This is a genomic window from Clostridium sp. AM34-9AC (genome assembly GCF_003480225.1).
Lineage (GTDB): Bacteria > Bacillota > Clostridia > Lachnospirales > Lachnospiraceae > Acetatifactor > Acetatifactor acetigignens.
Map to the genome: position 1 here is coordinate 1 of NZ_QUIU01000028.1, position 56,188 is coordinate 56,188.

The following is a 56,188-nucleotide window of genomic DNA, read 5'->3' on the forward strand; positions in this document are numbered from 1 at the left end:
TTCGTGGATTTTGCCAATGTATTTAACTAACTTTCCATTTATACAATCACAATCGGCGTCCGATATTCATTCACCATTTCCGTCTGGTTCTTTAAGGCCAGATTTCCCAGATAGATCTGATTGCGGAGGATATCCAGATCCAGCATCCGCAGAGATTCGGGAGAAAGCGTCTGTCTGGCGTCAGCCAGGCTGGTGACGAGAGGAATGGAACTGTTCTTTTTGATCTCGGTAAGCAGTGGCGTCGCATTCTTGCGGAAACCCAACACTCTGGCGTAAGAGATATAGTCTTCCGACTTGCAGGTCTCGAATTCTTCCTTGGTCATATTCAGCAAAATATGAAGCAGACATCTGCTGATGCGGGTGTAGGTCATATCCTTACTCTTGAGCAGATCACAGAAAGAAGTGTAACCTACGAAGGAAGGCAGGGTATTGCGGATCCGGTCGGACAGATCCGAAGAAATATCCTGATACTTGTCGTAGCCCACAGAGTATTCCGTCAGCAGCTTGTATTGCAGTGCTGCGGAAAAATCATCGGCAAACAGAGGCTTTTTGTGAGACAGAAAATCCATCATCAATGCATAGGCACTTTCCGGCATCTGGGCAGCCAGATAGGATAGATCATGCCCGGCGGCCACCGACTGGCGGATAGCAATGGCGGAACACTGATTGGTGCCGAGACGTTTGTCGTGATAATCCGCACCGACTCTGGTGGTAGTGAACGGTGAGATCTTGCTGTTTCTGGACATCAGAGCTTTGAGATATTCAATTCCCAATATATTATTAGGAGAGGAAAGAACGTCCTTATCATCGCTTAAGGAAGGTGCGTATTGCAATAACGCCCAGGTCCTGGCGATGGGGAAGGACATTCCCTTACGCATATTGCAGCGCAAGGATTCCACGTAAGGTTCCGGTTCCGTATAGAAAATCTCAGCGATCCGTGACAAGACTTCAATGTTGCCGCACTCACTGCCAAAGCACAGATTTGTGGTCACTCCCAGTTTGTCGAACAAGGCAACCGAGCCCTTGGCAAAAAATTCCGCACTGGAGGCAGCATAGCGGGTGGGCAGTTCCAGCACCAGATCTGCACCGTTCTCCAGAGCCATTTTTGTACGGGTGAACTTATCTAAGAGGGCAGGAGCACCCCGCTGCATGAAATTACCGCTCATGACAATGATCGTATAATTGGCATCATTGGCCTCTTTGGCATGCTGTAACTGGTAAGCATGACCATTATGGAAGGGATTATACTCTGCGACAATACCATTGACCTTCATAATGTGGCTCCTTTCGTGAAAAGAAATATACGTTATAACGAACACAAACCCTGACAAGGAATGTGAAAAAAATAACATACACTGAAAGCGTTTACATATGCATGGTTATCAGCTTATTTTATTCTGAAAAAATAGTGGTTGTATCTGAAAATATACAATTTTGCGAACATTATGCCCTTGTGTACTCCAGATGTATTTAGTATAATATAAATACATCGGTTTGTTAAGATAAAACCAAAACTTTACAGAAGTTATTTGGGAGGAAGCGGGTATCCCCCGCCGGAAAGGAGAATGGATATGTCATACATTGACATGATTAAAGAGAGAGCAAGACTCGACAAAAAGACTATTGTATTACCGGAATCTAATGATAAGAGAACATTACTGGCTGCTGCCCGTATCGTGGAAGAGGGCATCGCAGACATCATTATGATCGGTGATGAAGAGAAGATCATGGATGGTGCAGGCTGGCTGGAAGTTGACCTGTCCAAAGTTAAGGTAGTTAACCCTAAAACAACTCCCAAGTTGGATGACTATGTGAATTTATTATATGAAACCAGAAAAGCAAAGGGAATGACCCCCGAGAAGGCAAGAGAGATCCTGCTGAATGATTACCTGACCTTCGGTATCGTAATGGTTAAGGCTAATGATGCAGACGGTATGGTAGCAGGTGCATGCCACTCTACCGCAGATACTTTAAGACCTGCACTGCAGATCCTGAAGACTGCACCCGGCGTTAAACTGGTATCCGCATTCTTCGTTATGGATACCGTATTCAAGGATCAGGGTGAGAACGGAACCTTCCTGTTCGCTGACTGTGGTCTGAACCAGGATCCTACTCCCGAAGAACTGGCTGCTATCGCAGATACTTCTTCCAGAAGCTTCAAGTCTCTGATCGGACCTAAGCCCGTGATCGCCATGCTGAGCCACTCCACCAAGGGAAGTGCAAAGCACGCACTGGTTGACAAAGTAGTAGAAGCTACCCGTATCGCACATGAGGAGTATCCTCATCTGACTCTGGACGGCGAACTGCAGCTGGATGCAGCTCTGGTTCCCAGCGTTGCCAAGTCTAAGGCTCCCGGAAGCCCTGTAAACGGACATGCCAATGTCCTGATCTTCCCGAACCTGGATGCTGGTAACATCGGTTACAAGCTGGTACAGAGACTGGGTGGAGCAGAAGCTTACGGCCCTATGTTACAGGGTATCGCAAAGCCTGTTAACGATCTGTCCAGAGGATGTTCCTGGCAGGATATCGTCGGTGTCGTAGCACTGACCGCTGTACAGGCACAGTTAGTATAATCACTGGTAACGAACATAAACGTGTGCGGGATATCTGTCCCGCACCGTATTCATGTATTGCCCGCACGGGTAACATGACCCCATAGAGTAACAGATTTGAAAGAAAGGAATTCATCATGAATATTTTAGTTATTAACTGCGGAAGCTCTTCCCTGAAGTTCCAGCTCATTGATTCCGAGACCGAGAAATGCATCGCAAAGGGTCTTTGTGAGAGAATCGGTATCGAAGGAAGCCAGATCACCTATACCCCCGATGGTGGTGAGAAAGAGCAGACTGTAACTCCCATGCCGGATCATACCGAAGCTATCCGTCTGGTACTGGAAGCTCTGACCAATGAAAAGACAGGTGTGGTAAAGAGTCTGGATGAGATCGGTGCCGTAGGACATCGTATCGTACACGGCGGCGAGAAGTTCGCAGCATCCACCATTATCACCGATGAAGTTATGAAAGCCATCGAGGAATGCAACGACCTGGCTCCTTTACATAACCCTGCTAACCTGATCGGTATCAATGCATGCAAGAAGCTGATGCCCACCACTCCCATGGTAGCTGTATTTGACACCGCTTTCCATCAGACCATGCCTGAGGAAGCTTATATGTACGGTCTGCCTTACGAGTATTATGAGAAATACAAGATCAGACGTTACGGCTTCCACGGAACCAGCCACTCTTATGTATCCAAGAAGGCTGCTGAGGTTCTGGGCAAAAAGTACGAAGATCTGAAGATCATCGTTTGCCACCTGGGCAATGGTGCCAGCGTATCCGCTGTTAAGAACGGCAAGTGTGTAGACACCTCCATGGGTCTGACACCTCTGGAAGGTCTGATCATGGGAACCCGTTCCGGTGATATCGATCCTGCCATCATGGAGTTCATCGCTCACAAAGAGGGCAAGAACATCGACGAGATCATGACCGTTCTGAACAAGAAGTCCGGTGTATATGGTCTGTCCAACAATCTGTCTTCCGATTTCCGTGATCTGGAAGCAGGTTACAACAACGGCGATGCACACTGCATCCGTACCATGAACACTTACTGCTACCGTGTGGCAAAATATATCGGCTCTTATGTAGCAGCCATGAACGGTGTAGATGTGATCTGCTTTACCGCAGGTATCGGCGAGAACGCACCTTTAGTTCGTTCCCTGGTATGCGAGCATTTGGGCTTCTTGGGAGTATCCATCGATGAGGAGGCGAACCACAAGCGTGGCGAGGAGATCGCTATTTCCACTCCTGACAGCAAGACCACTGTTATGGTAATTCCTACGAATGAGGAACTTGCTATTGCCAGAGAGACTGTAAGTTTGGTAAAATAGGTTCGACGGAACCTTAAGAATGAGAACACCCATCAACCGGAGGATCCGATTGGTGGGTGTTTTACGTATGCAAATCGAGCATGAGAAATCCCCGTCGATGTATGGTAACGAATCAACAGAGGGAGAAAAATTATGAAAAAAAATGTGATCGTAGGACAGTCCGGAGGCCCCACAGCGGTGATCAATGCCAGTCTGGCAGGTGTCTACAAGACAGCAAAGGATATGGGAGCGGATACCATATACGGTATGCGCTATGGCATTCAGGGTTTGTTGGAGAAAAAGATCGTGGATCTGGGGGAAAAGATCCGCAACGACATGGATGTGGAACTTTTGAAGAGAACACCGGCTTCCTTTCTGGGATCCTGCCGCTATAAGCTGCCGGAGATCAGTGAAGATAAAGCTATTTACGAGAAAATATTTGCAATTCTGGAAGAACTGGAGATCATGGCATTTTTCTATATCGGCGGCAATGACTCCATGGATACCATCAAAAAGCTTTCCGATTATGCAGAGACAGTGGGCAACCCGATCCGTTTTATCGGCGTACCCAAGACCATTGATAACGACTTAGAGGGTACGGATCATACGCCTGGTTACGGAAGTGCGGCAAAATATATTGCTACCGTTACCAAGGAGCTGGTACGTGACGGCCTGATCTATGAGATGCAGAGTGTGACTGTCATCGAGATCATGGGAAGAAATGCCGGATGGCTCACCGGAGCAGCAGTACTGGCCAAGAGTGAAGACTGTGAAGGCCCGGATCTGATCTACCTGCCGGAAGTAGCCTTTGATGTGGATGATTTTCTGAAAAAGGTCAAGAAACTGGTCAGCGAGAAACAGTCCATTGTCATTGCAGTGTCCGAAGGAATCAAGACGGCAGACGGAAGATATGTCTGCGAATTGTCTGCACCTTCCGACAAGACGGATTCTTTCGGCCATGTACAGTTATCCGGTACGGGCAAATATTTGTCTGACCTGATCATTGAAAAGTTGGGCTGCAAATCCAGAGCTATTGAACTGTCTACTCTGCAGCGCTGTGCCGGACATCTGACCTCCCGCGTGGATATCACCGAGGCTTATCAGGTAGGTGGAACTGCGGTAAAGGCAGCTTTTGAAGGCAAGACCGGTCAGATGGTGATCTTAAAGAGAGTATCTCAGGATCCCTATATTTGCACTACGGATCTCTATGATGTACACAAAGTAGCCAATCTGGAGAAAAAGGTGCCTCGTTCCTGGATCAACGAAGCAGGCGATTATGTGACGGAAGATATGAAAAATTATATCGAACCTTTGATCCAGGCGGAGCTGACTCCGATCATGATCACAGGACAACCCAGACACATTATTATTGACGATCTGTAAAAGAAAATGGAATAAAACAACAAATCAAATAACGATACAAAGGAGGTGGAAAGATGCCGAAACACAGGAAGAGAAGAATCATGCTCAGCATAGTGAGTATTGTGCTTTTTGTAGTTTTATCTGCGCAGCTTTCCGCCTTTTCTTTTTCTGTGACTGCGGCCGGGGAACACGGAGAACTGGTGGCGGAGGAGTACGAACGATACCGGGAACGCTTTGACAGGATAGAAAAGATTGGAGATTTGGAGAACCAGGGATTCCGCCTGCTGGAGGATCAGATCTTTGCGATGCCGTTGCAAAAACTTCCGGAGGAAGCCATAGATACGACAGAGGAACCCGGGGATGAAGTCTGGTTCTATGCGGCACTGGATACAAGGTACCACAGACTGGCGGTATTTATCGCAGATGCTTCCGGGCAGATTCTGTACAAGACGGACCAGCTGGAAGCAAATTACTGCTATCCGGGAGAAATGCGGCAGCCGGTGAAAAAACTGGCTTCGGTTTCTTTTCAGGATGTAGACAATGACAGAGATACGGATATCATCCTGATCGTCCAGTGCCATAATGACAGGGGGGATTATCAGGAAGAATCCTACAAAGTAGGAGATGTTCTGTTCCAGGACGATGGAAACTTTTACCGTGATTATCGGATCTCAGACAAGATCAACCGCTTTGATATGAACAAGAACCCTGCCTGTATTTTAAATTTTGTAAGAGACGGGCGTTCTACGGAATTCCTCTATACGGCGGAGACACTGGCAGATCTTCTGAACCACAATTTCAATGTCATCGAGGAACAGTCTTATACCCGTAATTTTGAAAAGCTGGGAAAATTAAAGGTGGTTCCGGGCACCTACCGGATGGCGGAATATGACATGTTCATGATCTATCTGATCGATGAACAGGGAAATATTGTGTGGAGTTTTCAACCCATGGAGGATTACGACAATCTCTATGCGCTGAAGGGAATCCAGGGAAAGGACCTGGACGGTGACGGCCTGAAGGATCTGGTGGTGTTTGCAAAATACAGCTATGAAGGAGAAAACGGGGAATTGCTGGTGGACACCGTGTGCACCATTTATTACCAACGGACGGCCGGATTTGAGAAGGATACTGATTTTACAGAAAATTATGAATGTACGGAGGAGGATACTCTGGAGGCACTGGTGACGAAGATCCGTGCCTATTGGGGGTGGCAGACATAATGATAAAAATATTGATCGTGGATGATGAAAAGCCAATCTGTGACCTGATCGACCTGAATCTGTCGGCAGCAGGATATTTTTGCAAAAGTGTACAGGATGGCATGAAAGCCATTGAACTGATCGAGAAGGAAACCTTTGATCTGATCTTACTGGATATTATGCTTCCGGGAGTGGACGGTTTTGATATTATGGAATATATCAGACCTTTAAAGATCCCGGTGATCTTCATTACCGCCAAGGGAGATGTAAAGGACCGGGTAAAAGGCTTGCGTCTGGGGGCGGAGGATTATCTGGTGAAGCCCTTTGATGTGGTGGAACTGCTGGCAAGGGTAGAAGTGGTACTGCGCAGATTCCACAAACGGGGAGCGCAGCTGTCCGCAGGAGATGTAGTGGTGGATATGGAAGCCAGAATGGTGACGAAAGCGGGCGTACCTGTGGTACTTACCAACAAGGAATACGGACTTCTGGTGTTATTTATTCAGAATAAAAATATTGCCTTATTCAAGGAAAGCCTGTACGAAAAGGTATGGGGAGAAGAATATGACGGGGACAGCAGGACTCTGGAGCTGCATGTGCAGCGCCTGCGCAAAAAAATGGGATGGGAGAATCAGCTGGTAGCGGTATATAAGGTAGGATACCGGCTGGAGATTGCCTGAGAACGAGGAATTCTTGTAGGAAAGTGGACAAGAGGAGAAAAGAATGAAATTTTCCTGGAAAATTCTGCTGTGCACCATGCTGATCATGGCAGCGGCATGCGGAGCAAGCGGTTATTTTTTTGTAAATTATGTGTTTCAGACCTCCATGGAGCGTGAGACCAGACAGGCACTGGATGAAAGTAGTATTTTGAGGTTCGCTTTTGAGACGGCAGCTTTAAATATTCCGTCCAAATATGATGTACTTCCGGACGGAACGGTGGAACAGATCGGAGTATACCTGGAGAACAGTGGACAGCACGGCAACAGATTGCTGCGGATCAGCGATGAGAACGGTAAGGTGCTGTATGTCAGCGAAGGGTTTACCGGGGATACTTCTCTGTGGGAAGAATGCGGAGAAAATACGAGAGTGTACCGGGTAGTGCAGTCGGGGGATTCCTATTATATCCAGACACAGACAAGAATCAATGTGTCCGACCGTCTGCTGACGTTAGAGACCATGAAAAATGTAACTGCGGTATATACGGAGAGGACGGAAGGATTTCGGATGTATCGTCAGGTGACGGTGATCGTACTGTTGTGCAGTGGCGCTGTGATGACGCTGATCGCCTGCTGGCTGACCCGACCGATCCGGCTTCTGACGCAGGCTACCGGCAAAATGGCGGAGGGAGAATACAGCTATCGCGCGGAGCAGATCAGTAATGATGAAATGGGACAGCTGACTGCGGATTTCAACCATATGGCAGAAGCACTGGAGCAGAATATTCAGAATTTGGAAAATGAAGTCAGAGCCAGAGAAGATTTTATTGCCGCATTTTCCCATGAACTGAAGACACCATTGACTGCCATTATCGGTTATGCGGATATGCTGCGTTCCCGGAAATTGGATGATGAGAGGCATTTTTTGTGTGCCAATTATATTTATACAGAGGGAAAACGCCTGGAGACTATGGCACTCAGACTGCTGGACATCATTGTGACCAGACGTAAGGAGATCGATCGTAAGACCACAAATGTCTCCGGCATTTTCTCGTATCTGCAGGAAATCTATGATGAGACCAAGAACCCAGAAGACAGCAGGGTGAAGGTTGACATCTGCTGGGAAAAGGGAGAACTCTATGCCGAGGAGAACCTGTTGAAGACTGTTTTGATCAATCTGACCGATAATGCCATCAAAGCCTCCGAGGAGGGGCAGACCGTGGAGATCACAGGAAGGCACATGGAGAACGGTTATTATTTTCAGGTACGGGATGAAGGAATTGGCATCCCCGAGGAAGAACTTCATAAGATCACGGAAGCTTTTTATATGGTGGATAAATCCAGATCCAGGGCTCATAACGGAGCGGGACTGGGGCTTGCACTGTGCACCGCTATTCTGGAACTGCATCACAGCAGCCTGAAGATCGAGAGTACACAGGGTTTTGGAAGCTGCATGAGCTTTCTGATTCCGGATGAGGGGGTGAAGTCGGATGAATAGATGGAAGAGCTGTTCTTTGGGCTTTGCGGTATCAGTTGTGGTCATTCTTGCGGCTCTGTGGGGACCGGAATGGATCGCGGCCAAAAGTGATGAGAGACTCTTAAACAGTATTACCACAGAGGCGGTGGAAGGTGCGGAAGGATACCGTTACCGCATGAGCAGCAATCAGAAACTATATCTTTTGGGGAGATGTCTGAGCAGTCAGACCCTGCCGGAGAGTGAACTGCGTTTTTTGACCAGAGTGGACAGTGAGGCAGGAAACTACGGAGAAATGACGGGTACCTATGCGTTTGTAGAGAATCGCCAGCAACCGGGAGAGGGACAGATTCAGGAGGAAGCGGTATATGAGGCATGTAACAGAGAGATTCAGATCCTGAAGGAGCAGGGAATTCTTCCCGACGAAGTAAAGGAAGTTTCGGAAGACTCTTACGAAGCGGTGATCTGCTCTGCTATCGATGTTTTGGAGCCGAGAAATAATCTCTCTGTATGGAAAATCAGCCTGTCTACGGACGTAAGGAATGCGGATAAGAGTAACCGTTTTCTGGATATTTATCTGGATGCGGATACCGGCAAAATTTATGAATTCTATGTCCGGACCGGACTGCAATGGGAAGACATCAATACGGATGCCATGATTGGCCGGTATGCGGAATATCTGGAACTAACCGGTCTTGAAAAATATGAGGATCAAAATCCGCTGTTGGAGACGACACCGTATTTTGCCAAGTATACTTTCCCGGGGGAGGAGGAAGACAGTACCACGGTGACCATTGGTTACTATGAAGGAATTCGTGAGCTTTTCCTCAAAGTAGGAAGATAGAAAAATAAAATACGCAAAGATTTTTTTGAAAAAAGATTAAAATCACTACTTGACGTTACCACACTAAAGCAGTAATATAAATAAAAATTAAATACAGCGGTAAGAAACCATTGATGTGGAGATAAAAACAGTTCGTGCACTTACAGAGAGACCGGATGCTGAGAAAGGTTGGAACGCAGGTTGTTAAATGGACCACGGAGGGCGCAGTCAAAGAGGACACACAGAATTTTAAGATCTCAAGTATTCTGCGACGTGAGGGCATACGTCAGTTGCCGGGGATATGTTGGTATCCTGTAAGAGCATAAGCAATTGTGAAGCAAGGTGGCACCGCGGGAAATGTATATGACCCGTCCTTGACAGAAGCAGATTCTGTCATGGGCGGTTTTTTTGTAACCTTTTCAGAGCCTATGGCGAGATAGCCTCAATGAGTAAAAGGAAGCCTCAAAGAGGCGATTTTACGAATGGAGGCGCTGAAAAGGTGTGGAAAGAAATAATTTTAAGGAGGAGTACCGGAATGAAGATCACCCCCACATTGGAAGAATGTAAAATCATCGCAGCGGAAGGCAGCTACGGCGTAATTCCCATCAGCACAGAGCTGTATGCAGATATGACCACACCCATCGAAGTGCTACGCATCTTAAAAAAAGTCAGCGGGCATGTCTATCTGCTGGAAAGTGCGGAGGCGGATAAACGATGGGGACGATATTCCTTCTTAGGCTACGATCCTCTGTTGGAGATCACCTGCTATAACGGTAAGACCACAATAAAATCGGAACTGACCAGCCGGACAGATTCCGGAGATGTCAGAGGGATCATCCGCAACGTCATGGAAGAGAATAAAAGTCCCAAGCTTCCGGGGCTGCCTTCCTTTACCGGAGGTCTGGTAGGATATTTTTCCTATGACTATATCAAATACAGCGAACCGACCCTACGGCTGGATGCGAAGGACGAGGAAGGCTTCCAGGATGTGAACCTGATGCTGTTCCACAAAGTCATCGCTTTTGACAATTACAGACAGAAGCTGATCCTGATCCTGAATATCAAGACCGATGATCTGGAGATCAATTATCATAGAGCGGAGCGGGAACTGAACAACATGAAGGAACTCTTGCTGAATGGAGAAAAGGCAGAGCATATTCCCTGTAAGCTCCGGACGGATTTTCAACCACTGTTCAACGAAGCAGCCTATTGCAACATGGTGGAGAAAGCCAAGCATTACATCAGAGAGGGAGATATCTTCCAGGTGGTATTATCCAATCGCCTGGAGGCGGAGATGGAAGGAAGCCTCTTAGATGCTTACCGGGTACTCCGCACAACAAATCCTTCTCCGTACATGTTCTATTTCTCTGGAAGTGATGGTGAGATCGTGGGAGCCAGCCCGGAGACATTAGTAAAGTTAGAGGACGGCGTATTACATACCTTCCCTTTAGCCGGAACGAGACCCAGAGGAGCTACCGAGGAAGCGGACAAGGCGCTGGAGGCAGAGCTTTTAGCAGATGAGAAGGAACGCTCCGAACACAATATGTTAGTGGATCTGGGACGAAACGATATCGGCAAGATCAGCCGGATCGGCACCGTGGAAGTGGAAAAGTATATGTCCATCGAGCGTTACTCTCACGTGATGCACATCGGTTCTACAGTGAGGGGCGTGATCAGGGAAGATGCGGACGCACTGGATGCGGTGGATGCCATCCTTCCCGCAGGAACCCTGTCGGGAGCACCGAAGCTTCGGGCCTGTGAGATCATCAACGAACTGGAAGACAATAAGAGAGGCATCTATGGAGGAGCCATTGGCTATATCTCCTTTACCGGAAACCTGGATACCTGTATCGCTATAAGACTTGCTTTTTCCAAGAACGGAAAAGTATTCGTAAGATCCGGTGCCGGTATTGTGGCGGACAGTGTACCGGAGAAGGAATACAGGGAATGCATTCAGAAGGCAGCAGCTGTAAGACAGGCACTACAGAAAGCGCAGGAGGGAATGGAAGCATGATATTACTGATCGATAATTACGACAGCTTTTCCTACAACGTATACCAGCTGGTGGGAAGTGTGAACCCGGATATCCGGGTGATCCGCAATGATGAATGCAGCGTGGATGAGATCCGTGCCATGAATCCCTCCCACATCATATTATCGCCGGGACCCGGCAGACCGGACAAAGCAGGTGTCTGTGAAAATGTGATCCGGGAACTTGGGGGCAGGATCCCTATTTTGGGAATCTGTCTCGGACATCAGGCAATCTGCGAAGTGGCGGGGGCTACCGTTACCTACGCATCCCACCTAATGCATGGGAAACAGTCATTGGCAACCTTGGATACAGACAGCGTGTTGTTCCGGGGAATGAAAAAGGTTATCACTGTGGCAAGATACCATTCACTGGTAGCGGATCCGCAGACGATTCCCGCAGAATTGAAAGTTACCGCAGTTACCGAAGATGGCGAAGTCATGGCAGTAGAACAGACGGAAAAACAGATCTACGGAGTACAATTCCATCCGGAATCCGTACTGACACCGGACGGACGACAGATCATCGTTAATTTTTTACAGACACGGAAGGGAGAAGGCAGAAATATGATCAAGGAAGCAGTAGCTAAGCTGGTAAAAAATGAGAACATCGGATACGATATGGCAAAAACCGTTATGGATGAGATCATGAGCGGGGAAGCCAGCGATATTTTAAAAGGCGCTTACTTAACGGCGTTAAGCCAGAAGGGTGAGACCATTGAAGAGATCACCGGCTCCGCAGAAGAGATGCGGAAATTCGGCAGAAAGCTGGGCGCAGATGTAGAAGCGCTGGAAATCGTGGGAACCGGCGGTGACGGCTCCAATTCCTTCAATATCTCCACCACGGCATCCATCGTGATCTCAGCAGCGGGTGTACCGGTAGCCAAGCACGGCAACCGTGCAGCCAGCTCCAAATCCGGTGCGGCAGACTGTCTGGAAGCGCTGGGGGTGAATATCACCATAGAGCCGGAGCAGAGCAGGAAGCTGTTAGAAGAGATCGGCATCTGCTTCCTCTTTGCACAGAAATATCACACTGCCATGAAATATGTGGGCCCCATCCGCAAGGAACTTGGCATCCGTACAATTTTCAATATTTTAGGACCTCTGGCAAACCCCGCAGGACCGGTATATCAGATCATGGGTGCGTACGATGAAAGCCTGCTGCCCTCTATGGCAAAGGTATTGTCCAATCTGGGTGTAAAACGTGGCATGGTAGTCTATGGACAGGACAGACTGGACGAGATCTCCGCCAGTGCGCCTACCGCAGTCAGTGAGATCGACAACGGCACCTTCAAAAATTATGTGATCACACCGGAAGATTTTGGACTGGTAAGATGCACGAAGGAGGACCTGGTAGGCGGCACTCCCCAGGAGAACGCAGAGATCACCAGAGCTATCTTAAATGGGGAAAAAGGACCCAAGCGTAACGCGGTACTTTTGAATGCGGCAGCAGCCCTCTATGTGGCCGGCAAGGCAGACAGCATGGCTGACGGTGTGAAGCTGGCAGAGAAGGTCATCGACACAGGCCTTGCAAAGGCACAGCTCGAGCGCTTTATCAAGCTGAGCAATGCATGATAAAGTGTTACGAGTACTTTTGACCTGCGGCGCAAGGATTCTGGATTTAGATTATGAAACAACGGAAAGGCAGGATGAATGGATGATACTGGATACGATAGCAGCCTCTGCAAAGGAGCGGGTGGCAGCAGCCAAAGAAGCACTGCCCCTTGCAGAACAGATCGCCAGAGCAAGAGAGTTAGACAGTAATACGGGTTTTCCTTTTGAACAGGCACTGGCAAAGAAGAGAATGAGCTTTATCTGCGAGGTGAAAAAGGCGTCACCCTCCAAGGGACTGATCGCACCGGAATTTCCTTATGTGCAGATCGCAAAGGAATACGAAGCGGCAGGAGCAGATGCAATCTCGGTGCTGACGGAACCGGCGTGCTTTCAAGGGAAGAATGAATATCTGACCGAGATCCGTCAGGCAGTGAAGATTCCACTGCTTCGGAAAGATTTTACGGTAGATGAATACATGATCTATGAGGCAAAAAATATCGGAGCGGATGCAGTGCTCCTGATTTGCGCGATTCTCTCTCCCATGCAGCTGTCGGAATACGCGGGGATTGCCAGAGAACTTGGCCTGTCGGCACTGGTGGAAGCCCATGACGAGAAGGAAGTGGAGATGGCGCTTGCAGCAGGTGCGAGGATCGTCGGTGTCAATAACCGGAATCTGAAAGATTTTACGGTGGATATCCATAATTCCGTGCGGCTGCGGGAACTGGTGCCGGAGAATATTCTCTTCGTATCCGAAAGTGGTATGAAGACCAGACAGGATATCGAGCGGTTGGAGCAGAACGGTACCAATGCCGTACTCATCGGAGAGACATTGATGCGTAGTGCAGATAAGAAAGCGGTATTGCAGGAGCTTCGCGGACAGGTTATAGAAAGGTCGTAAATTATTATGAAAGTAAAAATGTGTGGTCTCTATCGTCCGGAGGACATTGATTATGCCAATGAGGTGCAGCCGGATTACGTGGGATTTGTATTTTACCCGAAGAGCCACAGGGTGGTCACAAAGGAGCAGGCAGCGGAATACCGTAAGAAGCTTTCACCTGGAATCCGGACAGTTGGGGTATTCGTGAATGAGGATCCGAAGACCATCATAGAATTGCTGGAGGAAGGCATTCTGGACGTGGCACAGCTCCACGGAGATGAGACGGAGGAGGATATCCAGTATCTGCAGGCGGTGTGCCACAAGCCGGTGATCAAGGCGGTCAAAGTAAGAGACCGGTATGATGTGGAAGCCTGGCTGGACAGCAGTGCAGACTATCTGTTATTCGACAACGGAATGGGAGCGGGAGAGGCGTTTGACTGGAGTGTTCTTGGTGGGATCGACAGGGAATTTTTCCTGGCGGGCGGATTGCAGTCGGAGAATCTGACGGAAGCCATGGAAGTGGTGAGACCCTATGCGTTGGATATCAGCTCCGGCATCGAGAGTAACCGGAAAAAAGATCCGGAGAAGATGCGCCGGATCATGGAACTGGTAGAGCGGTATCGGAACAATAGAGATTGAAAATACAGTGGAAAAGAATAATTGAAAATCAGGAAGAAAGAAAAGAGGACGAATACATGAGCAAAGGACGTTACGGAATCCACGGAGGACAATATATCTCCGAGACATTGATGAATGAACTGATCCATCTGGAGGAGTGCTATGAGCATTATAAGAAGGATCCGGAATTCAATGCGGAGCTGAACAAGCTGTTGAATGAATACGCGGGGCGCCCCTCTCTGCTGTACTATGCAGGGAAAATGACGAAGGATCTGGGCGGCGCGAAGATCTATCTCAAGAGAGAGGATCTGAACCATACCGGTTCCCATAAGATCAATAATGCCCTGGGACAGGCACTGCTGGCAAAGAAGATGGGGAAGACCCGCCTGATCGCAGAGACAGGTGCCGGACAGCACGGTGTGGCTACCGCAACGGCAGCAGCCTTCCTGGGTATGGAATGCGAAATCTTCATGGGAAAAGAAGATACCGACAGACAGGCGCTGAATGTCTATCGTATGGAACTCCTCGGAGCCAAGGTACATCCCGTAACTTCCGGTACCATGACCTTAAAGGATGCTGTCAATGAGACCATGAGAGAATGGTCCAACCGTGTAGCAGACACTCATTATGTACTGGGATCCGTTATGGGACCGCATCCTTTCCCCATGATCGTAAGAGATTTTCAGAGTGTCATCAGTCAGGAAGCAAAAGAGCAGATCCTAAAGGCAGAAGGAAAGCTTCCGACAGCCGTGGTAGCCTGTGTGGGCGGCGGTAGCAATGCCATGGGTGCATTTTACAACTTTATTGAGGATCAGAATGTAGAACTCATCGGCTGTGAGGCAGCAGGCAAAGGTGTGGATACGGCACTGACCGCAGCTACGATTGCGACGGGATCCTTAGGAATCTTCCACGGCATGAAATCCTATTTCTGCCAGGATGAGTACGGACAGATCGCTCCCGTATATTCCATTTCTGCAGGATTGGATTATCCCGGCATCGGACCGGAGCATGCTTATCTGCATGACATCGGCAGAGCACAGTATGTGCCAATCACGGATGATGAAGCAGTGGATGCTTTTGAATATCTGGCAAGAACCGAGGGAATCATCTGCGCTATCGAGAGTGCCCATGCGGTAGCACAGGTGCGTAAGATCGCAAAGAATTACAGCCCGGATCAGAGCATTATCGTATGTCTGTCAGGAAGAGGTGACAAGGATGTGGCAGCCATCGCAAGATACCGTGGCGTGGATATTCATGACTGATCGTTTTGACGGTAAAGCCATCATAGGAGTAACAGACAGAAGAAAGTAAAAATCAAAACAGAAATTACAAAATAAGAAGATGGAGATAACAACAATGAATAATTATTTGGATAAAGTATTTGATACTCCCAATAAAAAAGCATTCATAGCTTTCCTTACCGCAGGAGACCCGGATGCGGATAGCACCGTAAAATTCATTTTAGAGATGGAAAAGGCAGGGGCGGATCTCATAGAGATCGGTATCCCCTTTTCCGATCCCACGGCGGAAGGCGTAGTGATCCAGGAGGCAAATATCCGCTCTCTTAGCAACGGCATGACCACGGACGGTGTGTTCGAAATTGTGAAGAGAGTACGGGAGCAGTCACAGATTCCGTTGGCATTTATGACGTATGTGAATCCGGTATTCCATTACGGATATGAGAAATTTTTTACCAAGTGTGAGGAACTGGGTATCAGTGCCATCATTATTCCCGATGTGCCTTATGAAGAGAAGACGGAGGTGGAGGCTCCCGCCAAAGCTCATGGCGTGAAGGTGATCTCCATGATCGCACCCACTTCCGAGAGCCGTATCCGCCGGATCGCATCTGAGACAGAAGGCTTTATCTATGTGGTAAGCTCCATGGGTGTCACCGGCGTGCGCAGTGAGATCAAGACCGATCTGCCCGCTATCGTGGAAAGCATCCGCACCGTGACCGACGTTCCCTGTGCTATCGGTTTCGGCATCAGTACTCCCGAGCAGGCCAAAGCCATGGCATCCATATCCGACGGAGCCATTGTCGGAAGCGCCATCGTGAAGATCATTGCAAAGTATGGCAAAGACGCAGCTCCTTACATCGGAGAATATGTGAAGAGCATGAAAAACGCCGTAGCAGAGGCTTAAATAAGATTACGCAGAATAGAATATAAGAGAGTGATAGGAAAGCCGGAGTGGTCGAAAAGACTGCTCCGGTTTTTACGTGTGTGCGCCTAGCGGCGCACGTTTCTAACGGGTTAAAGTCCCGAATCCGCCCGGTAGTGGGAAGGATATAGCCGAAGGCAAGGGTGTCCATCGTGAGGTGGAATCTGAAGGAAGCTGGATGTGAGGAAAATACTAACTCATGGGCAAATCTCTGGTCTGACGGACAGAAATCTTATATGAGGTTATGCATGAGGGTAAGGTTGCACGCCAAATCGAAGCCCAATAACTACACGGAATCATGCATGATAAATGAGGCAGATGGATGGAGAGGAAGAAACGTGTGGTACCTAGGGAGGTCTGTGCGGTACGCCTTGAAAGAGGCAACCATTGCATAAAGCAATGCTGAACGCACAGAAGTCAGCAGAGGTCATAGTAGCCAAACGGAACAAGATCCGTTCGAGGTGAAGGACCGAATCAATAGGAGTCTTAAGTATGACCCGGAAAGGAGGAATGGGCAGATGGATGCAGAAAACAAGGAAAGCTGCTTGCAGAGAGACAGCGCGGAACGTAAAGGGTATGTAAGAGCGCATCGCTCATTCAACCGGATATGGAAAGAAAGAGACAGTGCAGAGCCGGACATTTTAGGTAAGATACTGAGTAAGGACAATCTGAACAGAGCTTACAAAAGAGTGAAGGCAAACAAGGGAGCGCCGGGAGTAGACGGAATGACTATCGAAGAGGCGTTTCCGTGGTTGAAGGAACATAGCCATGAACTGACAGAGAGGATACGGAAAGGGCACTATACCCCGTCCCCGGTCAGAAGGGTGGAAATCCCGAAGCCGGACGGCGGAGTACGAAAGCTTGGTATTCCCACCGTCACAGACCGCATTATCCAGCAGGCGATATCACAACAGCTGATACCGATTTATGAGCCGAAGTTCTCAGAAGGAAGTTTCGGATACCGACCGGGACGGAGTGCAAAAGATGCAGTTCAGAGGATAAAGGAGTATGCAGAACAGGGATATACAAGGGCGGTCGTCCTTGACCTGTCCAAGTATTTCGATACGCTGAACCATGAATTCCTTGTAAATATCCTGCGCAGAGATGTAAAGGATGAAAGAGTGATTCAGATGATAAAGAGGTATCTGAAAAGCGGAGTGATGGAAAACGGTGTAGTGGTCAAGACGGAAGAAGGTTCGCCGCAGGGAGGAAATCTCTCCCCGCTGTTAGCCAATGTCTATCTTAATGAGTTTGACCAGGAATTCAACAAAAGAGGGGTACCGTGCATCCGCTATGCAGATGATATCGTACTGTTAGCGAAGAGTGAACGGGCATCTGAGAGGTTGTTGGAGAGCAGTACGAAATATCTGGAAGGGACGCTGAAACTGAAGGTGAATCGGGAGAAAAGCCGTACGGTCAGTGTGTTTGCAATACGAAATTTTAAATACCTTGGTTTTTGTTATGGGAAGAACGGAAAGGGAATCTATATCCGTGTGCATGAAAAGTCATGGAAGAAAGCCAAGGAAAACCTGCGCAGGCTCACTTCCCGGAGCAGATGCAGAAGTATAGTGAAAGCCATGAAGCGAGTAGAAATCTATATGAGTGGATGGCTGAACTACTATAGTATAGCAGACATGAAAAGAAACATCGAAGACCTGAATGGATGGCTGTACCGAAGGATACGGATGTGTATCTGGAAGCAGTGGAAACTACCCAGAACGAGAATGAGAAAACTAATCGGACTGGGAGTAGCCAGTCATTATGCGGCAACAATCGCCAATGACCGCAAAGGATACTGGTTTAATGCCGGGAACAAAGCGGTAAACTGGGCGTTGAATAAAGAAAGACTGATAAGCTGGGGCTACTATGATTTAGCGACAGCGTACCAGTCCATGCACGTCAACTATTGAAACCGCCGTGTACCGAACGGTACGCACGGTGGTGTGAGAGGACGGCGGTTAATCACCGCCTCCTACTCGATCTGAAATAATAACATAGAATTAGTTGTTATATATAGTTTTATAATTCAGCAGATTTTTAAAATCAAAAATATATTATCTTGATATCGAACGAAAAAACTTATTATTTCAAAATGAAAATTCGACTTTTCAAAGTTATTATTTATAAAAATGTTGATGGAATAATATATTTATGGTAAAATTAATGCTAAACGCACCAATAGAAATTCATCTAGATAAAAGCGGTGTAGATGGTGATTAAGAAAACGAAGAGGTAGTGTATATGTCAGTATCGTATAACGGATTGTGGAAGCTATTAATTGACAAAAATATGAAGAAAGTGGACTTGATTAATGATCTCGGAATAAGTAGCAGCACGATTGCCAAGATGACAAAAGGAGAGAAAGTCTCTATGAATATTTTGGAGAAAATCTGTGATGAGTTAGACTGTGACTTCGGTGACATTATCCACTATGAGAAGAATAAGGATGGTGGAAACAATGAACTATAGTGCAGGCATGGTGTCTCAGGTATTTGCTTTTGTAGAGACGAAACAGACAGCAGAACTTATGGCAGCAGGAATGCCGAAGGATGAAATAAAGGATAAGGTAATCGGTGAGAATCTTTATCGGCTTAGAAATGAGACCAGATTACGGAGAACATTCAATTATGTCTATCATCGGCTTTCGTCATTGCCTGATGGAGCAGTAGAGCTTTTGGTTAAAGTGGATAATGAGAATGCAAAGCTGCTGACACTGATTGCAATTATGAATACCGATAAGCTCTTTTTTGAATTTGTATATGAGGTGTATCGTGGCAAGGTAATACTTGGAGAAAAGACGATAGAAGATAGAGATATAAATGGATTCTTTGACGATAAGGCAGCTCAAAGTGAGGAAGTAGCAGGCTGGTCAGAATCAGGAATTAAGAAACTCAAGAGCTGTTATATGAAAAACCTTGCAGATGCGGGATTGATTGAGTCTACAAAGACAAGGGTAATCAGACACGCTCTTGTTAATTATCGTATAGAGGAACTACTTCACAGTAATGGGATGGATTCATATATCAATGCAGTTAAAGGAGTCTGAGCATGGCAAAGTTAAGTTTGGATGATAGACTGAATCAGATAGAAGACAAAATATCAGAGAAGTCGTTTAGAGAGAATAAAGGACTTGGAAATGAAGTCGGATATTATATATTCGATTATGATCCAAGGGAAGAGCTGTATGTGAGAAATCATATAGCATACCTTAAGGATAGAATAAATAACGGAAACAAAGATTTCAGAATAGTTGAGTTTGACCTGTTTCACCTGATGGTTGAGATATTGCAGGAGGAAGGTTATCTGGAAGCATTCTTTGATTTGGAAAAAGAGAATGGATTTTTTGAAATGGCAGACAGCCTTGTAGAGACTTTGGGACTGGATGAGACAAATGAGCTGAATCTAATCATATCAAGAATATTGCAGGAAGAATTGACAGACAGTGTGGTATTTCTTACCGGAGTAGGCAAATGCCATCCGATAATAGCAAGCCACAACATCTTAAATAACCTGCATCAGGTACTTGACAGTGTGCCGGTAGTGCTCTTCTATCCGGGAGAGTATAGCGGACAGGATTTGAAATTATTTGGAACGATGGATTCACACAACTATTACAGGGCATTCCGTCTGGTGTAGAGGAGGAAATACAATGCAGATTAAAAATATGTTTGAAAAGCAGATTGACCGTGACATCAAGGGCGTTATTAAAGTAGGTCAGTCAGATGAAGAAAATGTATATCAGGAATTAGATGAATATGTGGTGACTAAGGAACTTCTGAAGCATTTCAGGGATTTCTTCAACAATTATGAAAAGGGTATAGATGGATATACAGATAAGATGGGTGTCTGGATTTCCGGATTCTTTGGAAGTGGTAAATCTCACTTCTTAAAAATACTGTCATATTTATTAAAAAACAGCACAGTAGAAGGTAAAAGAGCCATTGAGTATTTTACGGATGGTAAGAAGATAGAAGATCCGATGCTTATTGCAGAGATGACAAAGGCTGGAACAATTGAGTCAGATGTCATGCTTTTTAATATTGATTCAAAAGGCTCAGCGAAGGTAGGCTCCGGTAAGGAGGCTATCGTTGAAGTGTTTATGAAGGTGTTCAATGAGATGCAGGGATATTGTGGTTCAATACCTTATCTCGCAGAATTTGAGCGCCAGTTGGATAACGAGGGCAGATTTGAAGAGTTCAAAGCGAAGTTCGAAGCGAATGCAGGAGCACCTTGGGAGAAAAAGAGACAGGCATTTGCAGTTATTCAGGATAAAGTAGTAAAGACATTAGTTGAGATGGATTTCATGAGTGAGGAAGCAGCACGCAACTGGTGCAAGGATGCAAAGGGCAGCTATGACCTCAGTATCGAGAAGTTTGTATCACTTGTGCAGGAATATTGTGCGAAGAAAGGTCCGAATCATCATGTTATCTTCTTAGTGGATGAAATCGGTCAGTATATTGCAGATGACACACAGCTTATGCTCAACCTCCAGACAATCGTGGAAGACCTTGGAACAGCCTGCAAAGGTAAGGCATGGGTTATCGTAACGAGCCAGGAGGATATTGACTCTATTACAAAGACAAAGGGAAATGACTTCTCTAAGATTCAGGGACGTTTTGATACGAGACTTTCTCTTTCAGCATCCAATGTTGACGAAGTAATCCGTAAGCGTGTGCTTGCAAAGAATGAGACAGCAACACAGACGCTTAGACTTCTCTATGAGCAGAAAGAATCAATTATCAAGAATCTTATTACATTTACAGCAGATACAGCAGATAAGAAGCTGTATGCAGATAAGGCGGATTTCGCAGACTGCTATCCGTTTATACCATATCAGTTCAATCTTTTAGGACAGGTACTTACTGCGGTCAGAACACATGGCGCAAGTGGAAAACATCTGTCTGATCAGTCACGTTCTATGCTTGCACTGTTTCAGGAGTCAGCAATCAGAGTGATGGATAAAGAAGATGGTGTGTTGGTTCCGTTTAGCTTCTTCTATGATCCATTACATAAGTTTATTGACCACCAGCACAGTCAGGTTATCTCAGATGCAGAGAATAACAGTAAGCTGGATGAGTTCGATGTAGAGCTTTTGAAAGTTCTCTTTATGATTAAATATGTCAAGGAAATTAAGGCAAATGTGGACAACCTGACTACGCTTATGATTTCCAATATTGATGATGACAGGATTGAAGTCCGTTCTAAGATTGAAGAATCATTAAAGAAGCTGATTAAAGAGACACTTGTACAGAAGAATGGTGAAATATACATCTTCCTGACAAATGAGGAGCAGGAAATCAATAATGCCATCAACAATGAGTCAGTAGAGATGGGAGAAATCATCGGAGAGGCTTCTATAGTTATCTTCGAGGAAATCTATACAGAGAAAAAATATCGTTACAGCAGTCGTTACTTATTCCCATTCAACCAGAAGGTGGATGATCGATTCTTCAAAGGCAATCAGTCTAACGATATCGGAGTGACAGTTATTACACCTTATGGCGGAGATTATGCAGACTCTGCACTTCGTCTGCTTTCAGCACAGGAAAGCAGTGTGATTGTGAAGCTGCCAAATGACAGTACATTCCTTGATGAGATTACAGAATCCATCAAGATATATAAATTCCTTAATAAAAATGCTTCCGGAGCCAGAGGCAGCTTTGACAGTATCCGCAGGGCAAAAGAGGATGAGCGTATTGAGAAGAAGGACAGAATCCGAATCTTTATTGAGGACGCATTAAAGAATGCTGATATTTATGTAAATGGCGATAAGGCAACCATTTCAGCTAAGGAGCCGGCAACAAGAATCAATGAAGCACTCGGTAAGCTCGTAGCAATGAAATACAATAAGCTTACCTATATGGAGACAGCACCGGAGCTTTCAGATATCAGCGCTATCTTTAAACATAGCGATGGTCAGATGAGCTTCCTTGGTACAAGTGATACTACACCAAATAAGCTTGCGTTAGAGGAAGTGGTACAGGTAATTGGATTAAACAATGCCAGACATATGAAGACATCCCTCAAGTCATTACAGGATAAGTTTGGTGCAGCACCTTATGGATTTGATCCAAAGGATGTGCAGTGGCTTGTTGCAATGCTGTTCAAGCTGGGAAGAGTATCGCTTACTCTTAACAGTCAGAGTCTGTCATTGCTTTCAACGAATGCTGATGAACTGGTCAGATATATTACAAAGCGTGAATATGTAGAGAAACTTTTGATAGACATCAGAGAAAGAGCAACGGATGGACAGATTCGCACTGCAAAAGAGGTTATGAAGGATTACTTCGGATTTACTGTATCCAGTGATGATGATGACAAAATCATGAGCAGCTTCAAGAGCAGGGCAAAGGATAAGGTTGAAGTATACGATGACATCCTTGTAGAGTACAGAATCAATCCGAAATATCCTTGCAAGCGACTGATGGAAGAGGCAAGAAAGAGACTTGCAGAAATCCTTGATATCAATGAGCCTACAGAGTTCTTCAAGACAGTAGATAAGAAGAGAGATGACCTGCTTGATGATGCAGAAGATACTGCACCTGTATTTGATTTCTTTAAGGGAGATCAGAAAAAGATTTTTGAAGAGGCAGTAAAGAACCTTGCATATTTTGGAAACAGTAAGACTTATGTAAGTGATCAGGAGCTGTTAAAAGTAGTTGAAGAAATAGAAACTATTGTAAAGGACAGCAAGCCTTTCGGTAAGATTCAGAGATTACCGGAATTAAATAAGAGATTTGAAGAACTTCATATGGGATTACTTGAAAAGGAAGCAGCCATCATAGATCCGTTAGTACATGACGACTTCCTTAAAGTGAAGGAGGTATTGGATACTAAGTCTTTTGCAGAAGTACTCCGTCCTCGTATCAATCAGAGATTTGATGAGATCTGGGAGAAACTCAGAACATCCAGTGATATTGCTGCAATTAAGAATATCAAGCTGGAAAGTGACACTTTAAAAATCAAGTGTCTGGATGAGATAGATGAATATGAGAGGGCACATCAGCCTGCACCGGAACCACCTGTTGCACCGGTAGTATCCAGTAAAGAGCCGATTGCTCCTGCACCAGTACCGACTAAAGTAAAGACAAAGAGACGTAAGAATGTTTCTATCAGCAATGTGGCAGGGGCTAGAACATATTCGATAGAGACAGAGCAGGATATTGATAAGTTCCTTGCCGAGATGAAGCAGAAATTGATGAATGAACTGGAAGAAGACACAATAATTACATTGAGCTGATAAGCTTGATTGGAGGATATAGCACATGAACAAAAATGCAATTAAGAAATTTGCAATAGATGCAAGAAATAAACTGATAGCATCCGTTACAGATAAGGCTGGTATGCTTGGAATTACACCGGATAATTGCAGTGAAGCAATCACAAAAGGTGCTGATTTTGAGGTATACAAGACTGCAGCAGGAACAGAAGTAACGCTTAACAAAAAACAGTGTGAGCAGAGAAGAAAACTGGTAGACCAGATTCATGCAAGAGGCTTTGAAGCGGTAGTGGAAGAAGTGGCATATACATGGTTTAACAGAATCTGTGCTATTCGTTTTATGGAAGTCAATGACTATATGTATCCTGTAAGAGTTCGTGTGCTTTCTTCTGAAAAAGAAGGAAAGAATGAGCCAGATGTGGTAACAATGGCGCCTGAAATTGACTGGGATTTTACAGATAAAGAAAGAGAAGAAATCATTGATGCCAAGATGAATAACAGGCTTGATGATTTATTCAGAATGCTCTTTATCAAACAGTGCAACCTGCTTCATGAAGTGTTACCGGGACTTTTTGAAGAGACAGAAGACTATACAGAAATGCTTCTTAACATCTCATTTACGAATGAAGCTGATGTAATTCGTATGCTTGTAGATGGTATTGATGAAAAAGATTTTAACATCACAACTGTTGATGAGGATGGCAAGGCAGCAGGACAGGTAGAAATTATTGGCTGGTTATATCAGTATTACAATACAGAGCCTAAAAATAAAGCATTTGCCAAGAAAGCCAAAATCACAAAAGAAGAAATACCAGCAGTTACCCAGCTTTTTACTCCGGACTGGATTGTACGATACATGGTTGAAAACAGCCTTGGCAGAATGTGGTTAGAAGGACATCCGGATGAAGAACTTAAGAGCAAATGGAAATACTATCTGGATGAGGCAGAGCAGGAAGAGTCTGTGCAGCATGAACTTAATAAGATAAAGGCAGAGTATGCAACTTTAAAGCCAGAAGATATAAAGCTTATTGATCCTTGTATGGGTTCAGGACATATTCTGGTGTATGCGTTTGATGTATTTATGCAGATATATGAAAATGCAGGATGGTCACAGAGAGATGCTGCACAGAGCATTATACAAAACAATATATACGGGCTTGATATAGACGACAGAGCTGCTCAGTTGAGTTATTTTGCAGTATTGATGAAAGCAAGACAATATGACAGAAGAATCCTGACAAGAGGTATAGAACCAAATGTATATGCTGTGCAGGAGAGTAATGGCATCAATCGAGGTCAGCTTAAATATTTTGGTGTTGGATTGGTAGAAGAAGAGAAAAATGCATCTTTAATGCAGATAGAAGGACTTCTTAATATATTGAATGATGCAAAGGAATATGGCTCTTTGCTTAATGTGGAAGATTATGATTGGGAGTTGTTAGAGAAATTTGTGGAGAATACAGATACAGAAAGCCAAATTTCTTTTGAAACATATGGATTAGATGAGACAGCGGAGCAGCTGAAACGATTGATTAGAATTGGCAAGGTGATGGCACAGAAGTATGAGATAGTTGCTACTAATCCACCATATGCAGGAACAAGTAATCTAAGTGCAAAAGTAAACAATTTTGTGAAGAAGAACTATCCGGATAGTAAGGCGGATTTATTCGCAGTGTTTATTGAACGATGTGGTGAAATGCTTAAGAAAAATGGGTATCAGGCGATGATTACACAGCATGCATGGATGTTTTTATCTAGTTTTGAAAAGTTGCGTGTTAAATTGCAACAACAAACGATTGTAAATATGGCACATTTAGGAGCTAGAGCTTTTGAGGAAATTGGGGGAGAGGTTGTACAGACCGTAAGCTTTGTGATGTTAAAACGTGGAGAAAACAGATACAAAGGTGTATATTGTCGATTGCTTGAACCAACTACTCAAAAAGGAAAAGAAGAAATGTTCCTTAAAGGCGAAAATCAATATGAAGCAATTCAAGATCATTTTGGAAAAATACCAGGAGGTCCTGTGGCATATTGGATAAGTGATACTATTCGTAGCATTTTTGAAAAATTTAAAAGATTAGATGAAATTGCTACACCTAAAAGAGGGATGTGTACATGTGGAAATGAATTATTTTATAGATTTTGGCACGAAATATCGTATATTGAATTTTGCGATCCGCTTTTTTGCAGGGATCATGATGGATGGGTGCCACTAAATAAGGGAGGAGAATATAGAAAATGGTATGGAAATTTATGGGAGGTTGTAGATTGGAAGAATAATGCTGAGAGATTAAGACAATATCCAACTGCTCAGATTAAAAATGAAGAATTTTATTTTAGACCTGCCATAACATGGTCATCATTAACTACAGGTAATTTAAGTTTTAGATATACAGGGGATGGATTTATATTCGATCAGGCAAGTAATGGTGTTTTTCCTGAAGGTGATAAATACTATTATTATATCGCTTTTTTAAATTCTAAGATAACAGTCTTATTATTGAACATTATTAATCCATCTATGAATGTTTTAGTTGGTGATATTGCTTCTTTGCCTATAATATTTGATAATGACTATAAAGAAACTATAGATATGCTGGTTGAATCGTCAATTGAAATATGCAAGATTGATTGGAATTCTTATGAAATATCGTGGGATTTTTGTAAACATCCTCTTATGCCTCAAAGGGAAGAAGAAGGAATTACTATTTTTGCAGGAATGAAAATAGGAGAGGAAAAATGGATAAAGAAATTGTATGATGGAGAAGTGTGCTTTAGTCCAGTAGGAGATTTTATTGTAGAAGGAGAAACTACCGGAAACAATGAGCAAGGAGATAAATATGAAGGTGTTTTTGCTAGATTAAAAAAAGACAATCCACTTATTAGAAAAATGAATGAAACATTAGGAGATGATTTAGAAAAGATACTAGATGGAGATTATGTGTTGCTAAGGCGTAAATCGTGTAAAGAAGTTCCAGTATTGTGTTTATATGGCATGTATAAAGAAGATGCGGAGGAAATAGAAAGAAAAATGCTTAAGGATGGCACAGTACAGAGTACTCTTCAATTTCAATTATCTAATAAAATGTATGATGAATTCTTGAATGCTGATTTGACAAATGATGAAAAAATAGAACCTTGGAGTATGGGGATGAGTTTAGGACATTTTCAAATTGCTATAGAAAAAGAACTTGATAAAAGAGGAATACAACATAAAGCTGTAAAAATTAATTATGATTTATCAGACACAGAAGAATTTTTCATTGAACCAACAAATAACTATGATGAGCTAGCACATAAATCAGATAGACTGAATTATCAGAAAGAAATTAGATGGATATTACCTAATATGCATCAAATGGATAAATTAGTACTTCCGTATACTCCATTAAGTAAGGAAAGTGTTGGTATAGCAAAAGGAAAAATAGTGTTTAAAGTTGATGTAGCAGGTCATGTTAAGGAGTCGGTGTCAGTTGCATCTTGTTTTAATCGTTGGCAAAAAAATTGTAATGAACAATTTGAAAAATTGAAACAGAATGAAGAAGAATTGAATCGTATTTTTATTAATATTTATGGCTTACAAGAAGAACTTACACCAGAGGTAGAAGATAAGGATATTACGGTTCGTAAGGCTGATCTATCTAGAGATATTCGTAGTTTGGTTTCCTATGCGGTTGGATGTATGCTTGGACGATATTCTCTTGATGAAGAAGGATTGGTTTATGCCGGTGGTGACTGGGATAATAGTAGATATAAGATATTTCTTCCGGATGAAGATAACTGTATTCCAATTACAGATGAAGAATATTTCTCTGACGATATTGTTGGTCGTTTCGTAGAATTTGTGAAAATAGTATATGGAGCAGATACTTTGGAAGAGAACCTTGATTTTATTGCAAATGCATTAGGAAACAAAGGGAATACATCAAGAGAAGTCATTCGTAACTATTTTTTGAAAGATTTTTATGCAGACCATTTGAAAGTATATCAGAAGCGGCCTATTTACTGGCTCTTTGACAGTGGTAAGCAGAATGGTTTCAAGGCACTTATTTATATGCATCGCTATGATGCAGACACAGTTGGCAGAGTAAGAACTGATTATCTACACAAGGCACAAAAATATGTTGAGACTGCAATGCAGAGTGCTCAATATACGATTGACAATGCAACATCAGCATCAGAGAAATCGAAAGCCACAAAAGCGGTAACTAAGTATACTAAACAGCTTTCAGAGATGAAGATATATGATGAAGCCATTGCTCATGTAGCCAACCAAAGAATTGAGATTGACTTGGATGATGGTGTAAAGGTAAATTATGCGAAATTCCAAGGTGTGGAAGTGTCACAGGAAGGTAAGAAATCATTAAAAGTAGATTTGTTGGCAAAGATATAACTATTGCATAGTACACATAAATTAAAGGTGGTGCCTATTAGACATGATAAGTCGTAATACAGATAATTTTACAGGATATATAATTCAAGGTGAAGAAAAAATATATTTCCATGCACAGGATAAGGTGTTTAACTTTATAACAGAGGGTGTAGGGATATTTGCTGAATTTTCAAAAAGCGTAATGAAATCGCCGGATCATTTTTTGCATGGATATTCAACGGATGGTTATCAGATTGCTTTATATACTGGATATGATGAAAGAAAAATATCAGCAAACTATAAATTACGACCGGGAATTTACCTTGTGAGTACAGCTAATTTATGTAGCTATGATATGTCTAAAATGCAAGCAATAGAGTTTATTGGTGGAACTCTTAATAATTTGTATCAGCAGACCCAAATTGCTACAAAATATGACGAAGAAAGAAAGTGCTATATTAAAACATATCCTGTATTTAAGAAAGAATATTCTGTAAAAATAAAAGATATTGAATGCAAGCTTATTTTGCAAAATATGCCATCAGAGAATAGTCCATCAATCATGAATTTGATTGTGAGATATGAATTCCCAAAGGAAATGCCCATAAAAATTATAAAACTTACTTATAATGTTTTGATGAAAATATGTAGGTTTATGACAAATAGAGAAAATGTTGGATTCGATGAAGTACGTCTCTATCAGATTGATGATGAAACAGGTAAGTGGTTTAAGTTTGCTGACGGATTTTTAGATTATCAGTATGACAATTTTACAAATAAAAAATATCAGCAGAATATTTTATTTGATGATATAGATGAGTGTATAGCCAACTTACATTCTGTGATGTCTGCTGACACAGAGGGAAAGGCAACTTATTTATTTGATTTTTATTCAGATAATGATAAAGACTATAGCATATTGTCTGATGATAAGATTAAAAATATATGTTCTTCAATTGAATGCGAATTAGATTTTGTGACGGATCTCAAAGATGATGAAAATACTAATTTGGAAGATTTAATTAAAAGTGTGAAAGCGGTAATTAAGCAACACAGAAAGTCAGATAAAAAATTAGAAGATAAAACTTATGATATGATATTTAACAGTATATCTCATTGGGGCATGGCTAATAGTAGAAAGATATACTTACTTTATAAAAAACAAGATTATTATATGAAAATACTTAACGAAAAGGCTAAATTGTCATGTACAGAAGAAGATATTGCGGCTTTTGTAAAATATAGAAATGACATTACACATGGAAGATATAGAACTTTAGATTCTGTAATTGCTGCGACGGCATATGCATTGATGGCATTGGCATATTGTTGTTTTTTATTACGAATGGGAATAAAAAACGATAAACTGAAACTTTTATTTGAAACTAATAGAATTGCTTCTTGAGTAGTTTTGAAATATTCAAGTTACATGCAGGAGGTTTTGTTATATATGAAACAGTACATATTAAATGAATTGAATCTTGGCGAGGATCATGAACGAGAATGCAAATTGGCAACCGGTGGACTTCCTGAGAGTATATGGGAGACTTATTCTTCTTTTGCAAATACAAATGGTGGCACAATTCTGCTTGGAATTAGGGAACACAGAGATTCTTTTACGGTTGAGGGACTGACAGACAAGCAAATTGTTAAATATCAAAAGGATTTCTGGAGTACATTGAATGACAGAAATAAGGTGTCAAAGAACATCTTACTGAATCATCATGTCAGACCTATGGCTGTTGGAGAAAAGAAAATATTAAGAATTGATGTTCCAGCAGCAGATAGACATGATAAGCCGGTATACATTGGGACAGATCCGATGAAAGGTACTTATAAAAGAGATTATGAAGGTGACTTCCTTTGTACAGAAGAGGCAGTCCGTGCGATGTTTGCTGACCAGAGAGATGTATCTGGTGATGTGGAAGTGCTGGATGAGTTTGGATTGGAAGTGCTGAATCAGGATACAATAAAAGGTTATAGAATTATTTTTGAACAGCTTCACAGTGGACATCCTTGGAATGCTTTGGAAAATGATGAGTTCCTTATGAAACTAAGGGCGGCAGCAAAAAATAAGAATGGTACATTATCTCCAACAATAGCAGGACTTTTATTCTTTGGAGAGGCTTATCACATTACAGAAGTTTTTCCTAATTATTTTCTGGATTATCGTGAGGAATGCGATGATAAAGCGGTACGCTGGTTATTCCGGACACATTCTAACGAAGGTGATTGGAGCGGTAATATATATGACTTTTTCTGCAAGGTGCGTACCAGAATGGACGATGAAGTAGCGGTTCCATTTGCAAATAGACGAAATGGATATCGGGTAGACAGAGTAGATGTGCACGATGCATTGGAAGAAGCATTGGCAAATGCACTGGCACATGCCAATTATTATGGTAGACGAGGAATTCTTGTAGTAAAGAAGGGTAAAGAACTAAGTATTTCCAATCCCGGTACTATCAGGGTAACAAAAGAGGAATTTTATGCTGGTGGCAATAGTGATCCACGAAATCCGAATATCTTAAAGATGTTTGGTTTTGTAAATGTTGGTGAGCGTGCAGGAAGTGGTGTCGATAAGATTATGACAGCATGGGCAGAACAAAATTGGAAGAAACCGGAATTTGATTTCTCAGAGCGCAATGACAGGGTAACATTAAAGCTTGAAGTTGGACAAGTGGTATATATTCCGGGAGCTGCTGATATCAGAAATGAAAATGCAAATCAAGTAGAAGTAGCTGCTGTGTCAAAAGAAGATAAAATACTTGAGTATATCAGGCAGAATGGAAGTATTTCTTCTCAAAAAGCCGCTGATATAGGTGGTTATAAGTCAAAGACAGGAGCAAGAAAATTACTTGATAAGATGATAGAAAAAGGATTGATTACGAAGATTGGAAATGGACCGGCAACTAAATATGTGATTTAGTGGTCACATTACTATTTATCGAACACTTTATTGAACACTATCGGACACTTTTGGGGCTATCGGATACAAAGTGTTCGATAAGTGACCATTTATCGGACACTTATTAGCATAGGCTGAATAAAAATATTTGTGCAGAGACTATCTGCTCAAATGGATTAGAAGGTGAAATATGGATTTACAGAACATACAGGAGCAATTAAATACAGAATTTGCCAAGTCAGAGACAAGAATCATATTCTGGTTTGATGATAAAGGTGAATACGAGGATGAGGTATCGGAACTGCAGCTTGGTGGTGTAAAGCTGCATATTCTTGATGGTACAAACTGGCTCTATTCAAAGTATCTATTAAACGAAGAGGATAGAGAGAGTAAATATCTTGTCTATGCAGCCTTTGCAAAGCCAAGTGATGCAGAGAATCCTCTCGCAGATATGTATTATTACTCAACACCTTATTATACAGACAGAGTATCGCAGATGTCTCAGGAGATTGGCATTGATAATCGTTTTAAGGAGCATTTATCACAGTATGCCAATTTCTGGAAGAATAAGCATCGTATTGAGAAGTTCAAGGAACTTGGAATTGATCATTACAATGCTCAGACAATTGATATTGGTTTGATTGCTGTACTCACGGATGTAAAGACTCCAAATTTTGAGGAAGTAGTTAAGCAGATGATGCTCGGTGACAATGAGAAGTATTTTAAGGCATTAGATGATAATGGACTGACTGATAAATTCTGGGAGCTTTGTGAAAAATTCTTTGGATATAAATCTGAAAAGCCGAACATGGATGATTTGTCCGCTTGTATGATATTAACATATGCGTCATCTACATTAAAGGCTACGGTTCCGGAAGCAATGAGGTCTTATATTCTTAAGAAGCGTAATGATGTTGTGGTCTTTATCCGTAATATCATGGACAATGTAAATTATCAGGATGCCTATGACGAACTGGTAGAAAGAATAAATAAATCATTGCGTTTTGTGACAAGAATACAGGATGGATTAAAGAAAGATGTGGAGAAGAAAAAAGACAGTTCTCTCCAGATGTCTGACATTTTTGCATGTGATGCGTTTGCCGGGTTAGATGACATTATTATTGATTGGGCATTGGAACAGTTAAATGATGAGATTTTAGATGCACAGATTGATGGACTTAATATTGCTCAGGTAGCTGACCAGAGAATGTCTAAGGCATATCATTATAGCGAAAGATACAAGAATGAATATACGACTATCAAGTATGCGTATTTGATGATGAAGTCTGTATCACTTATGGAGTTTTCGAGTGATATTAAGACATTGGTTGCAAATTATCAGAAAGAGTCTTATTTGATAGATTCATATTATAGATGGTTTTATTATGCATATGACCAGATTGAAGATAACAGTAAATTCTCTGATGTAAGACAGAGAGTAGAGAATATTTATGCGAATACATATTTACAGAAGATAACACCGAAGTGGAATGAGAGTTTTACAAATGATGTAATGAATGCTACAGACCTGCCAAAGCAGGAAGATTTCTATAAGCATTATCTTAGAGGCTACGATGGAAAGCAGAGAGTCATTGTTATTATTTCCGATGCTTTTCGATATGAGTGTGCAAAGGAACTTTTCGGTAGATTGGAATTGGATGAGAAGTGTACACCGAAGATGGAGTGTATGCTTAGTTGCCTGCCTTCTGTTACATCAGTAGGAATGGCGAGTCTCCTTCCACATAAAGAGATGCAGGTAGATGGTAACTTGAATGTGACTGTTGATGGACAGGCATGTGCAAGTATGGAACAGAGAGACAAGATACTGAAATCTTATAATGAAAATAATGTGGCATTGTCATTTGATGAAGTGGCAAATGCTAATCAGGCTCGAATCAGGGAGCTGATTCAAGGCAAGAATATCGTGTACATCTATCACAATCAGGTTGATGCAAGAGGAGACAAGCCTGCAAGTGAGAATGAGGTATTCAATGCTTGTGCAGAGGCGATAGAAGAGATACATAAGTTGGTTAGAAAGCTGACCATATATGTGTCTACACCTAAGTTTTTTATCACTGCAGATCATGGCTTCTTATATAAGAGAGACAGATTACAGGAGTTTGACAAGGTAACTTATCCAAAGGATAAATGCCTTTATACAAACAAGAGATTCCTCATTACAGAAGATGCAGTAAATGAGCAGGGAATCATGGCAAGAACAATGGCATATCTCAATAAACTTTATGTGGATACTCCGGTAGGAGCAGATATTTTCAAGGTTGCTGGAGGTGGACAGAACTATGTACATGGTGGTACGTCCTTACAGGAGATGATAGTTCCGGTCATTGAACTTACAACGAATACCAGAGGCGTAGCATACGATTATGTGGATGTTGTCCTTACATCTGTTACCCGTAAGGTGACAAACCTTATCACATACTTTGATTTTATTCAGACAGAGAAAGTCACAGACACCATGAAAGCAAGAAGTATCGTGGCTTACTTTACTACGGAGGATGGCGAAAAGATTTCATTTGATGTGCCGATGATTGCTAACAGCAGGGAAGATGCACCGGAGAAGAGAACTTTCCACGAGAAGTTTACTTTGAAATCAAGAGAATATAAGCATGGAGACAAGTATTATCTTGTATTGGCAGATGCAAATGATGAGAATAATATCTTGCAGCAGTATGAGTTTATGATTGATATTGCGTTTGTGGATGATTTTGGATTTTAAATTACGTTAGGATATGGAGTTGAAAAAATGCAACTAGTAAATTTTTCAGTTACAAATTATAGAAGTATAACAAAGGCACATAAAATAAATCTTCAAAATATTACAGTATTAGTTGGAAGAAATAATGAAGGAAAATCTAACATACTTATGGCACTAAATGTTGCGATGGAAACAATGATGCAACATGCTAATCATGCAAATGTACATGAACGTTTGTATGATTGGCAAAGAGATTTTCCAGTTCAATTGCAACAACGAAAGAATAACCTAGATTCTATTTTTAGATTGAATTTTAGATTGAATCATGATGAAAATACTGAATTTTTTAGGACAACCGGAATTAGAAGTAATGAGGATATACCCATTGAACTTAAATATGGACAAGATAATAGAGCTAAAATAACAGTTCCAAAGAAAGGATCTTCTTCATTTAATGATAAATCAGAAAAAGTAACTGCATTTATATGTGAGAGAATTGCTATTAATTATATACAGGCAGTAAGAACAGAAGATATGGCTATGGATGTTATACATAGACTAATATCTACAGAGTTATCAAAGCTATATGATAATGAAGAGTATAAATCCGCAGAACAAACAATTTACAATTTACAAGAAGCAGTATATAACGATATTGCAAATAGAATATTAGCACCTTTGCAAGAATTTTTACCACAGCTTACAGATGTGGAAATAAAATCTAGAGGAAGAAGATTAGTATGGCGCGGATTTAGAAACGATGTAGATGTAATTCTAAATGATGGTACGCCAACAAGTATTCTTTATAAGGGAGATGGAATAAAGAGTTTAGTATCATTAGCGATACTAAAGGAATCGAAAAATGAGATAGGTGCATCAATAATTGCAATAGAAGAGCCAGAGTCACATTTGCATCCCGAAGCCATACATAGCTTAGTAAATGTGATAAATGGTATTTCAGAAAATCATCAAGTAATTATAACAACGCATAATCCGTTATTCGTTCAAAGAAATAATATATCAAATAATATTATAGTAGATCATGGCACCGCTAAACCAGCAAAAAATATTAAGGAAATTAGAGAATTATTAGGTGTTTTACCAGAGGATAATTTGATTAATGCAAGTCATGTACTGGTAGTAGAAGGAGAGGATGATAAGATAGCATTAAATAAAATTTTATCGTCATTGAGCCCAACTATAAAAGATGCACTTATAAAAAATAAATTGGTGATACAACCGCTTGCAGGTGCAACAAACTTAAATTATGAATTATCTAGGCTTAGATCTTATGTATGCAGATACTTTGTATTTCTGGATGCAGATGAAGCAGGATATGATGCAGCGGAAAAGGCAATTGAAAAAGGTTTGCTATCAGAAAGTGATGTGAAGTATTCAATATGTAATGGAAATAATACAGCAGAGTTTGAAGATTGTCTAAAAAAAGATTTTTATATAGAGGCGATAAGAAATAAATTTTCGGTAGATTTAGGGGTGACGTCATTTAGAAATAGTAAAAAATGGTCAGATAGAGTAAAGACTGTATTTTTATCTCAAGGACAACGATGGACAGATGCTGTTGAGAAAAAGGTAAAAATGGAAGTCACAAAATTGATACCTGTAGAAGATGCGGATTCAGTATTAGATGAGCATAAAAGAGGTTCAATCGATGCGTTAGTCAATGCCTTGGAGAATATGCTATCTCAAAGATAAAATATGGAGGTAATTATGGATAGATACACTGATATAAATATTAAGGAAGCGTATGATATTGAGAATCCTAGAGATACTATCAAACAAAAGCTCCGCCAATATTATGATGGTCGTATTGTTCGCAAGGATTTAACTAAGGCAATCAGAGAAGGCGCAAATGTTCCTGTATATGTACTTGAGTATCTTCTCGGACAGTATTGTAATTCTGATGATCAGGAGATTATTGACGAGGGAGTAGACAATGTGAAGCGTATTCTGCGTGATAACTATGTCCGCCCGGATGAAGCACAGAAGATATTGTCTCTTCTTCGAGAGAGAGGCAGTTATACAGTTATTGACAGGATTACAGTAGTGCTCAATACCAAGGAAGACAGATATGAAGCAACATTCTCTAATCTTGGAATTAAGAATATTCCTATCAGTGCTGACTATGTAAAAGATTATGACCGCCTGCTTTGTGGCGGTATCTGGTGTATTCTTCAGCTTGACTATGAGTTTATTGAGGAAGATAAGAAGAATACACAGCCTATCCGTATCAGAAAGCTGACACCGATTCAGATGCCACATGTGGATATGGATGAGGTAAAGAATGGTCGTAAGGTATTTACTAAGGAAGAGTGGATGGATATTTTGCTTCGTTCTACTGGAATGGAGCCGGACAAGCTTTCTGACAGAGCAAAATGGCTATTGATTGCCCGTATGATTCCGCTTGTTGAGAATAATTTTAATATGTGTGAATTGGGACCTCGTTCTACAGGTAAATCATACATATATGAGCAGATTTCTCCAAACAGTATCCTTGTTGCCGGAGGACAGACTACGGTTGCAAATCTGTTTTATAACATGTCTAACAATACAGTAGGTCTTGTCGGAATGTGGGATGTTGTAGCATTTGACGAGGTTGCCGGTATCAAGTTTAAGGATAAAGATGGTATCCAGATTATGAAGGGATACATGGCATCAGGTGCATTTTCTCGTGGCAAGGCTGAGATACAGGCAAAGGCATCTATGGTTTTTGTAGGAAATATCAATCAGAGTGTTGAGACATTGCAGAAGACATCAAGTCTGTTTGATCCATTTCCTCCTGAAATGGGTACGGATACGGCTTTCCTTGACCGTTTCCATGCATATATACCGGGATGGGAGATTCCTAAGTACAGACCGGATTCATTTACAAATGATTATGGATTTATCACAGATTATCTATCAGAGTTTATGCGTGAGCTTCGTAAGGATAATTACAGCAATATAGCAGAGAAGTACTTCAAATTAGGAAGTAATTTAAATCAGAGAGATGCAATCGCTGTTCGTAAGCTGATTTCCGGATTTATCAAATTGATTTATCCGGATGGAGAAGTAAGCAAGGAAGAAGTTGCAGAGATTATGGATATTTCACTTGAGCTTCGTAGACGAGTAAAAGAGCAGCTTAAGAAGATAGGTGGAATGGAATTCTATGATGTGAACTTCTCATATATAGACAATGACAGTTTTGATGAGCATTTTGTAACTGTACCAGAGCATGGCGGTGGTAAGATGATTCCTGAAGGTATGGGCAAACCGGGCTGCTTATATACAGTATCAAAGTCAAAGACTGGAATGATTGGCTGCTATCGTTTGGAAACTCAGATGATGCCGGGAAATGGAAAATTGACTTGCACAGGTATTGGTTCAGGGAAAGAGCCAAAGGAAGCAACCAATACAGCATTTAATTATTTAAAAGCTAATTGTAATGCAATATCTGGAAATATCAGTACAACAACTAAGGATTACATCATCAATTATCAGGATATGCAGGGACTTGGAATGACGGGAAATCTTGCACTTCCTACGCTAATTGCTATTTCATCAGCGGCACTTAGTAAGCCCCCCATCAGCAGTCTTGCAGTACTTGGTGAGATCAGTATTGGTGGAACACTGATTAAAGTAGAAGACTTGGCAAGTACATTGCAGGTGTGCCTTGATAGTGGAGCTAAAAAAGTTCTTCTCCCAATCACATCAGCAGCAGACCTTGGAACCGTACCGTCTGATTTAGTTGGGGCATTCAGTTTAATATTCTATTCTTCTCCGGAAGAAGCAGTTTATAAGGCATTGGGAGTTGACTAGGCAGATATTTTTATGCTTCGTAGAGCAATCGTGCATTATAAGAAAATAGTATGAAAATCCCACAAAATTTTGTTGACAAAAGCACATACCATATGTATAATAAGTCAGTGTGTGAATCAACACATCGTAGGAGACTTGTGTTTTCTACGCAACATATTGCATAGGAGTCGCTATGTTAGTAAGTTTATCTGATGTATTAACATCCGAAGGCAAGGTAGAGACTGTTGCCATTCCGCTTGAGATGACAAGCTTTAAGAGCCGCCAGGGAGATTTCTCTATTACGGAGAAGACACCCATTAATCTTACTTTTACCAACATCGGTGTGAACAAGGCAAAAGTAACCGGCACTGCAGAGCTTACCTTTGACACGAAATGTGACAGGTGCCTTACTGAAGTACCTACAGCAATGAAGCTTAAGTTTGACAGAATCGTTTATTCTCCGGAAGCGGAAGTAAGTGAGGAAGAAGATACCGAGCAGAGCTTTATGGATGGATGGCAGCTGGATGTAGAGGCTTTTGTGTACGATGAAATTCTGGTGAATTGGCCGGCAAAGATCCTGTGTAAGGAAGACTGCAAGGGTATCTGCCCTGTATGTGGTCAGAACAGGAATCTGAAGGAATGTGGTTGCGATACTTTCGTACCGGATCCTCGTATGGCAGCAATCCAAGATATCTTCAACGCGAATAAGGAGGTGTAACGATGTCTATTTGTCCTAAGAATAAATCTTCCAAAGGTAGAAGAGATAAGAGAAGAGCAAACTGGAAAATGAGCGCTCCTACATTGGTAAAGTGCAGCAAATGTGGTGCACTGATGATGCCTCACAGAGTTTGCAAGGCTTGCGGTTCTTACAATAAGAAGCAGGTCGTAAGCGTTGATTAATTGATAAATCAATGAAGCGAAATTAAGTGAAAAGAGAAGAGGAGATTCCGGATGGAATCTCCTTTTGCTTTCACAAAAAAATCACTTGCTTTTTATATACGCCTTTAGTATAGTAAGAATGAATCTGCCATCATCAAACTGTTTGGTGCGATCCACGGAGCGGTTTGATGATGAGCGGATAAACACAAACAGGTAAAGGAACGACGAAATGGCAGAATATGTAAATGTTGCTGTAGATGCGATGGGAGGAGATAATGCTCCCACCGAGATCGTAAAGGGCGCTGTAGAGGCTGTCAATGCGGACAAACGTGTCAAAGTATTCCTGGTAGGTAAGGAGCCGGTGATCCGGGAAGAATTAAAGGCATATACCTACGATGCAGAACAGCTGGAAGTCGTACATGCCGAAGAAGTCATCGAGACTGCAGAACCTCCGGTTATGGCGATCCGCCGTAAGAAGGATTCTTCCATTGTCAAAGCCATGTATATGGTGAAGAACGGTGAATGCGATGCTTTCGTATCCGCAGGAAGTACCGGTGCAGTACTGGTAGGCGGACAGGTGATCGTAGGCCGTATCCGTGGCGTGGAGAGACCTCCTTTGGCTCCCCTGATCCCTACGGAGAACGGTGTCAGCCTTTTGCTGGACTGTGGTGCCAATGTGGACGCAAGACCTTCCATGTTAGTACAGTTTGCCAAGATGGGCAGTGTCTATATGGAAAGCGTTATGGGCGTTAAGAATCCCAAAGTCGGTATTGTGAATATCGGTGCTGAGGAAGAGAAGGGTAATGCGCTGGTCAAGGAGACTTTCCCTCTATTGAAGAATTGTCCCGAGATCAACTTTATTGGAAGCGTAGAAGCCAGAGATATTCCGGCAGGTGTGGCAGATGTCATCGTCTGTGAAGCGTTTGTCGGCAATGTGGTACTGAAAATGTACGAGGGCGTCAGCTCCGCACTGCTGCATCAGGTAAAGCAGGGAATGATGTCCACACTGCGCAGTAAGATCGGCGCACTGTTAGTAAAGCCCGCGCTGAAGAAGACCTTGAAGAGCTTCGATACCTCCCAGTACGGAGGAGCTCCGCTGCTTGGCTTAAACGGTCTGGTAGTGAAGACCCACGGAAGCAGCAAGGCTGTGGAAGTGAAGAACTCCATCCTGCAATGCATCGCATTTAAGGAAGAGAAGATCAACGAAAAGATCAAAGAGCAGATCGGTCTGGAAGATAAGGCTGCAGAAAATAATTAAAATTACAAAATATTTGGAAAGAAGGAACTGTTATGGAATTCGAAAAGTTAAAGAAAATTATTGCTGAGGTATTAAATGTAGATCCCGATGAGATCACCATGGAGACCACATTCCAGGATGACCTGGGTGCTGATTCCCTCGATGTATACCAGATCATCATGGGCATCGAGGAAGAGTTCGATATCGAGATCCCTGCTGAGACCGCAGAGCAGGTTACTACAGTAGAAGACGCTGTAGAGATGATCAAGAACGCAGTGAACTAGTAAAGCTACGAGCCATGCAAAGACAAAACAGGAACTGTGACCGAGAGCTTGCTCACAAGGCACTGTTCCTGTTTTTCGGTTTATATGATGATGTCGAACTTCCGTAGCCCCAATCAAGGTAAGAAACGCGACACGCTCTCGCTCTGTCGCAGAGCGTAGCGGTACATAAGCGAGGATAATACCCTCGCTAAGTACCGACGTCTGCTTACGGTCTGCTTATTCTTATCTTGATTGTGACTACTGGGTTTGAACTATTAGCATTTGTGAGGACAAGAAAATGTTGGATGGTTATACAATGGACGTGCTGGAGCAGCGCATCGGCTATTGCTTTCACAACAAAGCATTGCTGAAGCAGGCTCTGACCCACAGCTCCTATACCAATGAACAAAAGATCAACAAGACAGAGAACTATGAGCGCATCGAATTCCTGGGAGATGCCGTACTGGAGCTGGTATCCAGCGACTTCCTGTTTCGGGAACACCCGGATGTTCCGGAGGGCGAGCTGACCAAGATGCGCGCCTCCATGGTGTGCGAGCCTTCCCTGGCATTCTGTGCCAGAGACCTGGAGCTGGGACAGTTTATGCTTTTGGGTAAAGGCGAAGAGAATACCGGCGGCAGACGCAGAGACAGCATCACCTCTGACGGTATGGAAGCTATGATCGGTGCCATTTATCTGGATGGTGGCATGCAGCCTGCCAAGGCTTTTATTGACCGCTTTATTCTGTCGGATTTAGAGGACAAGCGTCTTTTCTATGACAGTAAGAGCAATCTCCAGGAATTGATCCAAGGAAAACTCAAAAAAGAGTTCGAGTACCGGCTGTTAGAGGAGAGCGGACCGGAACACGACAAAACCTTCGTGGTAGAGATCGACATGGAGGGAGAATGCCTTGGCCGTGGGCAGGGAAGAACAAAAAAAGCGGCAGAACAGCAGGCAGCTTATGAGGCGCTTCTGCTATTGAGGGATAGAGGATATGTATTTAAAAAGTATTGAGATCCACGGGTTCAAATCATTTGCCAATAAGATCGTATTTCAGTTCCACAACGGAATCACCGGTATCGTAGGACCTAACGGTAGCGGTAAGAGTAACGTTGCGGACGCGGTAAGATGGGTGCTGGGAGAACAACGCATCAAACAGCTGCGTGGTGCCAGTATGCAGGATGTTATTTTCTCGGGAACAGAGACCAGAAAGCCGTTGAGCTATGCTTATGTTGCCATTACTCTGGACAACAGCGATCACCAGCTGGCGATCGACTATGACGAAGTTACAGTGGCGAGACGGATCTACCGTTCCGGAGAAAGTGAATATCTGATCAATGGTACTCCCTGCAGATTAAAGGATGTCAATGAGCTGTTCTATGATACCGGTATCGGTAAGGAGGGCTATTCCATTATCGGACAGGGCCAGATCGACAAGATCTTAAGCGGTAAGCCCGAGGAACGGCGTGAACTGTTCGATGAGGCTGCCGGTATCGTGAAATTTAAACGCAGGAAAGCAGCGGCCCAGACAAAGCTGGAGAACGAAAAACAGAATCTGGTGCGTGTGAATGATATTCTGTCCGAACTGGAAAAGCAGGTAGGACCTCTGGAGAAGCAGTCCGAGGTGGCAAAGGTCTATCTGAGAAAAAAGGAAGAGTTGAAATCCCTAGATATCAACGTGTTCTTATTGGAAAATAAGAGACTGAGAGAACAGCTTGCTTCCGCAGAAGAAAAATACAATCTGGCAAGCACGGAACTTGTTGAGACCGGTGAAAAATATGAGGGTATCAAGGAAGAATACGAACGGATCCAGCAGGAGATTGAGAGTCTGGATACCGCTATCGAAGCCGCCAGGGAACAACTGACGGATACCGGTCTGATGCGCGGTAAGTTAGAGGGTGAGATCAATGTCTTAAAGGAGCAGATCAATTCCGCACACGGCAGTGAGAACCATCTGAACAATCGTAAGGCAGCCCTGGAAGAGGAGATTGCCGGCAAAGAGCAGGAAAAGCAGGATATCTTAACCGATAAAAAGGATACGGATACCCAGGTGCAGGAGATTGCAGAAGCTGCGGCAAAAGCAAAGGCTGATCTGGAAGCTATCCAGAACAAGATCACCGAACTCAATAATAATATTGAGGCCGGGAAAAATACCATCATCGGCGAGCTGAACCAGCGGGCTACCATCAAGTCCAAGATGGGACGTTTCGATACTATGATGGAGCAGATCAATATCCGCAAGGCAGAGTTGAATTCCAGACTGCTTCGTGCCAAATCCGATGAGGCTGCCAGAGAAGAGACAATCAAGAAGCTGGAAGAGACCTTCGAGACTGTGACCGAAGAACTGCGGCAGATGACCGAACAGGAAGCAGCATCCGAACTGGAGCTGGGCAATATCCGTGAGAATCTCACAGGCTTAGATGCGAAGCTGCGGGAGACACAGAACCGTTTCCATCAGGAGCAGTCCAAACTGGAAGCCCTGACCAATATCACCGAGCGGTATGACGGCTACGGTGGCAGCGTCAAGAAGGTCATGGAGCAGAAGGAAAAAGAAAAAGGTATCATCGGTGTTGTAGCGGATATTATTCAGGTAGAAGCCAAATATGAGACCGCCATCGAGACCGCTCTGGGTGGTAATATTCAGAATATCGTAACGGATAACGAAGAGACCGCCAAGCATATGATCGGATTCTTAAAGCAGAACCGCCTCGGAAGAGCCACATTCCTTCCCCTGACCAGTATTACCAAACCTCAGGAATTCAAAAATCCCGAGGCCCTGAAGGAAAAAGGTGTCATCGGTATGGCGGATGAACTGGTAAATACGGAAAAAGAATACCGCAATGTGGCCAAGGCCATGCTGGGACGTATCGTGGTCGTAGACAACGTGGACAATGCCGTGAAGATCGCAAGAAAATTCGATTACGGCATCCGTATGGTCACATTGGAAGGCGAACTCTTAGTTCCCGGCGGTGCCATCAGCGGCGGTGCATTTAAGAATAACAGTAATCTCCTGGGAAGACGTCGTGAGATGGATGAACTGGAGAAAAAGGTGAAAAAACTCTCCGATGACATCAAGACCTATAACCAGAAGATTGAAGACACCAAGAGCAAACGAAATAAGCTGCGTATGGATCTGGAAGCATTGAAGACCGAGATGCAGCGCAAGTCCATTGAGCAGAATACCGCAAGATTAAATATTTCCCAGGCCAGAGAACGTATGGAAGAAGAGGCAGAGAGTGCACAGTCCCTGAAGCTGGAGGAACAGGAGATCGAGACCAAGATCTTCGAGATCCGTTCCAGCAAGGAATCAATCGTACAGGAACTGGCTGCAAGTGAAGAACTGGAGAAAACCACTCAGGAACAGATTCTTGTCTTCCAGAAGGAACTGGAAGGCTGCAGACTGGAAGAGAGTGAAGCTTCCGCCCATGCCGGAGAATGGGAAGTAAAAGTCGAGAAGATGCGTCAGGCTCTGGATTACAAACAGGCCAATGTAGACCGTATAGGCGGCGAACTGGAGCGTGCACAGGCAGAGCTTAATGAGATTTTAGAAGCTCTGACGGAAAATGCGCAGGAAGTGGAACGCAAGAAGAACAATATCCTGGAGATTGAGAAGACCATCGCGGCTTCCCATGAGAATCAGGATGCTTCCAAGAAAAAGCTGGACGAGGATATTGCAAAGAAAGAAGAATTGTCTGCAAAGCAGAAAGGCTTCTTCCAGAGCAGAGAAGAAATGTCAGAGCGCATGAATGCTCTGGACAAAGAAGTCTATCGTCTGAGTGAACAGAAGAAAAAGCTGGAAGACAATATCGAAGGCCAGATCAATTACATGTGGGATGAGTATGAGATTACCCTGAGTGATGCGGCAGGCCTTCGCAATGAAGAGATGAATGATCTGCCCGCCATGAAGCGTGAGATCAGCGGTCTGAAAGATGAGATCCGGAAGTTAGGTAATGTCAATGTCAACGCCATTGAGGATTACAGGAATCTGATGGAGCGTTATACCTTTATGAAGACCCAGCATGATGATCTGGTGGAAGCGGAGAAGACGCTGGAAGGCATCATCGAAGAACTGGATACCGCCATGCGTAAACAGTTCACGGAGAAATTTGCAGAAATCAGCAGAGAGTTCGATAAGGTATTCAAGGAACTCTTCGGTGGTGGTAAGGGAACACTGGAACTGATGGAGGATGAGGATATTCTGGAAGCAGGCATCCGCATCATCGCACAGCCCCCCGGAAAGAAGCTTCAGAACATGATGCAGCTGTCCGGTGGAGAAAAGGCATTGTCCGCTATTTCCCTGTTGTTTGCCATCCAGAACTTAAAGCCCTCTCCGTTCTGTCTGTTGGACGAGATCGAGGCGGCGTTGGATGACTCCAACGTAGGCCGTTTCGCTAAGTATTTACATAAGCTGACCAAGAACACTCAGTTCATTGTCATTACCCACAGACGCGGTACGATGGAACAGGTGGACAGACTGTATGGTATCACCATGCAGGAGAAGGGTGTATCTACTTTAGTCAGTGTTAACCTCATTGATAAAGATCTGGATGATTAGAGTATGAAAAGAACTTCTAATCACTCAGAGCAAAGGCTCTTTCGTGAAGAAGTTCTAAGTTTCATACAAGAAAAACGCAAGCTTTTTCTGGATAGAATGCTGATTGGAGGAAATGGGATGAGTGAGGAAAAGAAAGGCTTTTTTGCGAGGCTGAAAGAAGGACTGACCAAGACCCGTGACAACATTGTACGGGGAATTGATTCGGTCTTCAGCGGTTTCTCCGCCATTGATGATGATTTCTATGAAGAGCTGGAAGAAATCCTCATTATGGGAGATATCGGTGTGAATGCCACCACCGCTATCGTGGAGAGACTGAAACAGCAGGTGAAGGAAAAACATATCAAGGAACCTTCCGAATGCAAACAGCTTCTGATTGAAAGTATCAAGGAGCAGATGCAGGTGGATGAGACTGCCTATGATTTTGAGAAGGAACAGTCCGTGATCATGGTCATCGGTGTCAACGGTGTGGGGAAGACCACTTCCGTCGGCAAGCTGGCCGGTAAATTAAAGGATGAGGGCAGGAAAGTCCTTATTGCCGCAGCGGATACTTTCCGTGCCGCAGCGGGAGACCAGCTGGCAGAGTGGGCATCCCGGGCGGATGTTCCCATGATCGGCGGAAAAGAAGGTGCGGATCCCGCCAGCGTGGTGTTTGATGCCGTGAATGCGGCGAAGGCACGAGGCGTGGATGTGCTTCTTGTAGATACCGCCGGCAGATTGCACAATAAAAAGAACCTGATGGAAGAACTTCGTAAGATGAACCGTATCATCGACAAGGAATTCCCCAATGCCCACAGAGAGAATCTGATCGTGCTGGACGGCACCACGGGACAGAATGCTCTGGTGCAGGCAAGAGAATTCGGTGAGGTGGCGGATCTTACGGGTATCATCCTGACCAAGATGGACGGAACGGCCAAAGGCGGTATCGCTGTGGCCATCCAGTCCGAACTGAAGGTTCCGGTAAAATATATCGGTGTGGGAGAATCCATCGAGGATCTCCAGAAATTCAATTCCGATGAATTTGTAAATGCGTTGTTTGATGTGAATATGGATGACATCGGAGAACTGCATCTGCCGGAGGAAGAAGCCGGAGAGACAGACGCGGAAGAATAATAAACAGGCAGACCAAAGAAAGTGTGACAGAAAGGCATGGGAAGAAAAATGCAGGAAGAAATGTTGACTTTAGAGAAATTTGAAGAAGCAAGTGAGATCGTTAAAAAAGTTACTTTAGAGACCAAACTGGTATACAGTGATTATTTCAGTGCCCAGACCGGCAACCGCGTATACTTAAAGCCCGAGAACTTACAGTTTACCGGAGCTTACAAGTTAAGAGGCGCTTATTACAAAATGAGCACTCTGACCGATGAAGAGCGCGCCAAGGGACTGATCACCGCCTCTGCAGGCAACCATGCCCAGGGCGTGGCTTATGCGGCAAAATGCTATGGAAGCAAGGCAACCATCGTAATGCCCACCACGACACCTTTGATCAAGGTAAACCGTACCAGAGGCTATGGAGCAGAGGTAGTACTGCATGGCGATGTCTATGATGAGGCCTGCGCAAAGGCATATGAGCTGGCAGAAGAGCACGGATATACTTTCATCCATCCTTTTGATGATCTGACCGTAGCTACCGGTCAGGGTACCATTGCCATGGAGATCTTCAAAGAGCTTCCGCTGGTAGATTATATTCTGGTTCCTATCGGTGGCGGCGGACTGGCAACCGGTGTTTCCACACTGGCAAAACTGCTGAATCCGAAGATCAAGGTCATCGGCGTAGAGCCCGCAGGAGCTAACTGCATGCAGGTATCCTTAAAGAACGGCAAGGTTACCACATTGTCCAAGGTCAACACCATCGCAGACGGTACCGCGGTAAAGACTCCTGGCAGCAAGATCTTCCCGTACTTACAGAAGAATCTGGACGATGTGATCACCGTAGAGGATGAGGATCTGGTAGTAGCTTTTCTGGATATGGTAGAGAATCACAAGATGATCGTGGAGAATTCCGGTCTGCTGACGGTAGCAGCCTTAAAGCAGTTAAATGTGAAGGATAAGCGTATTGTATCTATCCTGAGTGGCGGTAACATGGATGTCATCACCATGTCTTCCGTAGTACAGCAGGGTCTGATCTTAAGAGACCGTATCTTCACCGTATCCGTACTGCTTCCCGACAAGCCCGGTGAGCTGTGCAGAGTATCCGGTATTATTGCCGGAGTCAACGGTAATGTCATCAAGCTGGAGCACAACCAGTTTGTATCCATCAACCGCAGTGCTGCTGTGGAGCTGCGTATCACACTGGAAGCATTCGGCACCGAGCATAAGAATGAGATCATTGCCGCTCTGGAAAAAGAAGGCTATCAGCCCAAAGTGGTAAGAGCCAATATCTAAGTTTTAAGATTTGAAAAGAAGTGAATGTATCACCGATAAAAGCCGCATATTATAGATATGCGGCTTTTGTATGGAATGGAGAAAAAAGTTATGGCAAAGAAGACAGAAAAAGAACTGGAAATACAGAGACTGGACAAAAAGACACCCTTACAGATGCTCTGGGATTATGTGATGATCACGGTGGCATCCTTTGTCTATGCGGTATCCGTCAGCTTATTTTTGGATCCGAACTCCCTGGCACCCGGTGGAATCACCGGTATCGCTATTATCTTAAATCGTCTGTTCGGCATTGAGACCGGTACCTGGATGCTGCTCATCAATATACCGATCCTGCTGATCGGTATCTGGAAATTCGGACTGCGGTTTATTCTGTCTACAATCTATTGTACGGCAATGACCTCTCTGTTTACGAACCTGCTGACACCGGTGGGAGCAGTGACGGTGGATCCACTTCTGGCCTCCCTGTGTGGCAGTGCCCTGATGGCCGTATCCATGGGATGGGTGTTCAAGGCAGGCTCCACCACCGGCGGCACGGATATCATTATCAAGCTGCTACGGATAAAGTTTCCGTTTCTCAAGACCGGAGCGCTGTTTTTCCTGACGGATGCTGTCATTGTTATCGCTTCAGCATTTGTCTTCCAGAATATTGACAAGGCACTGTATGCCGGTATCGTGGTCATTGTTACCTCTGTAGTGCTAGATGTGGTACTATACGGAAGAGATGAGGCAAAGCTGATCTATATTATCAGCGACCATGCGGAAAAAATCGCAGGGAGACTTTTGGAGGAGCTGGACATTGGTGTAACTTATGTACAGGGCAGTGGTGCCTACAGCGGCAAGGAGAAGAGCGTCATCATGTGTGCCATGAAGAAAAACATTTCTCCCAAGGCGGAAGAGATCGTAAAGGAAGAGGATCCCCTGGCATTTATGATCGTCACCAGTGCCACGGAGATCTTCGGGGAGGGCTATAAGAGCTATTTCAGTGAGAAGCTGTAAAAGGTCAATTATTAAATTTCAGGAAAAATTTTGAAAGGGCTTACATTTTTTAAAAGAATCTTCTATAATAGCGTCGTGTCCGAACGGACAGACGCTATTTTTCGCTGTGGTGCACCCGCAGCGCACGTTTCTAACCGGTGCAAGTCCGGAATCCGCCCGGCAAATCTCTGTTCCGATGTAGTAATCGCATATCAGGCTATGCATGAGGGTAAGACAGCTGCTTAGGTCAAAACTCAGTAGCTACACCGAATCATGCATGGAGATACGGTAGTTGGATTGAGAGAAAGAAACATATAATAGTAAAAATAAGCAGATAGAGAATCGCATGGAAAAATGTGCGATGACACTTATAGGAGTCAGGGAACATGAACGATACAACTTTGACAAAAGAGGAAAAACAGTATAAAAGGCTCACCGAGGAACCGGTGGCGCGGCTGATCCTGGAGCTGGGACTGCCCACCACCATCAGTATGCTGATCACGAATCTGTATAATATGGTGGATACCTGGTTCGTAAGCCAGTTAGGCACCAGTGCCACCGGAGCGGTAGGTGTGGTGTTTGGCTTGATGGCAATTATTCAGGCGTTCGGATTCATGTTCGGTCATGGCGCCGGAAGCAATATCAGCCGGTTGTTAGGAGCTCATGAAAAGGAGCGAGCGAAAGCTTTTTCCGCAACGGGATTTTATCTGGCGGCAGGAGCGGGATTGCTGATAGCGGTAATCGGTATTGCCGATCTGAACGGACTTTGCAGACTGCTAGGGAGTACGGAGACCATCCTTCCCTATGCGAGAATCTATGCCTTTTATATCTTGTTGTCGGCACCGGCCATGGCATCCAGCTGTGTGATGAACAATGTGCTTCGGTATGAAGGCTATGCGAATCTGGCCATGGTAGGACTGGTCTCTGGTGGTATCTTAAATATGGCGGGAGATGCCATCCTTATGTGGGGGTGCAATCTTGGCATCCGTGGAGCCGCACTTTCCACCATGATTTCTCAGTACATATCCTTTGGGATTCTGTTGCTCTTTTTCCTGAGGGGCAAGACCCAGAGCAGCCTGGCACCGAAATATTTTACCTGGGAATTTGCCGTGCATAAGAATATTCTTACAGCAGGCTTCCCCAGTATGATGCGGCAGGGACTGGCCAGCGTGTCCACCATGGTGTTGAATGCACAGGCAGCTGTCTACGGAGATATTGCCATTGCTGCCATGAGCGTGGTGTCCCGTATTTTCAATTTCGTATTTAGTGTGGCACTGGGCATCGGTCAGGGCTTCCAGCCGGTATCGTCATTCAATTACGGGGCAAAGAAGTATTCCCGTGTAAGGAAAGCGTTCTGGTTCACCCTGTGCGCCAGCCTGGTGACCATGGCAGTGTTTGCAGGGGTGGTGTATGTGTTCCGCAGAGAGCTGTTGCTGGAATTCCTTACGGATATGGATGCCTATGAGATCGCATTTTATGCGTTGCAGATCCAGTGTCTGACACTGCCGTTTATTCCGGTATGTATCTGCGGCAACATGCTGTTTCAGTCCATCGGAAAGGGCGGCAGGGCGACGATCTTAGCCTCCTTCCGAAGTGGCACTATCTACATTCCGGCACTGCTGATCCTGACGGCGTTCTGGGGAATTCGGGGCATCCAGTGGTCACAGCCGGTGTCCGATATTTTATCTGCGGTTTTGTCATTGCCGGTGGCAGTGGTGTTCTTAAGGGGACTGCCGGAAGATGGTACGGAAGTATAGAGAAGAATGAGATCCCTTCGTCATAAGACGGAGGGATTTTTATGTACAGATGTATCCATACGCAGAAATAAGTATCTGCCTTGATCTGTGAAGCTGTTGACATTAAATAATCCGCATGATACGATATATTTAACAATTAGGTTAAATGTTAAACGTTTGGATGAAAGGATGTGATTCATTTTTGGGAATACAGGATACATTGAAAGCGCTGGCAGATCCTATAAGGCGTGAAATACTAAATCTTCTGAAAAACGGTCGATTGTCGGCAGGAGAGATCTGCGAACATTTTCCGGTGACGGGGGCTTCCATATCGAGGCATTTGTCGGTGCTAAAGGAGGCAGATCTGATCCGGGACAAGCGGGAAGGAAAGTTTATTTATTATGAATTGAATGCTTCCGTGCTGGAAGAAATCATGTTATGGATCACAGATTTGAAAGGAGCATTGGATAATGAAGGAAATGATACAGAAAAATAAAGGCAGGCTGATCTGCTCGGTATTTGTTATGTGCATGGGAATGATATTGGGATATACCTGTGAGAACAGTCTGTGGGTAAACGGCACTTTTGCAGTGACTTATGTGGTAGTAATGGCAGTAACTTTTTACGACAACAGAAACAGACAGCAGAGTGATAAGGTCATAAGAATGGTTACGTGGATCGTGCCGGGAATGACATTGCTCTATAACGGTATCGCCAGATGGATTGATATGGGTGTAAGGAAAGAGAATCTGCTCATGGTAATTTTGTATGTCGGAATGGGATTGCTATTTGTTATTGTGGGCAATTATCTGCCCAAGGTGAAACCGAACCGCACCATCGGCATCCGCGTCGTATGGACATTGCAGGATGAGGAGAACTGGAATGCCACGCACCGCTTCAGTGGGAAAATATGGGTGGCAGCAGGACTGTTGAGTATGAGCTGTGGACTGTTCAGTGACAGCATGGCTGCATTATTTTTGTTTATTGTCGCTATCACGGCAGCAGCTTTTGGCAGCATCCTGTATTCTTATCTCTATTATAGAAAGAAGTTGCGCACCGGAAAAGGGCTGGCAGTACACTACAACCATAAAGTGGTTGCGGTCTATGTGTTTATAATGCTCGCATGTGTGCTATTTACGGTATGGACGTTATATACGGGAAAAATCGAGATCTGTTACGGAGAAAATGAATTTACTGTTCAGGCGGAGGGCTGGCAGGATTACACAGTGAAATATGACGCTATCGAAAGCATTGCTTACGAAGAGAATATGTTCCGGGATACGAATACAATCCGGACGAACGGTTTTGGCAACTTGAAATACTCCATGGGACATTTTCGCGATGAAATCCACGCAGATTACATCCGCTATACTCATAACGACTGTGACACTTATGTAGTCATGGAAGTAGAGGGGAGCACCGTTATTCTAAACGGTGCAGATGATGCGCAGACCTGGGAAATCTACAATAATATCAGAGAACGGATGGAAAAATAATATTTGTAAATATATTTCCCAATTGCTTTTATATTTTTTAAAAATGGTATACACTAAACTTATGTAAGTTTGTAAACGAGGATTTCGGGAAAGGGTGGTTACAGTATGCTGAAACAGTGGATTCCGGCGGTGAAGCCGGAAAAAGAGGAACTGGAAAAACGACTGAATGCGGCGCAGGAGGAGCTTGGTAGACTCCAGATGCAGATCAAGGAGCATAAGCTCCCGGTGCTGGTGCTGATCGAGGGCTGGGGTGCGGCCGGCAAGGGCAGTACCATCGGCGGAATTATTAAAAATATCGATCCGCGATTTTTCAAGGTGGCTTCCATGTCTGCACCGACAGAGGAAGAGAAGCGGAAACCTTTCCTGTATCGTTATTTTGTAAAAATTCCGGAAGCCGGGAAGTTCGAATTTCTGGATTCCGGCTGGATGGATGAGGTGACGAAGGGAAGACTTCGGGGTGAATTGTCGGATAAGCAGTACGCGGAGCGTATCGAGAGCATTAAACGTTTTGAACGACAGTTGACGGACAACGGTTATCTGGTGTTGAAGCTCTTTTTCCAGATTGGAAAAAAGGAACAGAAGAAGCGGCTGGAAGAACTGGAAGGCAACAAGGACACTGCATGGCGTGTGGGCGAGAACGACTGGTGGCAGAACAAGCATTATGACAAATGTGAGGAAGTCTTCGACAAATATCTCACAGATACTAACGCTTCCGTAGCTCCGTGGTACATTATCGACTCCGGGGACAAAAAGTGGGCGGAATTACAAGTGCTGGAGACATTATGCAGCGGTATCCATGTGGCCATGCAGAATGAGAGCCTTGCTGTGCCTATTTTGCAGAATGTATTCCCACTGGTGAAGATGCCGAGGCTGTCCGAGGTGGAACTGGACAAGGAAATCTCCGAGGAAGAATACAAGAAAGAACTGCGTCATCTGCAGAAGAAGCTGAATGCCCTGCATTACCGCCTTTATCGGAAAAAGATTCCGGTAGTCATCGCCTACGAAGGCTGGGATGCCGCAGGCAAGGGCGGCAATATCAAGCGGATCGCGGGAGCACTGGATCCCAGAGGCTACGAGGTACACCCCATCGCCAGCCCGGAACCACACGAGAAAGCGAGACATTATCTTTGGCGATTCTGGACGAGACTTCCTAAGACCGGACATATTGCCATTTTTGATCGTACCTGGTACGGACGCGTCATGGTAGAACGGCTGGAAGGCTTCTGTAGTACCAACGACTGGCAGCGGGCTTACAATGAGATCAATGAGTTCGAGAAGGAATTGTCCCAGTGGGGTGCGGTGATCATCAAATTCTGGGTGCAGATCGACAAGGACACCCAGCTGGAACGCTTTACGGAACGGCAGAACACCCCGGAGAAGCAGTGGAAGATCACGGACGAAGACTGGCGCAACCGGGATAAATGGGATCAGTATGAAGATGCCGTAAACGAAATGCTCCAGAAGACCAGCACGGAGTATGCACCCTGGCATATTCTGGAATCCGTAGACAAAAAATATGCCCGGATCAAAGCATTGAAGATTGTCATTGCCGAACTGGAAAAGGCTCTGGGATAGGAAAAGAAAGTAGAGAACGTAAACACCGTCTTGTAAAAAGGCGGTGTTTCTATATGTGATGAAACCGTTGACAATGTAAGATTCATAAAATATAATTATTTCATCGAAACGGTGAAAAGGGGTGAATTGATGAAACAAAATTTATCACAAATACAATATGAGCAACTGGCCAGAGAACAATTTTGCAACCGGCTGAAAGAAATTCCGTTTGTTTCGGATATCGAGGTGTTTTTGGAAAAGAAGAATGCACCGTTGGGGGATTTCAAGGCAAAGGTGTATTTGGAGGACAGCGATGAGCCTCTTTTATTTGTGATTGAAGTCAGGTCTAACGGAGAAAAGAGATTCGTTAATCATTTTATGGAAATCGTGATGCGGCAGGATGATAAAACGCATTATATTTTTATGGCACCATATATTTCGGAGCAGTCAGCCAGAGCAATGAAAGAGGAAAAATGCAGTTATATGGATCTGTCCGGAAATTGTTATATCTTAACGAAAAGATTTCTGCTCTATGTCAGTGGACAGGATAACAAGTTCATAACCCACAGGGAAAAGAAAAATTACTTATCCAAATCGTCAAGTGCTGCATCAGCAATTATTCGTACCATGCTGAATGAACCGGAGCGAAAATGGCAGGTGAAAACGCTGGCTCAGGAGAGCAATACGGCATTGGGAACAGTATCTAATGTGAAAAGTTTTTTGCTTGCCAGAGACTGGATAGATAAGAGTACTACGGAATTCCGTTTGCAGAACATTAGGGAACTGTTTTATACATGGGCAAAGGATTATCATCAAAAAGAAGCGAGAAAATTACAGTTTTATTCTTTGGATACGGTTCCGGAGATAGAACAATCAGCCGCTGAATGGAGTAAAACACATGATAATGGAGCTATATTAGGTGGCTTTTCGGCTGCGGCACGATATGCGCCGACAGTACGTTATCAAAAAGCCGAAATATATGTAGAACCTCAATTTGTTCAGGAATTTGTAAAAGATCTGGAATTGCAGCCGGTCAACACCGGAGGAAATGTTGTGATAACGATACCGCATGACGAAACCCCCTGTATGTACGCAAAGCCTGTTCATGATACATTAGTAACTTCTCCGGCACAAACGGTAATTGATCTGCTGGGGGATGCCGGAAGAGGGGAAGAGGCTGCGGAGGCAATCCTGCGCAGAGAATACCCGGAGAGGACAGAGGATGAAAGAAGAACTGAAAAAGGCAACTGACTATTCAGAGGGACAAAAGACAGCCGCATACATGGTACTCGGAGAGATCGTAAATCTTTTGAATGAGTTTTCAGATAATATTAGAATCATAGGAGGATGGGTTCCGACACTTTTATACCCGGACGGTGACCATATAGGTTCTATTGATGTAGATGTTCTGCTGAATCAACTGGAGATCAAAAAGGCAGAAAGCTATCGGACGATTAAACGGATACTGACACAAAATGGGTATAGAAGACATGAAGAAAAATATTTTACATTTATAAAAACAATAGTTTTAGATGGAGTTTCCTATGACGTAGACGTGGATTTCCTGTCCGGAAAATATGGCGGCGATGGCGGAAATGTAAGCAAACATGTGGATGGTATTAAAACCTTACCGGCTACGGGAGGAAATTTTGCATTTGATTTTCCGCCAACGGATGTGAAAATAGAATATATGCGGGAGGATGGAGCAAAGGACAGTGGACATGTGAAAGTGATTTCTGTGGTGCCTTATCTGGTCATGAAGACAGCAGCACTGGGGAGGGGAAAACCGAAGGATGCGTATGATATATATTACATGGTTGACAAATATGAGGGAGGCGTAAGAACACTTGTTAAGGAATTTATGCCTTATACAGACAGAGAGTTGATCAGAGAAATGTGTCAGAAGCTGGATGAAAAATTTGCTTCGCCACAGCATGCCGGACCAACAGATGTAGTGACATTCATGGGAATAACAGAGGAAGAAGAAAAAGAACAGATCCGACAGGATGTTTACCAGAAGATACACTATTTAACAAATAAATTGAAAACAATGTAAGCAAAATCTTGTGTTGGCAGACAGGTCTGTTATAATGATACATAGTTGTATTTCCCAGATAGTATTTACAGAACGAGAGGAGAAATCATGGGCGAGAACCGTAAGATATATGCAGCATTATTGGGAGCAGGAACCGTGGGCAGCGGTGTGTATAAGCTGGCAGGAATGCAGGAAGAAGATATCTGCCTGAAAACAGGAGCACAGCTGGAGATCAAAAAGATCCTGGTGCGGAATCCGGGAAAGGTAAGAGAGGGAATCCCACAGGAACTATTTACAGATAGCTGGCAGGAGATTTTAGAAGATCCCGAGATTCAGATCGTCATCGAAGTCATGGGCGGCATCGAACCGGCCAGAACCTATGTGGAAGAAGCCATGAAGGCCGGCAAACAGGTGGTCACCGCCAACAAGGATCTGCTGGCGGAATATGGGGATCCGTTGTTTGAGATCGCCACGGAGAATAAATGCGACTTACAATTCGAGGCGGCAGTGGCAGGAGCCATTCCCATTATCCGGCCTTTGCGTCAGAGCCTGGCGGGAAGTCAATTGACGGAGATCATGGGAATCGTCAACGGTACGACAAACTATATTTTGACCAAAATGTCCGAGGAAGGTATGGGCTATCAGGAAGCTCTGGATATGGCTACGAGACTGGGCTATGCGGAAGCAGATCCCACAGCGGACGTGGAAGGCTATGATGCGGGACGCAAGATCGCCATTATGGCATCCATCGCTTTCAGCTCCCGCGTGACGTTCCCTCAGGTTTATACGGAAGGCATCACGAAGATTACAGCAGAGGATATCCGGTATGCAAAAGAATTCGGCTATGTGATTAAACTGTTGGGTATTACAAAGCTTACAGGTAAAGGAATTGAAGTAAAAGTACATCCCACATTGATCCCGGACAGCCATCCTCTTGCCACGGTCAGAGATTCCTTCAATGCCGTATTTGTTCATGGTCAGGCTTGTGATGATGCCATGTTCATGGGACGGGGCGCCGGACAGATGCCTACCGCCAGTGCGGTACTGGGTGATGTTATTGATGTAATGCGTAATATTATCCACGGAAGCTGTGGCAAGATTGGCAGTGACAGCCACAAGAAACTTCCCGTACTGGATGTGGAGGAGACGAAGAGCCGTTTCTTCCTGCGCCTGCAGGTAGAGAACCGTGCCGGAGCATTGGCCAATATTGCAGGTGTCCTGGGCAACAACGATGTCAGCATCGCCCAGATGGTACAGAAGCGCAGCCACGACGGTATTGCCGAGATCGTGGTCATCACCGATCTTGTGACCGAGAGACATTTCAACGACGCCATCCGCATCATGGAAGGCATGTCTGTTGTGAGAGAAATCTCAGGCATAATCCGGGTCTACTAAAGTTTGTAGAATTGAAAGTTAGTGAAACAAATCCACGAACGCCCATGGCGGACGGAA

Annotated in this window: 41 protein-coding genes and 1 pseudogene; 41 read left to right on the plus strand and 1 reads right to left on the minus strand. The window is 43.9% G+C overall.

Annotated features, from left to right (window positions below; genetic code table 11):
• Nucleotides 1-38: 38 nt before the first annotated feature.
• Nucleotides 39-1,274, minus strand: coding sequence for a nucleotidyltransferase (locus tag DW835_RS14710; protein ID WP_182430326.1), 1,236 nt, complete (start codon nt 1,272-1,274; stop codon nt 39-41).
• 297 nt (nt 1,275-1,571) lie between these two features.
• Here DW835_RS14710 and pta point away from each other — a divergent pair, with 297 nt between their 5' ends.
• From pta to DW835_RS14915, 41 genes and pseudogenes are all read left to right on the plus strand, one after another.
• The gene (gene pta / locus DW835_RS14715; protein WP_117467447.1) at nt 1,572-2,573 is read left to right on the plus strand and encodes a phosphate acetyltransferase; all 1,002 of its coding nucleotides are present in this window, start codon (nt 1,572-1,574) and stop codon (nt 2,571-2,573) included.
• A gap of 116 nt (nt 2,574-2,689) precedes the next feature.
• The gene (locus tag DW835_RS14720) at nt 2,690-3,886 is read left to right on the plus strand and encodes an acetate kinase (protein WP_117467445.1); all 1,197 of its coding nucleotides are present in this window, start codon (nt 2,690-2,692) and stop codon (nt 3,884-3,886) included.
• A 132-nt stretch (nt 3,887-4,018) separates the two neighbouring features.
• Complete coding sequence (locus DW835_RS14725; RefSeq protein WP_118731360.1) at nt 4,019-5,248, plus strand: 6-phosphofructokinase; 1,230 nt, start codon at nt 4,019-4,021, stop codon at nt 5,246-5,248.
• Nucleotides 5,249-5,301: 53 nt separating this feature from the next.
• Nucleotides 5,302-6,450: a VCBS repeat-containing protein gene (locus tag DW835_RS14730; RefSeq protein ID WP_243037203.1), complete on the plus strand. Its 1,149-nt coding sequence runs from the start codon at nt 5,302-5,304 to the stop codon at nt 6,448-6,450.
• Nucleotides 6,450-7,106, plus strand: coding sequence for a response regulator transcription factor (locus DW835_RS14735; RefSeq protein ID WP_118539981.1), 657 nt, complete (start codon nt 6,450-6,452; stop codon nt 7,104-7,106). The genes DW835_RS14730 and DW835_RS14735 overlap by 1 nt, the downstream gene beginning before the upstream one ends.
• Before the next feature lie 43 nt (nt 7,107-7,149).
• Nucleotides 7,150-8,580 carry a HAMP domain-containing sensor histidine kinase gene (locus tag DW835_RS14740; protein ID WP_118539982.1) on the plus strand — a complete coding sequence of 477 codons (1,431 nt, stop codon included), beginning with the start codon at nt 7,150-7,152 and terminating at the stop codon, nt 8,578-8,580.
• Complete coding sequence (locus DW835_RS14745) at nt 8,573-9,400, plus strand: hypothetical protein (RefSeq protein ID WP_117467433.1); 828 nt, start codon at nt 8,573-8,575, stop codon at nt 9,398-9,400. The genes DW835_RS14740 and DW835_RS14745 overlap by 8 nt, the downstream gene beginning before the upstream one ends.
• A gap of 514 nt (nt 9,401-9,914) precedes the next feature.
• A complete protein-coding gene (trpE, locus tag DW835_RS14750) occupies nt 9,915-11,393 on the plus strand; it encodes an anthranilate synthase component I (protein ID WP_118731361.1) in 1,479 nt (492 codons plus the stop codon).
• Nucleotides 11,390-11,890 (plus strand): annotated as a pseudogene (locus DW835_RS18730) (aminodeoxychorismate/anthranilate synthase component II); the annotation flags it as partial. The gene trpE and the pseudogene DW835_RS18730, both read left to right, overlap by 4 nt.
• 84 nt (nt 11,891-11,974) lie before the next feature.
• Nucleotides 11,975-12,982 (plus strand): anthranilate phosphoribosyltransferase, encoded by a 1,008-nt coding sequence (gene trpD / locus DW835_RS18735; protein WP_347559392.1) that lies wholly within the window; start codon nt 11,975-11,977, stop codon nt 12,980-12,982.
• Nucleotides 12,983-13,064: 82 nt separating this feature from the next.
• On the plus strand, nt 13,065-13,859 hold the full coding sequence (gene trpC, locus DW835_RS14760) for an indole-3-glycerol phosphate synthase TrpC (RefSeq protein ID WP_117467457.1): 795 nt from the start codon (nt 13,065-13,067) through the stop codon (nt 13,857-13,859).
• Nucleotides 13,860-13,865: 6 nt separating this feature from the next.
• Nucleotides 13,866-14,477 carry a phosphoribosylanthranilate isomerase gene (locus DW835_RS14765; protein ID WP_243001509.1) on the plus strand — a complete coding sequence of 204 codons (612 nt, stop codon included), beginning with the start codon at nt 13,866-13,868 and terminating at the stop codon, nt 14,475-14,477.
• A 56-nt stretch (nt 14,478-14,533) separates the two neighbouring features.
• The gene (trpB, locus tag DW835_RS14770; RefSeq protein ID WP_117467455.1) at nt 14,534-15,718 is read left to right on the plus strand and encodes a tryptophan synthase subunit beta; all 1,185 of its coding nucleotides are present in this window, start codon (nt 14,534-14,536) and stop codon (nt 15,716-15,718) included.
• A 94-nt stretch (nt 15,719-15,812) separates the two neighbouring features.
• Nucleotides 15,813-16,598, plus strand: a complete 786-nt coding sequence (trpA, locus tag DW835_RS14775; RefSeq protein WP_117467427.1) for a tryptophan synthase subunit alpha — start codon at nt 15,813-15,815, stop codon at nt 16,596-16,598.
• A gap of 536 nt (nt 16,599-17,134) precedes the next feature.
• On the plus strand, nt 17,135-18,526 hold the full coding sequence (gene ltrA, locus DW835_RS14785) for a group II intron reverse transcriptase/maturase (protein ID WP_118731363.1): 1,392 nt from the start codon (nt 17,135-17,137) through the stop codon (nt 18,524-18,526).
• Nucleotides 18,527-18,857: 331 nt separating this feature from the next.
• Nucleotides 18,858-19,085, plus strand: coding sequence for a helix-turn-helix transcriptional regulator (locus tag DW835_RS14790; RefSeq protein WP_021982705.1), 228 nt, complete (start codon nt 18,858-18,860; stop codon nt 19,083-19,085).
• Nucleotides 19,075-19,662, plus strand: coding sequence for a DUF1819 family protein (locus DW835_RS14795; RefSeq protein WP_181969181.1), 588 nt, complete (start codon nt 19,075-19,077; stop codon nt 19,660-19,662). Before DW835_RS14790 ends, DW835_RS14795 begins: the two co-directional genes overlap by 11 nt.
• A gap of 2 nt (nt 19,663-19,664) precedes the next feature.
• Nucleotides 19,665-20,252, plus strand: coding sequence for a DUF1788 domain-containing protein (locus DW835_RS14800; RefSeq protein WP_117466989.1), 588 nt, complete (start codon nt 19,665-19,667; stop codon nt 20,250-20,252).
• A gap of 13 nt (nt 20,253-20,265) precedes the next feature.
• On the plus strand, nt 20,266-23,856 hold the full coding sequence (brxC, locus tag DW835_RS14805) for a BREX system P-loop protein BrxC (RefSeq protein ID WP_118731364.1): 3,591 nt from the start codon (nt 20,266-20,268) through the stop codon (nt 23,854-23,856).
• A 25-nt stretch (nt 23,857-23,881) separates the two neighbouring features.
• Complete coding sequence (gene pglX, locus DW835_RS14810; RefSeq protein WP_118731365.1) at nt 23,882-28,228, plus strand: BREX-1 system adenine-specific DNA-methyltransferase PglX; 4,347 nt, start codon at nt 23,882-23,884, stop codon at nt 28,226-28,228.
• Between the two features lie 43 nt (nt 28,229-28,271).
• Nucleotides 28,272-29,612 carry a hypothetical protein gene (locus DW835_RS14815; RefSeq protein WP_117466983.1) on the plus strand — a complete coding sequence of 447 codons (1,341 nt, stop codon included), beginning with the start codon at nt 28,272-28,274 and terminating at the stop codon, nt 29,610-29,612.
• A 45-nt stretch (nt 29,613-29,657) separates the two neighbouring features.
• Nucleotides 29,658-31,136, plus strand: a complete 1,479-nt coding sequence (locus DW835_RS14820; RefSeq protein ID WP_181968743.1) for an RNA-binding domain-containing protein — start codon at nt 29,658-29,660, stop codon at nt 31,134-31,136.
• Nucleotides 31,137-31,305: 169 nt separating this feature from the next.
• Nucleotides 31,306-33,852 carry a BREX-1 system phosphatase PglZ type A gene (pglZ, locus tag DW835_RS14825; RefSeq protein ID WP_117466979.1) on the plus strand — a complete coding sequence of 849 codons (2,547 nt, stop codon included), beginning with the start codon at nt 31,306-31,308 and terminating at the stop codon, nt 33,850-33,852.
• A gap of 27 nt (nt 33,853-33,879) precedes the next feature.
• Nucleotides 33,880-35,544, plus strand: a complete 1,665-nt coding sequence (locus DW835_RS14830; RefSeq protein WP_117466977.1) for an AAA family ATPase — start codon at nt 33,880-33,882, stop codon at nt 35,542-35,544.
• A 15-nt stretch (nt 35,545-35,559) separates the two neighbouring features.
• Nucleotides 35,560-37,647, plus strand: a complete 2,088-nt coding sequence (gene brxL / locus DW835_RS14835; RefSeq protein ID WP_118731366.1) for a protease Lon-related BREX system protein BrxL — start codon at nt 35,560-35,562, stop codon at nt 37,645-37,647.
• A gap of 172 nt (nt 37,648-37,819) precedes the next feature.
• Nucleotides 37,820-38,344, plus strand: coding sequence for a DUF177 domain-containing protein (locus DW835_RS14840; RefSeq protein WP_117466975.1), 525 nt, complete (start codon nt 37,820-37,822; stop codon nt 38,342-38,344).
• Between the two features lie 2 nt (nt 38,345-38,346).
• Nucleotides 38,347-38,526, plus strand: a complete 180-nt coding sequence (gene rpmF, locus DW835_RS14845) for a 50S ribosomal protein L32 (RefSeq protein WP_022154380.1) — start codon at nt 38,347-38,349, stop codon at nt 38,524-38,526.
• 208 nt (nt 38,527-38,734) lie between these two features.
• Entirely contained in the window at nt 38,735-39,763 is a 1,029-nt protein-coding gene (gene plsX, locus DW835_RS14850) for a phosphate acyltransferase PlsX (RefSeq protein WP_117466973.1), read from the plus strand.
• A 32-nt stretch (nt 39,764-39,795) separates the two neighbouring features.
• Nucleotides 39,796-40,026: an acyl carrier protein gene (gene acpP, locus DW835_RS14855; RefSeq protein WP_022154378.1), complete on the plus strand. Its 231-nt coding sequence runs from the start codon at nt 39,796-39,798 to the stop codon at nt 40,024-40,026.
• A 277-nt stretch (nt 40,027-40,303) separates the two neighbouring features.
• Entirely contained in the window at nt 40,304-41,017 is a 714-nt protein-coding gene (gene rnc, locus DW835_RS14860) for a ribonuclease III (RefSeq protein WP_022154377.1), read from the plus strand.
• Nucleotides 40,998-44,558 (plus strand): chromosome segregation protein SMC, encoded by a 3,561-nt coding sequence (gene smc / locus DW835_RS14865; protein WP_118731367.1) that lies wholly within the window; start codon nt 40,998-41,000, stop codon nt 44,556-44,558. The genes rnc and smc overlap by 20 nt, the downstream gene beginning before the upstream one ends.
• A gap of 117 nt (nt 44,559-44,675) precedes the next feature.
• The gene (gene ftsY / locus DW835_RS14870; protein ID WP_118539889.1) at nt 44,676-45,668 is read left to right on the plus strand and encodes a signal recognition particle-docking protein FtsY; all 993 of its coding nucleotides are present in this window, start codon (nt 44,676-44,678) and stop codon (nt 45,666-45,668) included.
• Between the two features lie 60 nt (nt 45,669-45,728).
• Nucleotides 45,729-46,940 carry a threonine ammonia-lyase gene (ilvA, locus tag DW835_RS14875; protein ID WP_118731375.1) on the plus strand — a complete coding sequence of 404 codons (1,212 nt, stop codon included), beginning with the start codon at nt 45,729-45,731 and terminating at the stop codon, nt 46,938-46,940.
• Between the two features lie 90 nt (nt 46,941-47,030).
• On the plus strand, nt 47,031-47,936 hold the full coding sequence (locus DW835_RS14880; protein ID WP_227733350.1) for a YitT family protein: 906 nt from the start codon (nt 47,031-47,033) through the stop codon (nt 47,934-47,936).
• 365 nt (nt 47,937-48,301) lie between these two features.
• Nucleotides 48,302-49,672: an MATE family efflux transporter gene (locus tag DW835_RS14885; RefSeq protein WP_118731369.1), complete on the plus strand. Its 1,371-nt coding sequence runs from the start codon at nt 48,302-48,304 to the stop codon at nt 49,670-49,672.
• Between the two features lie 181 nt (nt 49,673-49,853).
• The gene (locus DW835_RS14890) at nt 49,854-50,147 is read left to right on the plus strand and encodes an autorepressor SdpR family transcription factor (RefSeq protein ID WP_118505316.1); all 294 of its coding nucleotides are present in this window, start codon (nt 49,854-49,856) and stop codon (nt 50,145-50,147) included.
• Nucleotides 50,122-51,147 carry an SdpI family protein gene (locus tag DW835_RS14895; RefSeq protein WP_118731370.1) on the plus strand — a complete coding sequence of 342 codons (1,026 nt, stop codon included), beginning with the start codon at nt 50,122-50,124 and terminating at the stop codon, nt 51,145-51,147. Before DW835_RS14890 ends, DW835_RS14895 begins: the two co-directional genes overlap by 26 nt.
• Before the next feature lie 105 nt (nt 51,148-51,252).
• Entirely contained in the window at nt 51,253-52,722 is a 1,470-nt protein-coding gene (pap, locus tag DW835_RS14900) for a polyphosphate:AMP phosphotransferase (RefSeq protein WP_118731371.1), read from the plus strand.
• A 129-nt stretch (nt 52,723-52,851) separates the two neighbouring features.
• Nucleotides 52,852-53,952, plus strand: coding sequence for a type IV toxin-antitoxin system AbiEi family antitoxin (locus tag DW835_RS14905; RefSeq protein ID WP_118731372.1), 1,101 nt, complete (start codon nt 52,852-52,854; stop codon nt 53,950-53,952).
• Nucleotides 53,924-54,757 (plus strand): hypothetical protein, encoded by an 834-nt coding sequence (locus DW835_RS14910; RefSeq protein WP_118731373.1) that lies wholly within the window; start codon nt 53,924-53,926, stop codon nt 54,755-54,757. Before DW835_RS14905 ends, DW835_RS14910 begins: the two co-directional genes overlap by 29 nt.
• Before the next feature lie 87 nt (nt 54,758-54,844).
• Nucleotides 54,845-56,131 (plus strand): homoserine dehydrogenase, encoded by a 1,287-nt coding sequence (locus DW835_RS14915; RefSeq protein WP_118731374.1) that lies wholly within the window; start codon nt 54,845-54,847, stop codon nt 56,129-56,131.
• The last annotated feature ends 57 nt before the right edge of the window (nt 56,132-56,188 follow it).

Bases quoted from the DNA above. Each gene is read 5' to 3' on its own strand.
- DW835_RS14710 (WP_182430326.1), bottom strand. From the start codon at position 1,274: ATGAAGGTCAATGGTATTGTCGCAGAGTATAATCCCTTCCATAATGGT.
- pta (WP_117467447.1), top strand. From the start codon at position 1,572: ATGTCATACATTGACATGATTAAAGAGAGAGCAAGACTCGACAAAAAG.
- DW835_RS14720 (WP_117467445.1), top strand. From the start codon at position 2,690: ATGAATATTTTAGTTATTAACTGCGGAAGCTCTTCCCTGAAGTTCCAG.
- DW835_RS14725 (WP_118731360.1), top strand. From the start codon at position 4,019: ATGAAAAAAAATGTGATCGTAGGACAGTCCGGAGGCCCCACAGCGGTG.
- DW835_RS14730 (WP_243037203.1), top strand. From the start codon at position 5,302: ATGCCGAAACACAGGAAGAGAAGAATCATGCTCAGCATAGTGAGTATT.
- DW835_RS14735 (WP_118539981.1), top strand. From the start codon at position 6,450: ATGATAAAAATATTGATCGTGGATGATGAAAAGCCAATCTGTGACCTG.
- DW835_RS14740 (WP_118539982.1), top strand. From the start codon at position 7,150: ATGAAATTTTCCTGGAAAATTCTGCTGTGCACCATGCTGATCATGGCA.
- DW835_RS14745 (WP_117467433.1), top strand. From the start codon at position 8,573: ATGAATAGATGGAAGAGCTGTTCTTTGGGCTTTGCGGTATCAGTTGTG.
- trpE (WP_118731361.1), top strand. From the start codon at position 9,915: ATGAAGATCACCCCCACATTGGAAGAATGTAAAATCATCGCAGCGGAA.
- trpD (WP_347559392.1), top strand. From the start codon at position 11,975: ATGATCAAGGAAGCAGTAGCTAAGCTGGTAAAAAATGAGAACATCGGA.
- trpC (WP_117467457.1), top strand. From the start codon at position 13,065: ATGATACTGGATACGATAGCAGCCTCTGCAAAGGAGCGGGTGGCAGCA.
- DW835_RS14765 (WP_243001509.1), top strand. From the start codon at position 13,866: ATGAAAGTAAAAATGTGTGGTCTCTATCGTCCGGAGGACATTGATTAT.
- trpB (WP_117467455.1), top strand. From the start codon at position 14,534: ATGAGCAAAGGACGTTACGGAATCCACGGAGGACAATATATCTCCGAG.
- trpA (WP_117467427.1), top strand. From the start codon at position 15,813: ATGAATAATTATTTGGATAAAGTATTTGATACTCCCAATAAAAAAGCA.
- ltrA (WP_118731363.1), top strand. From the start codon at position 17,135: ATGGATGCAGAAAACAAGGAAAGCTGCTTGCAGAGAGACAGCGCGGAA.
- DW835_RS14790 (WP_021982705.1), top strand. From the start codon at position 18,858: ATGTCAGTATCGTATAACGGATTGTGGAAGCTATTAATTGACAAAAAT.
- DW835_RS14795 (WP_181969181.1), top strand. From the start codon at position 19,075: ATGAACTATAGTGCAGGCATGGTGTCTCAGGTATTTGCTTTTGTAGAG.
- DW835_RS14800 (WP_117466989.1), top strand. From the start codon at position 19,665: ATGGCAAAGTTAAGTTTGGATGATAGACTGAATCAGATAGAAGACAAA.
- brxC (WP_118731364.1), top strand. From the start codon at position 20,266: ATGCAGATTAAAAATATGTTTGAAAAGCAGATTGACCGTGACATCAAG.
- pglX (WP_118731365.1), top strand. From the start codon at position 23,882: ATGAACAAAAATGCAATTAAGAAATTTGCAATAGATGCAAGAAATAAA.
- DW835_RS14815 (WP_117466983.1), top strand. From the start codon at position 28,272: ATGATAAGTCGTAATACAGATAATTTTACAGGATATATAATTCAAGGT.
- DW835_RS14820 (WP_181968743.1), top strand. From the start codon at position 29,658: ATGAAACAGTACATATTAAATGAATTGAATCTTGGCGAGGATCATGAA.
- pglZ (WP_117466979.1), top strand. From the start codon at position 31,306: ATGGATTTACAGAACATACAGGAGCAATTAAATACAGAATTTGCCAAG.
- DW835_RS14830 (WP_117466977.1), top strand. From the start codon at position 33,880: ATGCAACTAGTAAATTTTTCAGTTACAAATTATAGAAGTATAACAAAG.
- brxL (WP_118731366.1), top strand. From the start codon at position 35,560: ATGGATAGATACACTGATATAAATATTAAGGAAGCGTATGATATTGAG.
- DW835_RS14840 (WP_117466975.1), top strand. From the start codon at position 37,820: ATGTTAGTAAGTTTATCTGATGTATTAACATCCGAAGGCAAGGTAGAG.
- rpmF (WP_022154380.1), top strand. From the start codon at position 38,347: ATGTCTATTTGTCCTAAGAATAAATCTTCCAAAGGTAGAAGAGATAAG.
- plsX (WP_117466973.1), top strand. From the start codon at position 38,735: ATGGCAGAATATGTAAATGTTGCTGTAGATGCGATGGGAGGAGATAAT.
- acpP (WP_022154378.1), top strand. From the start codon at position 39,796: ATGGAATTCGAAAAGTTAAAGAAAATTATTGCTGAGGTATTAAATGTA.
- rnc (WP_022154377.1), top strand. From the start codon at position 40,304: ATGTTGGATGGTTATACAATGGACGTGCTGGAGCAGCGCATCGGCTAT.
- smc (WP_118731367.1), top strand. From the start codon at position 40,998: ATGTATTTAAAAAGTATTGAGATCCACGGGTTCAAATCATTTGCCAAT.
- ftsY (WP_118539889.1), top strand. From the start codon at position 44,676: ATGAGTGAGGAAAAGAAAGGCTTTTTTGCGAGGCTGAAAGAAGGACTG.
- ilvA (WP_118731375.1), top strand. From the start codon at position 45,729: ATGTTGACTTTAGAGAAATTTGAAGAAGCAAGTGAGATCGTTAAAAAA.
- DW835_RS14880 (WP_227733350.1), top strand. From the start codon at position 47,031: ATGGCAAAGAAGACAGAAAAAGAACTGGAAATACAGAGACTGGACAAA.
- DW835_RS14885 (WP_118731369.1), top strand. From the start codon at position 48,302: ATGAACGATACAACTTTGACAAAAGAGGAAAAACAGTATAAAAGGCTC.
- DW835_RS14895 (WP_118731370.1), top strand. From the start codon at position 50,122: ATGAAGGAAATGATACAGAAAAATAAAGGCAGGCTGATCTGCTCGGTA.
- pap (WP_118731371.1), top strand. From the start codon at position 51,253: ATGCTGAAACAGTGGATTCCGGCGGTGAAGCCGGAAAAAGAGGAACTG.
- DW835_RS14905 (WP_118731372.1), top strand. From the start codon at position 52,852: ATGAAACAAAATTTATCACAAATACAATATGAGCAACTGGCCAGAGAA.
- DW835_RS14910 (WP_118731373.1), top strand. From the start codon at position 53,924: ATGAAAGAAGAACTGAAAAAGGCAACTGACTATTCAGAGGGACAAAAG.
- DW835_RS14915 (WP_118731374.1), top strand. From the start codon at position 54,845: ATGGGCGAGAACCGTAAGATATATGCAGCATTATTGGGAGCAGGAACC.